At 64.8% G+C, this 56,724-nt stretch carries 51 protein-coding genes and 3 tRNA genes (2 of these 54 only partly in view); 21 read left to right on the forward strand and 33 right to left on the reverse strand.

The window, feature by feature from the left end; translation table 11 throughout:
* The 5 genes from P6U30_RS19370 to P6U30_RS19390 form a co-directional block, all read right to left on the reverse strand.
* Positions 1–705 carry the 5' portion of a PopZ family protein gene (locus tag P6U30_RS19370; protein WP_407164544.1) on the reverse strand. The gene continues 33 nt to the left of window position 1, outside the view, so 705 of the gene's 738 nt are visible here — the first part of the coding sequence; it begins with the start codon at positions 703–705; its stop codon lies off the left edge, out of view.
* A 315-nt stretch (positions 706–1,020) separates the two neighbouring features.
* Positions 1,021–2,403: a TolC family outer membrane protein gene (locus P6U30_RS19375; protein WP_407164545.1), complete on the reverse strand. Its 1,383-nt coding sequence runs from the start codon at positions 2,401–2,403 to the stop codon at positions 1,021–1,023.
* A 226-nt stretch (positions 2,404–2,629) separates the two neighbouring features.
* Complete coding sequence (locus tag P6U30_RS19380; RefSeq protein ID WP_407164547.1) at positions 2,630–3,295, reverse strand: protein-L-isoaspartate O-methyltransferase family protein; 666 nt, start codon at positions 3,293–3,295, stop codon at positions 2,630–2,632.
* 131 nt (positions 3,296–3,426) lie between these two features.
* Positions 3,427–3,606, reverse strand: a complete 180-nt coding sequence (locus P6U30_RS19385; RefSeq protein WP_407164548.1) for a hypothetical protein — start codon at positions 3,604–3,606, stop codon at positions 3,427–3,429.
* Positions 3,607–3,742: 136 nt separating this feature from the next.
* Positions 3,743–3,817, reverse strand: a tRNA-Asn gene (locus P6U30_RS19390).
* 429 nt (positions 3,818–4,246) lie between these two features.
* Here P6U30_RS19390 and P6U30_RS19395 point away from each other — a divergent pair.
* Positions 4,247–4,423, forward strand: coding sequence for a hypothetical protein (locus tag P6U30_RS19395; RefSeq protein ID WP_407164549.1), 177 nt, complete (start codon positions 4,247–4,249; stop codon positions 4,421–4,423).
* A 43-nt stretch (positions 4,424–4,466) separates the two neighbouring features.
* On the opposite strand, the gene P6U30_RS19400 is transcribed toward P6U30_RS19395, so the two are convergent.
* The 6 genes from P6U30_RS19400 to P6U30_RS19425 all read right to left on the reverse strand — a co-directional run bounded on the left by P6U30_RS19400 (position 4,467) and on the right by P6U30_RS19425 (position 14,486).
* Positions 4,467–4,540, reverse strand: a tRNA-Cys gene (locus P6U30_RS19400).
* Between the two features lie 96 nt (positions 4,541–4,636).
* Positions 4,637–5,368: a tRNA-uridine aminocarboxypropyltransferase gene (locus tag P6U30_RS19405; protein WP_407164550.1), complete on the reverse strand. Its 732-nt coding sequence runs from the start codon at positions 5,366–5,368 to the stop codon at positions 4,637–4,639.
* 35 nt (positions 5,369–5,403) lie between these two features.
* The gene (locus tag P6U30_RS19410) at positions 5,404–8,490 is read right to left on the reverse strand and encodes an efflux RND transporter permease subunit (protein WP_407164552.1); all 3,087 of its coding nucleotides are present in this window, start codon (positions 8,488–8,490) and stop codon (positions 5,404–5,406) included.
* Complete coding sequence (locus tag P6U30_RS19415; RefSeq protein ID WP_407164553.1) at positions 8,487–11,615, reverse strand: efflux RND transporter permease subunit; 3,129 nt, start codon at positions 11,613–11,615, stop codon at positions 8,487–8,489. The genes P6U30_RS19410 and P6U30_RS19415 overlap by 4 nt, the downstream gene beginning before the upstream one ends.
* The gene (locus tag P6U30_RS19420) at positions 11,612–13,027 is read right to left on the reverse strand and encodes an efflux RND transporter periplasmic adaptor subunit (protein ID WP_407164554.1); all 1,416 of its coding nucleotides are present in this window, start codon (positions 13,025–13,027) and stop codon (positions 11,612–11,614) included. Before P6U30_RS19420 ends, P6U30_RS19415 begins: the two co-directional genes overlap by 4 nt.
* Positions 13,017–14,486 (reverse strand): efflux transporter outer membrane subunit, encoded by a 1,470-nt coding sequence (locus tag P6U30_RS19425; RefSeq protein ID WP_407170491.1) that lies wholly within the window; start codon positions 14,484–14,486, stop codon positions 13,017–13,019. The genes P6U30_RS19420 and P6U30_RS19425 overlap by 11 nt, the downstream gene beginning before the upstream one ends.
* 177 nt (positions 14,487–14,663) lie before the next feature.
* Between P6U30_RS19425 and P6U30_RS19430 the strand changes: the two genes are divergently transcribed.
* Positions 14,664–14,825 carry a hypothetical protein gene (locus tag P6U30_RS19430; RefSeq protein WP_407164556.1) on the forward strand — a complete coding sequence of 54 codons (162 nt, stop codon included), beginning with the start codon at positions 14,664–14,666 and terminating at the stop codon, positions 14,823–14,825.
* Between the two features lie 379 nt (positions 14,826–15,204).
* Positions 15,205–16,239, forward strand: a complete 1,035-nt coding sequence (locus P6U30_RS19435) for a cysteine synthase A (protein WP_407164558.1) — start codon at positions 15,205–15,207, stop codon at positions 16,237–16,239.
* Between the two features lie 129 nt (positions 16,240–16,368).
* Here P6U30_RS19435 and P6U30_RS19440 read toward each other — a convergent pair whose 3' ends face one another.
* Genes P6U30_RS19440 through P6U30_RS19455 form a run of 4 tightly spaced genes read right to left on the reverse strand, consistent with a single transcriptional unit; the run spans position 16,369 to position 20,880 of the window.
* Entirely contained in the window at positions 16,369–17,109 is a 741-nt protein-coding gene (locus P6U30_RS19440; RefSeq protein ID WP_407146314.1) for an amino acid ABC transporter ATP-binding protein, read from the reverse strand.
* Between the two features lie 8 nt (positions 17,110–17,117).
* Positions 17,118–18,638: an amino acid ABC transporter permease gene (locus P6U30_RS19445; protein WP_407164560.1), complete on the reverse strand. Its 1,521-nt coding sequence runs from the start codon at positions 18,636–18,638 to the stop codon at positions 17,118–17,120.
* Positions 18,635–19,840 carry an amino acid ABC transporter permease gene (locus P6U30_RS19450; RefSeq protein WP_407164562.1) on the reverse strand — a complete coding sequence of 402 codons (1,206 nt, stop codon included), beginning with the start codon at positions 19,838–19,840 and terminating at the stop codon, positions 18,635–18,637. Before P6U30_RS19450 ends, P6U30_RS19445 begins: the two co-directional genes overlap by 4 nt.
* Before the next feature lie 23 nt (positions 19,841–19,863).
* Positions 19,864–20,880 carry an amino acid ABC transporter substrate-binding protein gene (locus P6U30_RS19455; RefSeq protein WP_407164564.1) on the reverse strand — a complete coding sequence of 339 codons (1,017 nt, stop codon included), beginning with the start codon at positions 20,878–20,880 and terminating at the stop codon, positions 19,864–19,866.
* A 322-nt stretch (positions 20,881–21,202) separates the two neighbouring features.
* Here P6U30_RS19455 and metC point away from each other — a divergent pair, with 322 nt between their 5' ends.
* The 5 genes from metC to P6U30_RS19480 all read left to right on the forward strand — a co-directional run bounded on the left by metC (position 21,203) and on the right by P6U30_RS19480 (position 27,010).
* The gene (gene metC / locus P6U30_RS19460; protein ID WP_407164565.1) at positions 21,203–22,399 is read left to right on the forward strand and encodes a cystathionine beta-lyase; all 1,197 of its coding nucleotides are present in this window, start codon (positions 21,203–21,205) and stop codon (positions 22,397–22,399) included.
* 281 nt (positions 22,400–22,680) lie between these two features.
* A complete protein-coding gene (gene cpaB, locus P6U30_RS19465) occupies positions 22,681–23,487 on the forward strand; it encodes a Flp pilus assembly protein CpaB (protein ID WP_407164567.1) in 807 nt (268 codons plus the stop codon).
* A gap of 14 nt (positions 23,488–23,501) precedes the next feature.
* Positions 23,502–24,977, forward strand: a complete 1,476-nt coding sequence (locus P6U30_RS19470) for a type II and III secretion system protein family protein (RefSeq protein ID WP_407164569.1) — start codon at positions 23,502–23,504, stop codon at positions 24,975–24,977.
* Between the two features lie 28 nt (positions 24,978–25,005).
* Complete coding sequence (locus P6U30_RS19475) at positions 25,006–25,734, forward strand: CpaD family pilus assembly protein (protein WP_407164571.1); 729 nt, start codon at positions 25,006–25,008, stop codon at positions 25,732–25,734.
* Between the two features lie 4 nt (positions 25,735–25,738).
* Positions 25,739–27,010 (forward strand): CpaE family protein, encoded by a 1,272-nt coding sequence (locus tag P6U30_RS19480; RefSeq protein ID WP_407164573.1) that lies wholly within the window; start codon positions 25,739–25,741, stop codon positions 27,008–27,010.
* A gap of 94 nt (positions 27,011–27,104) precedes the next feature.
* Here P6U30_RS19480 and P6U30_RS19485 read toward each other — a convergent pair whose 3' ends face one another.
* Positions 27,105–27,935, reverse strand: coding sequence for a tetratricopeptide repeat protein (locus P6U30_RS19485; RefSeq protein ID WP_407164575.1), 831 nt, complete (start codon positions 27,933–27,935; stop codon positions 27,105–27,107).
* 127 nt (positions 27,936–28,062) lie between these two features.
* Complete coding sequence (locus tag P6U30_RS19490; protein WP_407152557.1) at positions 28,063–28,308, reverse strand: PilZ domain-containing protein; 246 nt, start codon at positions 28,306–28,308, stop codon at positions 28,063–28,065.
* A gap of 288 nt (positions 28,309–28,596) precedes the next feature.
* On the opposite strand from P6U30_RS19490, the gene P6U30_RS19495 reads away from it, so the two are divergent.
* Entirely contained in the window at positions 28,597–30,285 is a 1,689-nt protein-coding gene (locus P6U30_RS19495) for a Na/Pi cotransporter family protein (protein ID WP_407164577.1), read from the forward strand.
* Here P6U30_RS19495 and P6U30_RS19500 read toward each other — a convergent pair whose 3' ends face one another.
* The 6 genes from P6U30_RS19500 to P6U30_RS19525 all read right to left on the reverse strand — a co-directional run bounded on the left by P6U30_RS19500 (position 30,286) and on the right by P6U30_RS19525 (position 41,563).
* A complete protein-coding gene (locus P6U30_RS19500; protein WP_407146325.1) occupies positions 30,286–30,624 on the reverse strand; it encodes a lipid-A-disaccharide synthase N-terminal domain-containing protein in 339 nt (112 codons plus the stop codon).
* Positions 30,624–31,403, reverse strand: coding sequence for a glycosyltransferase (locus P6U30_RS19505; RefSeq protein WP_407164579.1), 780 nt, complete (start codon positions 31,401–31,403; stop codon positions 30,624–30,626). The genes P6U30_RS19500 and P6U30_RS19505 overlap by 1 nt, the downstream gene beginning before the upstream one ends.
* Positions 31,404–31,470: 67 nt before the next feature.
* Positions 31,471–32,316 (reverse strand): phosphatase PAP2 family protein, encoded by an 846-nt coding sequence (locus tag P6U30_RS19510; protein WP_407164581.1) that lies wholly within the window; start codon positions 32,314–32,316, stop codon positions 31,471–31,473.
* Between the two features lies 1 nt (position 32,317).
* Positions 32,318–33,982 carry an ArnT family glycosyltransferase gene (locus tag P6U30_RS19515; RefSeq protein ID WP_407164582.1) on the reverse strand — a complete coding sequence of 555 codons (1,665 nt, stop codon included), beginning with the start codon at positions 33,980–33,982 and terminating at the stop codon, positions 32,318–32,320.
* A 142-nt stretch (positions 33,983–34,124) separates the two neighbouring features.
* Positions 34,125–36,167, reverse strand: coding sequence for a penicillin-binding protein 1C (gene pbpC, locus P6U30_RS19520; protein WP_407170492.1), 2,043 nt, complete (start codon positions 36,165–36,167; stop codon positions 34,125–34,127).
* A 143-nt stretch (positions 36,168–36,310) separates the two neighbouring features.
* Complete coding sequence (locus tag P6U30_RS19525) at positions 36,311–41,563, reverse strand: alpha-2-macroglobulin family protein (RefSeq protein WP_407164584.1); 5,253 nt, start codon at positions 41,561–41,563, stop codon at positions 36,311–36,313.
* 286 nt (positions 41,564–41,849) lie between these two features.
* Here P6U30_RS19525 and P6U30_RS19530 point away from each other — a divergent pair.
* Positions 41,850–41,926 (forward strand) — tRNA-Arg (locus P6U30_RS19530).
* Positions 41,927–42,138: 212 nt separating this feature from the next.
* The gene (locus P6U30_RS19535; protein WP_407164586.1) at positions 42,139–42,543 is read left to right on the forward strand and encodes a DUF992 domain-containing protein; all 405 of its coding nucleotides are present in this window, start codon (positions 42,139–42,141) and stop codon (positions 42,541–42,543) included.
* Positions 42,544–42,646: 103 nt separating this feature from the next.
* Here the strand turns inward: P6U30_RS19535 and P6U30_RS19540 are convergent, their stop codons facing one another.
* On the reverse strand, positions 42,647–42,874 hold the full coding sequence (locus P6U30_RS19540; protein WP_407164588.1) for a cysteine rich repeat-containing protein: 228 nt from the start codon (positions 42,872–42,874) through the stop codon (positions 42,647–42,649).
* Positions 42,875–43,137: 263 nt separating this feature from the next.
* Here P6U30_RS19540 and P6U30_RS19545 point away from each other — a divergent pair, with 263 nt between their 5' ends.
* From P6U30_RS19545 to P6U30_RS19560, 4 genes are all read left to right on the forward strand, one after another.
* The gene (locus P6U30_RS19545; RefSeq protein WP_407164589.1) at positions 43,138–44,031 is read left to right on the forward strand and encodes a hypothetical protein; all 894 of its coding nucleotides are present in this window, start codon (positions 43,138–43,140) and stop codon (positions 44,029–44,031) included.
* 162 nt (positions 44,032–44,193) lie between these two features.
* Entirely contained in the window at positions 44,194–44,379 is a 186-nt protein-coding gene (locus P6U30_RS19550; RefSeq protein WP_407164590.1) for a hypothetical protein, read from the forward strand.
* 444 nt (positions 44,380–44,823) lie between these two features.
* Positions 44,824–45,129, forward strand: a complete 306-nt coding sequence (locus P6U30_RS19555) for a hypothetical protein (RefSeq protein ID WP_407164591.1) — start codon at positions 44,824–44,826, stop codon at positions 45,127–45,129.
* Positions 45,122–45,469 (forward strand): hypothetical protein, encoded by a 348-nt coding sequence (locus P6U30_RS19560; protein ID WP_407164592.1) that lies wholly within the window; start codon positions 45,122–45,124, stop codon positions 45,467–45,469. Before P6U30_RS19555 ends, P6U30_RS19560 begins: the two co-directional genes overlap by 8 nt.
* Positions 45,470–45,517: 48 nt before the next feature.
* Here the strand turns inward: P6U30_RS19560 and P6U30_RS19565 are convergent, their stop codons facing one another.
* The 3 genes from P6U30_RS19565 to P6U30_RS19575 form a co-directional block, all read right to left on the reverse strand.
* The gene (locus P6U30_RS19565) at positions 45,518–46,153 is read right to left on the reverse strand and encodes a 2-dehydro-3-deoxy-6-phosphogalactonate aldolase (protein ID WP_407164593.1); all 636 of its coding nucleotides are present in this window, start codon (positions 46,151–46,153) and stop codon (positions 45,518–45,520) included.
* 11 nt (positions 46,154–46,164) lie between these two features.
* Positions 46,165–47,079, reverse strand: a complete 915-nt coding sequence (locus P6U30_RS19570) for a 2-dehydro-3-deoxygalactonokinase (protein ID WP_407164594.1) — start codon at positions 47,077–47,079, stop codon at positions 46,165–46,167.
* A gap of 300 nt (positions 47,080–47,379) precedes the next feature.
* Entirely contained in the window at positions 47,380–47,595 is a 216-nt protein-coding gene (locus P6U30_RS19575) for a hypothetical protein (protein WP_407164595.1), read from the reverse strand.
* A 194-nt stretch (positions 47,596–47,789) separates the two neighbouring features.
* On the opposite strand from P6U30_RS19575, the gene P6U30_RS19580 reads away from it, so the two are divergent.
* Positions 47,790–47,963, forward strand: a complete 174-nt coding sequence (locus P6U30_RS19580; RefSeq protein ID WP_407146365.1) for a hypothetical protein — start codon at positions 47,790–47,792, stop codon at positions 47,961–47,963.
* Between the two features lie 159 nt (positions 47,964–48,122).
* Here P6U30_RS19580 and P6U30_RS19585 read toward each other — a convergent pair whose 3' ends face one another.
* Together P6U30_RS19585 and P6U30_RS19590 are read right to left on the reverse strand one after the other, a co-directional pair.
* The gene (locus tag P6U30_RS19585) at positions 48,123–48,371 is read right to left on the reverse strand and encodes a hypothetical protein (RefSeq protein ID WP_407164596.1); all 249 of its coding nucleotides are present in this window, start codon (positions 48,369–48,371) and stop codon (positions 48,123–48,125) included.
* Positions 48,372–48,511: 140 nt separating this feature from the next.
* The gene (locus P6U30_RS19590; RefSeq protein WP_407146367.1) at positions 48,512–48,688 is read right to left on the reverse strand and encodes a hypothetical protein; all 177 of its coding nucleotides are present in this window, start codon (positions 48,686–48,688) and stop codon (positions 48,512–48,514) included.
* A gap of 187 nt (positions 48,689–48,875) precedes the next feature.
* Here P6U30_RS19590 and P6U30_RS19595 point away from each other — a divergent pair, with 187 nt between their 5' ends.
* Positions 48,876–49,100 carry a hypothetical protein gene (locus P6U30_RS19595; RefSeq protein ID WP_407170493.1) on the forward strand — a complete coding sequence of 75 codons (225 nt, stop codon included), beginning with the start codon at positions 48,876–48,878 and terminating at the stop codon, positions 49,098–49,100.
* 243 nt (positions 49,101–49,343) lie between these two features.
* Positions 49,344–49,700: a DUF6481 family protein gene (locus P6U30_RS19600; protein WP_407164597.1), complete on the forward strand. Its 357-nt coding sequence runs from the start codon at positions 49,344–49,346 to the stop codon at positions 49,698–49,700.
* Positions 49,701–49,757: 57 nt separating this feature from the next.
* Here the strand turns inward: P6U30_RS19600 and P6U30_RS19605 are convergent, their stop codons facing one another.
* On the reverse strand, positions 49,758–49,997 hold the full coding sequence (locus P6U30_RS19605; RefSeq protein ID WP_407164598.1) for a pentapeptide MXKDX repeat protein: 240 nt from the start codon (positions 49,995–49,997) through the stop codon (positions 49,758–49,760).
* Positions 49,998–50,318: 321 nt separating this feature from the next.
* On the opposite strand from P6U30_RS19605, the gene dctP reads away from it, so the two are divergent.
* The 3 genes from dctP to P6U30_RS19620 are packed head-to-tail and all read left to right on the forward strand — an operon-like array spanning position 50,319 to position 53,247.
* Positions 50,319–51,341, forward strand: coding sequence for a TRAP transporter substrate-binding protein DctP (gene dctP / locus P6U30_RS19610; protein ID WP_407164599.1), 1,023 nt, complete (start codon positions 50,319–50,321; stop codon positions 51,339–51,341).
* Positions 51,338–51,892: a TRAP transporter small permease gene (locus P6U30_RS19615; protein ID WP_407164600.1), complete on the forward strand. Its 555-nt coding sequence runs from the start codon at positions 51,338–51,340 to the stop codon at positions 51,890–51,892. Before dctP ends, P6U30_RS19615 begins: the two co-directional genes overlap by 4 nt.
* Positions 51,889–53,247: a TRAP transporter large permease gene (locus tag P6U30_RS19620; RefSeq protein WP_407164601.1), complete on the forward strand. Its 1,359-nt coding sequence runs from the start codon at positions 51,889–51,891 to the stop codon at positions 53,245–53,247. The genes P6U30_RS19615 and P6U30_RS19620 overlap by 4 nt, the downstream gene beginning before the upstream one ends.
* A gap of 71 nt (positions 53,248–53,318) precedes the next feature.
* Here P6U30_RS19620 and P6U30_RS19625 read toward each other — a convergent pair whose 3' ends face one another.
* The 3 genes in view from P6U30_RS19625 to P6U30_RS19635 are tightly spaced (at most 2 nt apart) and all read right to left on the reverse strand, a layout consistent with a single transcriptional unit that may run on beyond the window.
* Positions 53,319–54,224 carry a hydroxymethylglutaryl-CoA lyase gene (locus P6U30_RS19625; RefSeq protein WP_407164602.1) on the reverse strand — a complete coding sequence of 302 codons (906 nt, stop codon included), beginning with the start codon at positions 54,222–54,224 and terminating at the stop codon, positions 53,319–53,321.
* Entirely contained in the window at positions 54,221–56,230 is a 2,010-nt protein-coding gene (locus tag P6U30_RS19630; RefSeq protein ID WP_407164603.1) for an acetyl/propionyl/methylcrotonyl-CoA carboxylase subunit alpha, read from the reverse strand. The genes P6U30_RS19625 and P6U30_RS19630 overlap by 4 nt, the downstream gene beginning before the upstream one ends.
* 2 nt (positions 56,231–56,232) lie before the next feature.
* On the reverse strand, positions 56,233–56,724 hold the 3' end of the coding sequence (locus P6U30_RS19635) for a carboxyl transferase domain-containing protein (protein WP_407164604.1). 1,113 nt of this gene lie beyond the right edge of the window; 492 of the gene's 1,605 nt are visible here — the last part of the coding sequence; its start codon lies beyond the right edge, outside the window; its stop codon occupies positions 56,233–56,235.

Genomic DNA, 56,724 nt, shown 5'->3' on the forward strand with positions numbered 1-56,724 from the left:
CTTGACGATGCGCTCGACCAGCCCCGGCAAGTTGTCGTCCAGCCAGGCCTTGAGCATCGGTCGCAGCATCTCCTTGACCAGATCCTCAAGCGTTCGCGCATTGTTGCTGAGCACCGTATTGGCCAGGGAATTGAAGGCGGATTCGACCGCCCGCATTGTGGTTCCCGAGAGGATCGGCTGCATAAACGGGGTGTCGATCGGCGGCGGCTCATGAGCCGGCGGCCGCATGCGCGTGGAGGCTTCCGCAAATTCGACGTCGTCTTGCGGCTCGACCTTGTGGAACGACGCGGCTGCTTCCGGAGCGGGCGTCGGATCCGGCAGCGCCATCTCGTCGGTGAGCTCGAACACGTCGCCATCCGGTTGCGGAGGCCTGATCTCGGACGGCGGCGTCGCCTCATCGAGGCTGGCCAACAAGGAGTCGATATCGTCCTGACTGTTGCTGGCCGCCGGCGCAGCCGGCGCTGGCTTTGGGCTCGGCATGGCAACCTTCGCGGCGGATGGTGGCGCTGGCGGAGGATTCTTCACTGCGGGTTTGGCCTGCGGTGGCGGCTCGACCTTGGGCGGTGGCGCGGCGGTCGCCGCCTTCTCGACAGCAGCCGGTTTATCGGCCGTGGCCGGCTTCGCCTCGTCGTCGGCAATGATGCGGCGGATCGACGCCAGAATCTCCTCCATCGAGGGCTCTTGGACCTTCGCAGGTTGCGTCATCGCCGACTCCACATCGAAACCATCTTACATCAAGCCCCGGAGGATTCGCCGGTTCCGATTTTGCAGGCCGAGATTTTCGTCGCTCACGCCCGACTTGTCCCCAGATCAAGCCCGTCAGCGGCTTCGCGCAAGCTCGTGTCGTCCAAGACACGAACTGTCGGCCACGCCATGCGGCTGGCCGCGCCGCGAATCGCTTTGCTGCCCAACGAAACGGTATGTCAGGGCATTTATCGATTGCAAGCAAGCGCGCCCGCCTGTGGTCCTGATTGACTCAGAACCACAAGCTAGGCGCGTCAGGCGACGTTGATGTGGCGGTTAGCGGCCGTCGGGCGTGCGGACGCCGGCCCAGCTATCACGCACCTGATGGTAGTGCACGCTGGGATCATAGACATTGGTCTTGAGCCTCATCACTTGCGGCGACAGGCGACCGATCGCATTCAACACATTGTAGGAGGCGACGACGCGATCGTGCTGCGCGGTCACAAGCGCATTGCGGGCGTTGACGAGGGCCTGCTGCGCGTTCAGCACGTCGAGCGTGGTGCGCTGGCCGGCCTTGGCCTCCTCGCGCACACCGTTCAGCGCAATTTCCGACGCAGTCACCTGCGCCTGTGCCGACGCCACCTGCGCCTTGCCGGCAAGCAACTGGCCCCATGCGGTGACGACATCGGCGCGCGCCTGATTCCGCGTCTGTTCCAGAACCTGGCGCTGCTGCGCCAGCGATTCCTTGGACTGCCGGATCAACGAATACTCCGAGCCGCCCTGGTAGATCGGCACCGACACCTGCACGTTGGCGGCGGCGTTGAATGCACGATAGATTTGTAACTGTTGCTCGAAGGCCTGGTTCACCGAGACCTGCAGCCCCACCGTCGGGAACAGCGCGCCTTCGTTGACCTTGACCTGGAGGAAGTTGACGTCAACGCCGTACATCGCGGCAGTGACGTTCGGGTTCTGGGTCAAACCCAGTTCCACGGCGGCGGCGAGCGTAGCCGGCAGGAAACGGTCAACTGGCGACCCCGGCGCGAGATTCTCCGGCTCGTTGCCGATGATGCGGCGGAAGTTCGACCGCGTCGTGGTAAGGTTCGATTCCGCAGTGAGCTGCTGGGTTCGACCGGCCGCGAGTTGCGCCTCGGATTGTGCGACGTCAGTGCGCGTCACCTCACCCACATTGAAGCGATCCTGGGTCTGCTTCAGCGTCTGCTCGAGCACGCGCGTGTTGCTACGCTGGACCTCGACGATCGCGGAATCGCGAAGATAGTCCATGTAGATCGTGGCGGCCTGCAGCATCACGGTCTGCTCCAGCACGCGCAAGCCCTCGCGTGCTGACGACACCTGACTTTCCGCAGCGCGCACCCGGGGCGCGGTCTGCGCATTGAACAGCGATTGGTCGACGGTGAGACCCACGCTGCGCGGCGCAGTCGTGCCGTGGATCGCAGGAGTGCCTCGCGTCAACTGCTCATCGGTGTACTGATAACCCCCGCTCGCGGTCAGCGAGGCCCTCGGGCGATAACCCGAAAGCGCCTGCGGCACGTTCTCGTCGGTCGATCGCACCAATGCGCGCTGCGCGTTGAGCTGGGGATTGTTTTGGTAGGCTCGCACCAGCGCGGCCTCGATTGTGTCGGCCAAGGCGGGCACCGGGCCCAACTCCGCCAACAGAAGGACCGCAACCGCAGCCGTGGTGACAATCTTCACCCCTCGCATCCCCAACATTCCATTCATTTTGTAGTCGCCGACCCATCATGCCCATGAGCCTAGCGTCGCTTCAGACGAAGTGAGTCCCGCCTCACCTTAGTCCGCAGCTAAGAGCAACGGAACTCCTCCGCAATGTAACGCGGTGGAAACTCTTCACGTGGGGCAAACGGGCCACACTTCTGATTCAGAATGGGATTTTATCAGGTGCTGCACTGCGGTAGCGGGTGGGGGGCGCTCAGAAGACGAAGGCGGGAAGCCGTTCAAGCCCCGGCAAAACCGGAGCTGTGCCGTCGAACAATTCGCGATGGCCGTAGTCCTTGTTGAAGTGGGTCACGAGACTGGCCCGGGGCGGCTGCGAAAGGGCGAAGACCCCAACCAGACGGCCGCCTTCCTTGAGCTGGGCATAAAGCCCCGTCGGGATAATTTCGGTCGCGCCGTTGAGGACGATCACGTCGAATGGCGCGCCGGCGGCATCTCCATCGGCCGCGGCGGCGGTCCTCACGGTGACATTCTGGGCGCCAAGCTGCGCCAGCGCCGCAGCCGCCTTCGACGCGAGGGCCGGATCGCTTTCGGTCGCGGTCACCTCTGCGGCGAAGCGCGACACCACCGCAGCGGCATAGCCGGTCGCGCAGCCGACGATCAGCACGCGGTCAGTATTCTTGATGTCGGCAGCCTGGAGCATCTTGGCGAGCAGCGCGGGCTTGATCAGGCAGCGCTGACCCGCCCCCTTCTCAGCGACGTCCAAGTCGAGGTCCAGATAGGCCAGCGCCTGCTTGCCGGCCGGAACGAAGGCCTCGCGCGGCACCGCCAGCATGGCATCGAGGATTCGCTCATCGGTGACGTCGCTCGGACGCACCTGACCATCGACCATATACTGGCGCGCGGCCGAAAAACCGGACATTGACGGAACCCTGCAAATCACGCGGCAGCGCCGCTGGAGCTAGAACAGGGCCACCTTTTGGAACAAGCTCCGCCAAAACGCAACACGCCGTCGACGCGCGCAACGGCCCGAAGGATGCTCGCGGCGCTTCCTTATTCGATGGTGACGGCCAGCCGGCCAATCAGGCGCGCCACCTCGTCGAGATGTTCCGAATCGCGCGCCTCGATAGCCTTCGCCAACCGGCGCAGGCACTCATCGTCACTGATATCGGGAACGTCTCCGGGAACGAGTGTCGGCTGCAGCATCGACAAGTCGATCAGGATCTCGGACATGGAAAAATCACCTCTCAGAACCCGGCGAGAGGAACGTTCGATAGCCATTAAGTCGATTTGACGACCGACTTAGCCCACCCGCGGCGAACCACAGGCTTGTGAACGATGATCCGGACTTTGTCGGTGGGGCCAGAGCTGGCTCCCCGGGCTGGATTCGAACCAGCGACCATTCGATTAACAGTCGAATGCTCTACCGCTGAGCTACCGAGGAATGGGCGAACATCTGTTCGCGAGCGGGCAGCGTATAACAAAGGCTTTCGGCCTTGCAAAGAACCAAATGACAGTCGCAGCCCAACTTTAACGAGGAGCGCAAACTCGCTACGGGCCAAGGATTTGCCCGCGCTACGGCACCCTCGACGCGCACTCCCGCCGCGATTGCCGGCGATGGCTGCAATAAACAGTGACCGCGACGCGACCTGCTCCGACGTGCCAAGCCGGTATTGGAATAGTTTTTCCCGGAATGTGATTTCTTTCACAGGAGGCCTGTACGGCCGGACCTAATTTCCCGCCGGGGAAAACGACGATCCGTTTGCCGATTCGGTTCGATGTGAGCGTCCGTTAGCTAAAATTCGAACGATCCGCTCAATCCGGACACAAGACAGATTTGCCACCATGGCGCTCTCGAACCCCGGAGAGCGCGATGAGCGAAGTCGAATTTGATCTGCTGTTGGACGCCGTACGAACGGCCGTCGCGCCCGAGGAGGATTTCTTGGCTCAGCCCCTGCCCCGCGTTCAGCCGCCGCCGCGCGCCGCCAACGACAACCGCGCGCCATGGCCGCTGATTCCGTTTCCCGACGGCTGGCACGCCGCCTGTTAAGGCAGCGTCTTATCTGTTGACCGCAAGTGATTGATAGGAAAGGTGGAGGCCACGACCAGAATTGAACTGGTGTACACGGTTTTGCAGACCGTTGCGTAACCACTCCGCCACGTGGCCCCACGGGCCGCACTCATATACGGCCTCACTCCGATAGGCAACCGAGCCGGACCGCAATCGCGCACCAATCGCGGCGTCCCTTTTCGTCACCGGGTGCTAGCCTCGCCTCCGCCTGCGGAAGTCCCGCTTCTTTGGTCTTGGCGCCAGTTCCGGCATGTTGACCTGCACCTCGCGGAATCTCGCCAACATTCGCTCGAAACTTGCGACCAGCGTCACGGCAATGTCCGGCCGCTTCTCCAACCCGGCCAGCAGCATCGCTGCCGCCTCGATGGTGGACAGGCCATCGCGCCGTGGTTCCCGGCGCAACCGGCCATAACGTGAGGGCCGCTTCGGTCCGAGAATCACGCGCTGGCATTTCAGTATCCAGGCATTGCGCCACCACAAGGCCTTGGCCTGGCTCCAGGTGCCGTCGAGCAGCACGACGCCCTCGATGTCGGCGAGGACGCCGCGCTGGTCCGGCTCCAGTTCCCCTTTGCGGTTGATGGCAATGATCTCGGCATCGGTATCGAGGTCCTCGGCCTTGGCCGAGCCGAGATAGAGCACCGCCCAGCGCGACGGGTCAGCGGCCGGCCGGCCGAGTGCCTTCGACAGACTCGGCCAGGAGAGCCCGATCCGGACGACCGCGTTCTTGAAATGTCGCGCGGTCAGCCGCGCGGTGCCAAGCGCCCTGTCCTGCTCCTGCGGATGCTGCAGGATCAGAAGCTGGATGCGGCTCTCGATCGGCGTGACACTGTCGCAGATGCACAGTGGCAGCGGCTTGCCGCAATGCGGGCATTCCGGGAGCGTCTCGATCACAATATCGGTCTGTGAGTCCGTCGGTTCCGACATGGGTTCGCTATACGCCAGGGACGGCGCAATTCAACCTATTCCGCCGGCGCCGCCACCGCTGATGGCGCCGGGCGCTGGCGCAGCCGGTCGATCAGCAGGTAGATCACTGGCGTCGTATAGAGCGTCAGGATCTGCGACACGAATAGGCCGCCGATGATGGTGATGCCGAGCGGCCGCCGCAACTCGGTGCCCGGGCCGGTAGCGATGACCAACGGTATGCCGGCGAACAGCGCCGCCATCGTCGTCATCAGGATGGGTCGGAAGCGCGCCCGGCAGGCCTCGAAGATCGCGTCCCGCGACGATAGTCCCTGATGGCGCTCGGCCTCCAGGGCGAAGTCGACCATCATGATGCCGTTCTTCTTCACGATGCCGATCAACAGGATGATGCCGACAAAGGCGATCACGGTCAGCGGCGTATTGGTGAGCTGCAGCGCCAGCAACGCGCCGAGCCCAGCCGACGGCAATGTCGAGATGATCGTGATCGGATGCGCCAGGCTCTCATAGAGCACGCCAAGCACGATATACATCGCGATCAGCGCGCCGAGGATCAGAAGCGGCTGCCGCCCGCTGGTCTTTCTGAAGTCGCCGGCATTGCCGTCGAAGCTGCCGCGGATGCCCTCCGGCATGTGCAGCTCGTTGACCGCCTGCTGGATGTTTGACGTCGCGACCTCCAGCGGCACGTCCGGCAACAGGTTGAACGACACTGTGGTCGAGGGGAAACCGCCCGAATGATATACCGCCAGCGGCGACAATCCCCGCTGGTAATGCACCACGGCCGACAGCGGCACCTGCACGCCATTGGCGCCAGCAACATAGATGCGCTCCAGACTCGATGGGTCGTTCTGGAATTTCGGGTCGATCTCCAGCACCACCATGTACTGGTTGCGCTGGGTGTAGATGATCGAGATCTGCCGCTGCGAAAACGCGTTGTTGAGCGCGTTGTCGATGTCCTGGACGCGGACGCCGAGGCTCGATGCGATCTTGCGGTCGATCACGAGATTGAGCTGCAGGCCGCCCGGATCGCGGTCGGAGGACACGTCCGTGATGCCCTCCACCGTCTCCATGCGCTTGGCCACGATCGGCGCCCATTTCTGCAACAGTCCGAGGTCGGTCGAGGACAGCGTGTACTGGTAGTCGGAATCGCTCTGCCGGCCGCCGGTGCGGATGTCCTGTGCCGCGAACATGAACAGGCGGATGCCCGGCACCATGAACAAATTGCGACGCAGCCGGTCGATCACTTGTGCGGTCGTCAGGCCGTCGCGCTGCTCCGGCGGCTTGAGACTGATGAACATGAAGCCGCGGTTCGCGGTGCTGCCACCGACCGACGAACCGATACCGGCAACCGCGGGATCGGCCATCACGATGTCGGCGAGCTGCTGTTGCAGCGAGAGCATCGCCTGGAACGAGATATCTGCGGATGCGCGGGTCGAGCCGATGACGAAGCCGCTGTCGTCGGTCGGGAAATATCCCTTCGGCGTCTTGATGTAGAGCGTCACCGTCAGCGCGATGGTGGCAAAGAACACCAGCAGCGTCAGGACGGGATAGCCGAGCACAATCCGTAGCGTCCAGGTGTAGAATGCCACGACTCGCGACAGTGCGCCCTCGATGGCGCGGTCATACCAGGTTGCGTGATCGGAGGTCGCTTCCTTGATGTAGTGCGCGCAGATCATCGGCGTGACCGTCAGCGACACCACGGTCGAGACCACGATGGCGAAGGTCAGCGTCAGGGAGAATTCGCGGAGCAGCCGGCCGACGATTCCGTCCATGAAGATCAGTGGCGTGAACGCCGCGATCAGCGACAGCGAGATCGACAAGACCGTGAAGCCGATCTGCTTGGCGCCCTCCAAAGCGGCCGGGAACGGCGCCATGCCCTGTTCGAGATTGCGATACATGTTCTCGATCATCACGATCGCATCGTCGACGACGAAACCAACGGAAATCGCGAGCGCCATCAGCGACAGGTTGTCGATCGAAAAGCCCGCAAGCCACATCCCGCCGCAGGTGCCGGCCAGCGCCAGCGGCACCGAAACGCCGGCGGCGATCGTCGGCACGCCGCGGCGCAGGAACACGAACACCACGACCATCACCAGCACGACGGTCGCGAGCAGCGTGAGCTGCATGTCAAGGACGCTGGCCCGGATGGTGCCGGTTCGATCGACCAGCGTCGAGATCTCGACTCCGGCCGGGATCCATTGCTTCAGCTCCGGGATCAGTGCACGGACGCGATTGACGGTGTCGATGACGTTGGCATCGCCCTGCTTGGTGATCTGGATCAGCACCGCGGGCTGCTTGTTGAACCAGGCGATCGAGCGGGCGTTGCGCACGGAGTCCCTGATTTCGGCGACATCCGAGAGCCGCACGAAATTGCCGTTCGCGCTCTTGATCATGATGTCGCGGAATTCGGTGGCAGTCCGCATCTGCTTGTTGATCGACAGCGTCTCGCTGAGCCTGTCGCCGTTGAAGATGCCGACCGGGCCGAGCGGATTGGCGTTGATGATCGCGGTGCGGACGTCGTCGGTCGAGATCCCGGCGTTCGACAGCGCGACCGGGTTGAGCGAGATGCGGACGGCCGGCTGGTCGGCGCCACTGACGGTGACCTCGCCGACGCCCGGGACCTGCGAGATGCGCTGCGCCAGCACCGTGTCGGCCACGTCGTACATCGCGCTGGTCGAGATCGTCTTCGAGGTCAGCGCCAGCACGAAGACCGGGGCCGCCGCCGGATTGGCTTTGCGGAACCTGGGCAGCGACGGCAGGTCGCTCGGCAGATCGGCCAGCGAGGCGTTGATCGCGGCCTGGACATCACGCGCCGCGCGGTCGATATCGCGACCAATCGAGAACTGCACCTGGATGCTCGTCGAGCCCAGCGAGCTTGTCGAGGTGATCTGGTCGATGCCGGCGATCTCGCCGAGCTTGCGCTCCAGCGGCGCCGCCACAGTTGCGGCCATCACCGACGGATCAGCGCCTGGTCTGCTTGCCTGCACACGGATCATCGGGAAATCGACGTTCGGAACCGAGGACACCGGTAGGAACTGGTAGGCGACCAATCCGATCAGGAACAGCCCGATCGCAAGCAGCGTGGTGCCCACCGGCCTGCGGATGAAGGGCTCCGAGATCGACATCACTGCATGCCCTCGGTCGCGCCCGCGATCGGGGGGCCGCGCGGACCTGCCTCCGGCACTGCTCGTCCGATCCGGCGGTTGAGCCGGTCGAGCGCCAAATAGATCACCGGCGTGGTGTAGAGCGTCAGCAGCTGACTGAGCAACAAGCCGCCGATGATCGAAATACCGAGCGGGAAGCGTAGCTCCGATCCCGTACCGCTTTCGATTGCGAGCGGCAGCGCACCGAACAGCGCGGCGAGCGTCGTCATCATGATGGGACGGAAGCGCAACAGGCAGGCCTGCACGATCGCGTCATAGGACGACATGCCTTGGTGGCGCTCGGCCTCCAGCGCGAAGTCGATCATCATGATCGCGTTCTTTTTGACGATGCCCATCAGCAGGATGATGCCGATCAACCCGATCACCGAGAGGTCCTGTCCGCACAGCATCAGCGCGAGGATCGCCCCGACGCCGGCCGAGGGTAGCGTCGACAGGATGGTGATCGGGTGGATGTAGCTCTCGTAGAGCACGCCGAGCACGATGTAGATCGTGATGATCGCGGCCAGGATCAGCCAGGGCTGTCCGCCGAGCGATCGCGCGAATTCGGCGGCGTCGCCGGAATAGATGCCGACGATGCTCCCGGGCATTCCGATGCGGGTCTCGATCGTCTTCAGCGCCGCGACCGCATCGCCCAGTGCCTCCCCGGGCGCCAGGTTGAAGCTGAGCGAGGCCGAGGGGAATTGCGCCTGGTGCGAAATCGCCAGCGGCGCCGTGGTCCGCGTCAGCGTCGCCACCGCGGACAGCGGCACCTGCGCGCCGTTCGCGCCGGGCAGATACAGCTTGTCCAGGATCGACGGATCGCGCTGGTACATCGGCAGCGCTTCGAGCACGACGCGATACTGGTTGGCCTGGCCGTAGATCGTCGAGATCTGCCGCTGCGCGAAGGCGTCGTTCAGGGTGTCGGTCACACCCTGCAGGTTGACGCTGAGCTGGCCGGCGCGCTGGCGGTTGATGTTGAGCGCCGCGCGGAGGCCGCTGTCCTGCGCCTCCGAGGAGACGTCGCGGAAGATCGGATTGCGCCGCATTTCGGTGACCAGCTTTCGCGCCCATTCCGACACCTCGGCCGCAGCCGTTCCGGTCAGCGTGTACTGATATTGCGACCGGCTCGACTGGGTCGAAATCTGCACGTCCTGCACCGGCTGGAAGTAGATGGTCATGCCGGGGATCGTCGCGACCTTCTGCTTGAGGCGCGCTGTCACCGCCGCCACGTCGTCGCGCCGCTGGTCGCGCGGCTTCAGTGTCATCACCAGGCGCCCGACATTGGTGGTCGGATTGACCGAACCCGCCCCGATCACCGAGACGACGCCGGTCACATCGGGATCTGCCTTGATGATATCGGAAGCTGCGGTCTGACGCCGCTTCATCTCCGCGAACGAGACGTCGGGACCCGCCTCGGTCACGGCTGTGATCGAGGACGTGTCCTGGAGCGGTAGAAAGCCCTTCGGCGCGAGCACATACATCACCAGCGTCAGCGCGATCGTCGTAAACGTTACGACCAGCGTCGCGCGCTGACGCTGCAACACCCAGAGCAGCGTGCGATGGTACAACGCCACCATGCCGTCGATAAAGCGGCTGACCGCGGCGAGGCCCGGAACGGCGATCTCCTCGTGGATGTTCTTGAGCAGCCGCGAGCACATCATCGGGGTCAGCGTCAATGACACCACGGCCGAGGTGACGACCGCGATCGTCAGCGTCAGCGCGAACTCGCGGAACATGCGGCCGACCAGGCCGGACATGAACAAGAGCGGAATGAACACGGCGATCAGCGACACCGTCAGCGAGATCACGGTGAAGCCGATTTCGCTGGCGCCCTTCAGCGAGGCCTCCATCACCGTCTCGCCTTCTTCCATGTGGCGGACGATGTTTTCGATCATGACGATGGCGTCGTCGACCACGAAGCCGGTCCCGATCGTCAGCGCCATCAGCGACAGATTATCGAGGCTGAAGCCGGCGAAATACATGATCCCGAAGCTGGTGATCAGCGACAGCGGCAGCGCCACGCCGGCAATCAGCGTCGCGCGCAACGATCGCAGGAACAGCAGCACCACCAGCGTCACCAGCACCACGCTCAGGATCAGCGTGAATTGCACGTCATGGACGGAGGCACGGATCGTCACGGTGCGGTCGGAGACGACGGTCAACTTGACGCCGGCCGGAATGGCGCGCTGCATCCGCGGAATTTCGGCCCGGATCTGGCGGACCACCTCGATCACATTGGCGCCGGGCTGGCGCTGAATGTCGATGATGACGGCCGGCGTGCCCTGGTACCAACCGCCGGTGCGGTCGTTCTCCAGCCCGTCGACGATTTGCGCGACGTCGCCGATCGTGACCGGCGACCCGTTACGATAGGCGATGATGATCGGCTTGTAGGCGTCGGCCGCCGCGATCTGGTCGTTGGCGGCGATGGTGTAGGATTGCTGGGCGCCGTCGAGCGATCCCTTCGGCCCTGACACGTTGGCGCCCGCGATCGCGCTGCGCAAATCCTCCATCGCGATCCCGTAAGCCGCGAGCCGGGCCAGATCGGCCTGTACGCGCACTGCGGGCTTCAGGCCGCCGAGGATCGAGACCCGGCCGACGCCTGAAATCTGGCTCAAGCGTTGCCCCAGGATGGTGTCGGCGAGATCGCTCATCGCTCGCAGCGAAATCGTGTCAGAGGTGAGCGCCAGCGTCATGACCGGCGCGTCCGCCGGGTTCACCTTGGCGTAGACGGGCGGATACGGCAGCGTCTTCGGCAGGATGCCGGCCGCCGCATTGATCGCGGCCTGCACGTCCTGCGTCGCGCCGTCGATGTCGCGGTTGAGATCGAATTGCAGCGAGATCTGGCTGACGCCAAATGAGCTCGTCGAGTTCATCGACGATAGCGACGGAATCTGCCCGAGCTGCCGCTCCAGCGGCGCGGTGATCAGGGAAGCGACGACATCGGGGCTCGCGCCGGGCAGTTGCGTCGTGACTTGCACGGTCGGGAAGTCAACCTGCGGCAACGCGGAGACCGGCAGCGCCCAGTAGCCGAGCGCCCCGCCGATCATCAGTGCAATGCCGAGCAGCGAGGTCGCAATCGGACGGCGGATGAACGGTTCGGAGACGCTCATGGCTGCGTCTTCGTCGCGCCGCCTGACTGTTCAGCCCCCGCCGATGGTGGCGCCGGAGCCGGCCCAGTCTGCCCCTTCTGATCGCCCTCGCCATGCTCATGGCGGCCGCCATGCTGTACACCGCCCTTGCCCTGCCCCTGGCCGCCGCCCCTGCCGTCGGGACTACGGCCACGCTTATGTGGCGCGAGATCGGCGGCGGGTGCTTGCGTGTCCTTGCCGATGACGACCTTCGAACCGTCAGCGAGGTTGGCGAAGCCTGTCGTCACGACGCGGTCGGACGTGGTCAGGCCGCTCGCGATCACGGCGTCATGCTCGTTCTGCTGCGTCACCGTGACAGCCTTCGCGGTCACGATGTCGTCTGCGCCGATCACATAGCTGAAGGTGCCGGCCGGTCCGCGCTGCACCGCCGAGGTCGGCACCACGATCGCCTGCGCCAGCGTCTCCACCTTGAGTCGGACATTGACGAACTGGCCGGGCCAGAGCTGGTACTTGGCATTGGGGAATTCGGCCTTGAGCTTCAGCGTGCCGGTGGTCGGATCGACCTGGTTGTCGATGCCGGTCAGCTTGCCGGTATCGATCACGGTGACGCCGTCATTGCCGAACACGTCGACGGCGAGCGTGCCCTTGGCCGCCGCCGCATTCACCCGCGTGATCTGCTGCTGCGGGAGGCTGAACCAGACCGCGATCGGCTGCAACTGCGTCAGGATGACAAGTCCGGTGGTGTCGGAGGCGTGAATGATGTTGCCCTGGTCGACCTGGCGCAGGCCGGCCCGTCCCGAAATGGGCGCGATGATCTTGGTGTAGCCCAGCGTCGCCGCCGCGTTGTCGATGGCGGCCTGGTCGGCCCTGACCAGCGCTTCCTGCTGCGCCACCACGGCCTTCTGGGTATCCGCCTGCTGCTTCGAGCCGGCATTGGTCGCGGCGAGTTGCTGGTAGCGCGCGAGATCGATCTTCTGGTTGGCGAGCAGCGCCTCGTCCTGCGCCTTCTTGGCGACCGCCTGATCGTATTGCGCCTGGTAGATCGCGGGGTCGATCTCGCCGAGCACGTCGCCCTGCTTGACGTCCTGGCCCTCGACGAACTTGACCGCGATCAGCTTGCCGTCGACCTGCGAACGCACGGTGACCGTGTTCAACGCCTTCACTGAGCCGACGCCGTCAATATAGACGGGCACGTCCTGCACACGCGGTGTGGCCGCCAGCACCGGCACGGGAAGATCGGGCCGCATGCCTGCACGGCGGCCACCGGCGCCATCCTGCTTCTGCTGGAAGGCAAGCCAGCCGAGATAGCCAAGGCCGCCCAGGATCACGAGAGTGATGACCAGCGACACCATGCGCTTGAGCAGCCGCGAGACCACCCCCGGCTTGCGCGCAGCGCTCTTCTTGTCGTCCTTCGTGTCGGGCTTAAAGAGCATCGACCGGTCTTTCTATCTTCGGTTCCCAGCCGCCCCCCAGCGCCTGATACAGGCTCACGATCGCCAGCAGCCGGGCCAGTTGGGCCTGGGAGTAGGCATCTTCAGCCTGGAACAGCGTGAGTTGTGTGTTTAGCACAGTTACAATATCGGCGGTTCCGGCCTTGAGCTGCTGCTCGGCCAGATCGAACGCGCGCCGCGACGCCGACAACACGTCGCGCTGTAGCTGCAGCTTTCGCGTGGTCTCACGGATCGCGACCAGCGCGTTGTCGACATCGGTGAAAGCCTGGACCACCGTCTTGCGGTAGGTCTGCAGCAGTTCGTCCTGCTTAGCCTTGCTGTATTCGAAATTGCCGAGGATCCGGCCGCCATCGAAGATCGGCTGGGTCGCGCTGCCAACCAGGCTGAAGAACGCCGCATGCGGCTGGAACAGCGAGACCAGCGCCTGGCTCTGATAGCCGCCCTGCCCGGTGAGCTGGATGCTGGGGAAGAACTGCGCCCGCGCGCTGCCGACATTGGCGGTCGCAGAAGCGAGCTGGGCCTCCTGTCTGCGAATGTCGGGGCGCTGGGTCAGCAAGTCCGACGGCAGGCCCGGCGCGACCCGAGGGATCGCGATCGAGTTCAGCGTACCGCCCAAAATGCGCACGCTCTCCGGCGGCCGCGACACCAGCACGGCGAGCGCATTGATGTTCTGGTCGAGCGTTTGCCGGAGCGGCGGGACCAGCGCTCGCTGGTTAGCAAGCACGCTCTCCTGCTGCGCGACATCGAGGTCGGTGCCGGTGCCGGCCTTGAAGCGATCCTTGATGGCATTGAGGATGCGCTCGGCGCTGGCGATATTGCGCTGGGCGGTGCGCAGCCGATCCTGGGTCGACAGCACGGTGAAATAGGCGGTGGCGACGGTCGTCAGCGTCGTCAGCGCCGTCACCTCGCGATCGAACCGGTTGGCGACGGCCGTCTCCTCGGCCGCCTGCGCGGCGTCGCGGTTCTGTCCCCAGAAGTCGAGTTGGTAGCTCGCGCTCAGCGCCGTGTTGTAGTTGACCACCTCGCGCCCACCATTGGTGAGGCCGCTGGCGCTGGAGCCGGAGGTGCGTGAATATGTCTCCGATCCGTTGAGATTGAGCGTCGGCAGCAGCGGCGCTCCAGCCTGCCGCGCCAGTGCATCGGCTTGGCGGAACCGGGCAACGGCAGCGGCGATGTCGAGGTTGACGGCCTGGGCCTCCTCCATCAGTTGCGTCAGCTCGATTGAGCGGAAGGCCCGCCACCAATCGAGCGCCGGCAATGCATCGGCGGAACTGCCGTGCCGCGCAGCCTTGTAGCCTTGCGGGATATCCAGCGCGGGATCGGGGATGTCCTGGGTCAGGATGCAGCCGGTGGAGCTTGCGACCAGCCCCAGCGCCACGAATGATCGACCCGCCAGCCGTCGCACGCGAACGACGAGGCCGAGCCGACCTCCAAGCACCATCACGGAAGCGGGTTGGGTCACACCCGTTCTCCGCCGCACACAGACCTCGCCCGTGGCGCACAAATGACGCGATCAGGGATGGTCTGCGGGGTATTCAAGGGTGATGCTTCCAATGGAACCGAATAGCCATATTACCCTTGCAGCGATGGTGCGGACAGCCCTCGCAGGGTCCGCCCGATGTCGCATCCGGCGCGATTCCGCACCATCGAAACTGCGATTTTCCCCAGTTTTTCCGGCTTTCCTAGACAATCCGGCGGCCTTGCCGGCACCACGATTCTTACAAAGATTTCATGGGATTTCCGCGTCCTGCTGTACCGAATCCGCAACTCGATGAGTTGAGGCCGATCTCGACGACTTAGACCTGGACGCAACAGGCGTGAGCGAGCCGCTCGCGCGGATGAACGATCTGCGAGCCGGTAGATGTGCGACCGCCATCGCCCGTCCGGCGGAGGCGGCGTCGCGCGGTCAATCATCGCGAATTGATCGTCGAAGCGATTGCGTAGCAAACCCTCGACGAACGCGCGATCCGCAGAAGATTCTGCCAGCAGGTTGGGGCAGCCACAAAAGCGCGTTCTACGCCCTCCGTGACATGCACCGTCTCGGGTCAACGGAGCTAAATCCGGCCGCTTCGCCGCAGTGCAAAAGCCTTTCCCTTTTGCGATCAGGGCACTACGTTCCCCGCCAAGCAAAACATCGACCGGCAAAGATCATCCCTGACATGGCATTCAACAAAGACGTCGTCGAAGCAATCGGCAATACCCCCCTCATCAAGCTCGAGCGCGCTTCCGAACTGACCGGCTGCACCATTCTGGGCAAGGCCGAGTTCATGAATCCCGGCCAGTCGGTCAAGGACCGCGCCGGCAAGTGGATGATCCTGGAGGCCGAAAAGCGCGGCGACTTGAAGCCGGGCGGGCTTGTCGTCGAGTCGACGGCGGGCAATACCGGAATTGGGTTGGCGGTCGTTGCGAGCGCGCGCGGTTACCGCACCCTGATCGTGATTCCGGAAACCCAGAGCCGGGAAAAGAAGGATATGCTGCGGCTGTGCGGCGCCGAGCTCGTCGAGGCGCCGCAGCTCCCCTTCTCCAATCCGAACAATTATCAGCATCTCGGCCGGCGTCTCGCCGAGCAGCTCCGCAAGACCGAGCCGAACGGCGTGTTGTTCGCCGACCAATGGAACAACCTCGACAATCCCAAGGCGCATTACGAGTCCACGGGGCCGGAAATCTGGCAGCAGACCAATGGCAAGGTGGACGGCTTCATCTGCTCGGTCGGCACCGGCGGCACGCTCGCCGGCGTCAGCCGCGCCCTGAAGGAAAGGAACAAGGACATCGTGATCGCCTGTGCCGATCCACACGGATTTGCGATGTACGAACTGTTCAAGAATGGTCAGGTCAAGTCGACGCCGGGCGACTCGATCACCGAGGGCATCGGCCTCGGACGCAAGACGCCGGTCGTCGAGACCGCGCAAGTCGACGACGCGTTCCTGATTTCCGACGAAGAAGCCGTGACGACCATCTATGAGCTTCTGCAACACGAAGGCCTGTGCCTGGGCGGCTCGACCGGCATCAACATCGCGGGCGCGATTCAGCTCGCCAAGCAGCTCGGCCCCGGCAAGACCATCGTCACCATCCTCTGTGATTCCGGCAATCGCTATCAGTCCAAGCTATTCAACCCGGACTTCATGCGCTCCAAGAACCTGCCGGTGCCGGAATGGCTGGAGAAGCGCAGCAAGATCGAATTGCCGCTGGTGTGAAGGGCGTGAGCCCGCCACACTTGCCGACCTCATCCTGAGGAACCACGCAGCGGCGTCTCGAAGGATGGGCCGCGGGCCTCATGGTTCGAGACGCGCGCAAATGCGCGCTCCTCACCATGAGGGGCGATATCATCTCAATATTTGGCTCAAGAACAGCCTCGACCGCGCGTGCTGCGGATTGGCGAAGAACTCCTGCGGCGTGTTCGATTCGATGATCTGGCCGGCGTCCATGAACACGACGCGGTTGGCGACCTCGCGGGCAAAGCCCATTTCGTGGGTCACGACCAGCATGGTCATGCCCTCCTTGGCGAGGTCTACCATGGTGTCGAGCACCTCCTTGACCATTTCCGGATCGAGCGCCGAGGTCGGCTCGTCGAACAGCATCACCTTTGGATTCATCGCTAGCGCGCGGGCAATCGCGACCCGCTGCTGCTGACCGCCCGACATCTGGCCGGGAAACTTGTTGGCCTGATGCGGAATCTTGACGCGTTCGAGGAACTTCATTGCGGTCGCCTCGGCGTCCTTCTTCGGGATGTTGCGCACCCAGATCGGCGCCAGCGTGCAATTGTCGAGCACGGTGAGATGCGGAAACAAATTGAAGCTCTGGAACACCATGCCCACCTCGCGGCGGACCTCGTCGACGCGGCGCAGGTTCGGCCCGAGGTCGATGCCGTCGACCACGATCTCGCCCTCCTGAAACTCCTCCAGCGCGTTGATGCAGCGGATCAGCGTCGACTTGCCGGAACCGGACGGGCCGCAGATCACGATGCGCTCACCCCTGCCGACCTCGAGGTTGATGTCGCGCAACACGTGAAAGTCGCCGTACCATTTGTTGAGACCGGAAATGTTGACGATCGGATCTGTGGACATGATGACCTTCAATGACGGCGGTGAGCGTTAAGGCGGTTTTCGACGAACAACGAGTAGCGCGACATTCCAAAGCAGAACACGAAGTAGATCATTCCGGCAAAGGCAAAGCCAGTAAAGGCGGTGGTCGGGGTCGACCACGTCGGGTCGGAGAATGTGGCGTGCAGCGATCCCAGCAGATCGAACAATGCCACGATCGAGACCAGCGAGGTATCCTTGAACAGCGCAATGAAGCTGTTGACGAGGCCCGGAATGACATGGCGCAGCGCCTGCGGCATCACGATCAGCGAGGTGGTCTTCCACCAGGACAGGCCGAGGGCGCTCGCCGCCTCGCCCTGGCCGCGTGGAATCGCGGCAAGGCCGCCGCGCACGACTTCGGCCTGGTAGGCACCTGCAAACAGCGCGATGCCGATCAGCGCGCGGACTAGGCCATCGACGTTGAAATTGCCCGGCAGGAACAGCGGCAGCATGTAGGTCGCGAAGAACAGCACCGTGATCAGCGGCACGCCGCGCCAGAACTCGATGAACGCGATCGAGAAGATCCTGATCAACGGGATGGTCGCGCGGCGGCCGAGCGCCAGCGCGATGCCGATCGGCATCGAGGTGACAATGCCGGTGACTGAGACCACCAGCGTCACCAGCAGGCCGCCCCATAAGCGGGTGTCGACCACAGCAAGCCCGCCGCGGTCGAGCCCCATCAGCTTGATCACGACGGCGATGCCGGCGAAGGTCGCGAGGCTTCCGATCAGCGCCCGCGACCCCGTCCGCACGCCGCCGCCGAGCACTAGGACGATCAGCGAGACGATCGCCGCAGTCGCCGCGAAATCGAGCCACAGCGGCTGACCGGATGCCTGGAGCAGGTCGCGCAACCAGTTCAGTGGCAGGATGGCCCAGCCCATCCGCGTGCCGAGCAGCAGGGTGATCTTGCCGATTCCCCAGAGCAACGGCCCGATCGCCGAGCCCTGGCTGAGATCGACCAGAATCTGACCGGCATTGACGATGCTGTCGTCGAACAGCCCCAGCAGGCCGGCCAGCCAGCTCACCCCGAAGCCGGACAGCCCGCCACCGCGCAGCAGGAAAAAGGCGACTACCGGAAAGGCAAAGAAGAACAGGCCCGCGTTCAGGCCTTTCGCGGGCAGCCGCGGGATGAGCAGCGGCAGCAGCAGGGCCGCCGCGAGGACGAAGGTCAGGTTGACGCGCCAGCGCTCCGCCGCCGGATAGAAGCCGTAGATCAGTTGGGTGAGCTTGGCCTGGATATAGGGCCAGCAGGCCCCGATCTGGTGTCCGGCATTGTCGGCAAGGCACGCATTGCGGTCCTTGCCGCTCCAGACCGCGTCGACCAGCAAGAATTTGAGCGCGGGAACGATCGTGTACCACAGCAGCGCCAGCGCCAGGATCGTGAGCAGAATATTGGTCGGCGAGTTCAACAGCCGGGTGCGCACGAAGCCGAACAGGCCGGTGGTCTTCACCGGCGCTGCGCGCTCGGGGACAAGGTCCTGCCGGACAAAGGATGACGCGGTGATATCGGTCATGCCCCGAGGCTCCGACTGATGCGCCAGCCATAGACGCTCATGATCGCGCTGGTGACGAGCGAGAGCACGAGATAGACGCCCATGGTGATGGCGATGATCTCGATCGCCTGGCCGGTCTGGCTCAGCGTCGTTCCGGCGAACACCGAGACCAGATCGGGATAGCCGATCGCGACCGCGAGCGACGAATTCTTGGTCAGGTTGAGATATTGATTGGTGAGCGGCGGAACGATCACGCGCATCGCCTGCGGCATCACGACCAGCCGCAAGGTGGCGCCACGCGAGAGGCCGAGCGACGAGCCAGCCTCCATCTGTCCCTTGTGGACCGACTGGATGCCGGCCCGGACGATCTCCGCGATAAAGGCCGCGGTATAGGTCGACAGCGCAACCACGAGCGCAACCAGCTCCGGAATGACCCGCGATCCGCCGGCGAAGTTGAAGCCCTTGAGTTGCGGCAGTTCGAACGCCAGCGGCATCCCGAAGACCAGCACTGTCAGGAGTGGCAGTCCGATCAGCACGCCGAGCACGTAAGGCCAGATCCGGATCGCCTGCCCGCGCTGGAATAGCGCACGCCTGGCGTTGCCGCGTAACAGCAGCGAGCCCAGGATCGCGGCGGCGACTGCCGCAAGAAATGGATCGAGACCGGCCTCGCCGATCGGCCGCGGAATTACCAGGCCGCGATTGGAGAGGAAGAACGCATTGAACAGGTTGATGCTCTGCCGTGGCGCAGGCAGCGCCGCCAGCACGGCGAGGTACCAGAACAGCAACTGGAACAACAGTGGCAGGTTACGCACGGCCTCGACATAAGCCTCGCCAAGCCGCGACAAGAGCCAGTTTGGCGACAACCGGCACAACGCCAGGACGAATCCGATGATGGTGGCGAACACGATGCCGATGACCGACACCAGCAACGTGTTCAGCAGTCCGACCAGGAACACCCGCGTATAGGTGTCCGATCCCGTGTACGCGATCAGGTTCTGGCTGACGTCGAAGCCGGCGGTGTTCCTGAGGAAGCCGAACCCGGAGGCGATGCGCTGCGTCTCCAGATTGGTCCTGGCGTTGGCCACGATCTCGTAAGCCACCCAGGCCAGCACCGCGGCGAACGCGATCTGCACGACAAGACCGGTCCAGCCGGCCTTGCCGCCGAGCGCCCGCTTCAACCGCAGGACGTATTGCGGCGGTGGATTTCGGGGCTCGGTGGTCATCGCCGCAGCCGCCTCGTCGCCGATCAGCGGATCGGCGGCGCGTATTGGATTCCACCCTTGTTCCAGAGCTGGTTGAGGCCGCGCGCGATCTGCAGCTTCGATCCCGCGCCGACATTGCGATCGAACATTTCGCCGTAATTGCCGACGGCCTTGATGATCCGGGCGAACCAGTCCTTGGTCAGGCCGAGCTGTTCACCAAGATTGCCGTCGGTGCCGAAGGCGCGCTTGAGGTCGGGCTTGTCCGACTTGGCCATCTCGTCGACGTTCTTCTGGGTGACGCCGAGCTCCTCGGCGTTGATCTGCGCGAACAGCACCCATTTCACGATGTCAAACCACTGGTCGTCGCCGTGACGGACCATCGGGCCGAGCGGCTCCTTGGAAATGATTTCCGGCAGCACGACGTGATCGGCCGGACTGCCGAGCTTCAGCCGCATTGCGTAGAGCTGGGAGACGTCCGAGGTAAACACGTCGCAGCGGCCGGTCTCGTAGGCCTTCAGGGTCTCGTCCGCCGAGGCGAACGCGATCACCTCGTATTTCATGTTGTTGCCCTTGAAATAGTCGGCGAGGTTCTGCTCAGTCGTGGTGCCGGTCTGTACGCAGACCGAGGCGCTGTTCAATTCGAGCGCGGAGTTCACCTTGAGCGACTTCTTCACCATGAACCCCTGCCCGTCGTAGTAGGTCACACCGGTGAAGTTGGCGCCGAGCGAGGTGTCGCGCGACAGTGTCCAGGTGGTGTTGCGCGACAGCACGTCGATCTCGCCCGACTGCAGCGCAGTGAAACGGTCCTTGGCCGACAGCGGCACGAACTTGACCTTGGTCGGGTCGTCAAAGATCGCCGCGGCGATCCCGCGGCAGACGTCGACGTCGATCCCGGTCCAGTTGCCCTTGTCGTCCGGCGAGGAGAACCCCGGCAGGCCGCTGCTGACGCCGCAGGATAGCTGGCCCCGATCCTTGACCGTCTTCAGGGTTTGCGCCGAGGCGGCCTGAGCCGACAAGGCGGCGGCAGCGGCAAGGGTTAGGGCCAGGGGAACGCGTTTCATGGGCTGGGGCCTTTCAGGGGTCGTCCGTGGACGTTGTTTTTGGTCACCTGACGCTCACGGGGCCACCCGATGATCCACCTTGCAGCAAATAATGCTGACCTGACCGGCAGTTTGGCTGCAAATCGGTCAGGCAACGGGATCGCAGGTCGCGGCAGGCCCCTCAACGTGCGGCGACTGGAAGTTGCGGCGCATCACATAGCGACTGGCGTGCCGGGTCAAGGGGTTGACGCATGTCTTCCGCGTCCTGTTAGTAACACTTCCCAGCGTAGCTCTGCGCTCCCGACGCGTTACGGCTGCGGCAAAAGTCTAACGGCGACGACCCATGACCTCCTCCGACAATTCCACGCCCTCCCGTCCACAACACGCCGCCACCCGGCTGGTCACGGCCGGCCGCGACACCAAGGCTCAAAAGGGCTTTGTCAATCCGCCGGTCTTCCATGGTTCGACCGTGCTCTATCCGACGGCGGAGGACCTGCATGCCCACCGCGGTGAATTTACCTACGGCCGCCACGGCACGCCGACCACACGAGCGCTGCAAGACGTGCTGATGGCGCTCGAAGGCCCGCAATGCGCCGGCGTCGGGCTCGCGCCGTCAGGACTGGCCGCGATCTCCACCACCCTGCTCGCTGTGCTGAAAGCCGGTGAACATGTGCTGGTCTGCGACAACGTCTACCGGCCGACGCGCAATTTCTGCAACGGCATGCTGGCGCGCTACGGCATCGAGACCACATATTTCGACCCGCTGATCGGCGGCGGCATCGCGGCCCTGTTCAGGCCGAACACCCGCGCGGTGCTGGTCGAGGCGCCGGGCTCACAATCCTTCGAGATGCCCGACGTCCGCGCGATCGCGGCGATGGCTCACGCGCGCGGCGCGCTTGTCATCGACGACAACACCTGGGCCACCCCGCTCTATCATCGTTCGCTCGAGCAGGGCGTCGACATCAGCATGCAGGCCGCGACCAAATATATCGGCGGCCATTCCGACATCATGTTCGGCACGATCTCGGCGAACGCCAAGGCTTGGCCGCTGGTCTCCGAGGCGATCCGCCTGCTCGGCGTCTGCGCCGGGCCGGACGACGTATATCTCGCGCTGCGCGGCGTACGCACGCTCTCGACCCGGCTCGCGCAGCACCATCGCTCCGGACTCGAGATGGCGCGTTGGCTTGCCGCGCGGCCCGAGGTCGAGCGCGTGCTGCACCCTGCCCTGGAAACCGATCCTGGACATGCGATCTGGAAGCGCGACTTCACCGGCGCCTCCGGTCTGTTCAGCGTCGTCCTGAAACCGGTGCCGCAACAGGCAGTCGATACCATGCTCAACACGCTCACGCTGTTCGGCATGGGCTTTTCCTGGGGCGGCTTCGAGAGTCTCGCGATCCCGTTCGATTGCAACGAGTATCGCACCGCGACCAAATGGGCGCCGGGCGGGCCGACGCTGCGGCTGCATATCGGGCTCGAAGATGTCGATGACCTCAAGGCCGATCTCGAACGCGGATTTGCGGCGCTGAAGGCGGGCTCTTGATTCACTTGCGCTGCTGTGCCTGAAGATGTGCCGCGCGGCTACCGAGCCGCGGCCTCGCGTATTGCGATCGGTGCTGCTCGCCTCGATCACGTGAGCCCCGGGATTTTGCGGGGTTATGACTGCATCGATAACCTGCCGTTCACCATCCCCGCCAATCCCCTGATCGACCAGGCCCAGTAGCAAGTTCCCTTACACTTTTGCTGCCGTAGTCATGCTCCCGGGAAAGGCTGTCAGCGCCGCGAGGCTGCGACCGCCTGGCGTAAGGGCATTCAGTCAGTCACATGAAGACGGCACGTATCGTGGTCCTGGCCATCGCCGGCGTCGCAGGCCTTGCGGCCACGTATCTCGCGAGCAGCAGCACCACCGATCACAAGCCGGCGCCTGTCGCGCCGGTCGTGCAGTTGCCGACCGTCGAAGTGCTGGTGGCCAAGTCCGACATCGGGCTCGGTCAGTCCGTCAAGCCCGAGGACGTGCAGTGGCAGCGCTGGCCAGCGGAGACCGCGAGCAACGGCTTCATGCGCCGCGACACCAATGCTGACGCGATGAAGGACGTCATCGGCTCGATCGCGCGCGCCCCCTTCATCATCGGCGAGCCGATCCGCGAGCAGAAGCTGGTCAAGGCAAACGGCAGCGGCTTCATGGCCGCGATCTTGCCGGCGGGCATGCGCGCCATCTCTACGGAGATCACGCCGGAGACCGGCGCCGGCGGCTTCATCCTGCCCGGCGACCGCGTCGACGTGATCCTGTCCAAGCGCGACAAGAATCCCGATCGCGTCGGCTCCGACGTCGTCGTCACCGAAACCCTGCTGTCCAATGTCCGGGTGCTGGCGATCGACCAGGCGCCGAAGGAGAAAGACGGCAGCAACTCGCTCGTCGGCAAGACCGCGACGCTCGAGCTGAAGCCCGAACAGGCCGAGACGCTCGCGCGCGCCCGGCAGAGCGGCACGCTGTCGCTCGCACTGCGCAGCATCGCCGACATCAACGACAATACGGTCGAGACCTCGACCAACGGCCAGGCCCCGAAGCGGGGCGAGAGCATCAGTGTGGTTCGCTACGGCGTTCTCAGCTGTCAGACGACACAGAAGTGATGGGGGCTTCGCAGATGATATCAGATGCAAGACAACTGAAGGCGCGGACCGCATTGGTCCGTACACTGTCATTTTCGGCGGTCGCAGCGCTGATTGTCATCCCTGCCCTGTCTCCTGCCGCTGCGGCCGACCCGAACAAGAATGCGGATGTTGCTGTGACCAGCAGCATCCCGGTCAAGACGCGCTTCCTGGCGCTCGGCGTCGGCAAGTCTGTCGTGATCGACCTGCCCCGTGAAGCCAAGGACGTGCTGGTTGCCGATCCCAAGATCGCTAACGCGGTGATCCGCTCAGCGCAGCGCGCCTACATCATCGGCGCAGCGGTCGGTCAAACCAACGTGGTGTTCTTCGATGGCGACGGCGCCCAGGTCGCTTCCTACGACATCGCGATCAAGCGCGATCTCAACGGCCTGCGCGCTGCGCTCCGACAGATGCTGCCAGGCGTCAATATCGAGGGTGTCGGCGACAGCGTCGTGCTGACCGGCTCGGTGTCGAGCCCGGTCGAGGCACAGCAGGCCGGCGACGTCGCCGCAAAACTGGTCGGCAGCGCCGACAAGGTCGTCAACTCGATCGTGGTGCGCGGCCGCGACCAGGTGATGCTGAAGGTCACCGTCGCCGAAGTGCGGCGCGATCTGGTCAAGCAGCTCGGCATCGATCTCAGCGCCAACATGAACTACGGCACCGCTGCGGTGGTGTTCAACAACAACAACCCCTTCACCGCGAACAATGGACCGCTCGTCTCCGGCAATGCCTTGGCCGGAGCCGCCCTGACGAAGGCCGGTGTACCATCAGTCACCGCGACGCTGCGCGCGATGGAGAGCGCCGGCGTCGTACGGACGCTGGCCGAACCGAATCTCACGGCGATCTCCGGGGAGTCCGCGACCTTCGTCTCCGGCGGCGAATTTCCGATTCCAACCGGCGTGACGTGCCAAACCACGACGTCGGGCACGATCGGCAATTGCGTTCAGACCGTCAGCTTCAAGAAATTCGGCATCTCGCTCAACTTCACGCCGGTGGTCCTGTCCGAGGGACGCATCAGCCTGAAGGTGATGACCGAAGTGTCCGAGGTCTCGATGGAGAACGCTTTGACCGGCGGCCAGGGCGGAACGACGATCCCGTCGATCAAGACTCGCCGCGCGGACACCACGCTGGAGGTGCCCTCCGGCGGCTCGATCGCGATGGCCGGATTGATCCAGGAGCAGACCAAGCAGGCGATCAACGGCATGCCCGGCGTCGATCAGATCCCGGTTCTGGGACAGCTCTTCCGGAGCCAGGACTTCGTCAATTCCGAGACGGAGCTGATGGTCATCGTGACGCCCTATGTGGTGCGAGCGGTTGCGCAGAAGGACCTGTCCCGACCGGACGACGGATTTGCTTCGGCCTCCGACTCGGAATCGGCGCTGCTGGCGCGCATCAACCGCATCTATGGCGTCGCCGCCCGCGCCGAGCCGATCGGCGCCACGCCGGCCAATTTCGGCTTCATCATCGATTGACACGGGCTTGAGGGTTGGGGATCGCAAGATGACACGCAACACAGTCAGCAGGCGCTCGACGATACGACCGCTGTTCGGCGTCCTGCTCGTGACGCTGACGCTCGGCGGATGCAATACAGCGACGACCGATGTCGTGACCGGGACCGTGCCGGACGACTACCGGCAGCGCCATCCGATCGCCGTGACCGAAGGCGAGCAATCAATCGTCGTATTCGTCGGTTATGCCCGCGGCAACCTGACCGAGACGCAGCGCGACGACGTCATGGGGATCGCCCGCGGCTGGCGCCGCGAGGCCACCGGCGCGATCGCGATCGATGTACCGGTTGATACGCCGAATGCGCGTGCCGCCGGGGCGATCTATCAGGAGATCCGCGGCTTGCTCGCATCGATGGGCGTACCCGGCCATGCCATCACCAGGCGGGCCTATCACCCCGACGATCCGCGCGCGCTCGCCACCATTCGCGTGAGCTATCCCAAGATGGCGGCGGTTGCCGGTCCCTGCGGGGTGTGGCCGGCCGACCTCGGCCCCTCGCTCGACAATCCCGCCTATATCCAGAACAAGGAGTACTACAATTTCGGCTGCGCCACTCAGCGTAACCTGGCGGCGATGGTTGCAAATCCCTCCGACCTCGTGCAGCCGCGCACCGAGACTGCTGCCTACACGCCGCGCCGCTCGATCGCGTTCGACAAATACCGCAAGGGCGTCACCACCGCGACAACCTATCCTGAAGCTGACAAGGCCAAGCTGAGCGACTAAGGCAATGACCGCCGAACAACAAGACGAGCAACCGCAGATCGACGACTACATCGCCCCGGCGCCGCGCATTTCGGTGCAGGCCTTCTGTGCCAGCGTCGCAACCGCCACGACCGCACGTGCCGCCGCCGAGGATCGCCGTCTCGCCAAGGCTCATCTCTCCGTCCACATGGGCGGCATCGCCGCCGCGATCGAGGCCTATCACAAGGCGCCGACGCCGAACGTGATTATCCTGGAAACCGAGCCGGGCACGGATTTCCTCGCCGGCCTCGACGACCTCGCGGCGGTGTGCGATCCCGGCACCCGCGTCGTCATGCTGGGAAACGCCGCCGATGTCGCGCCTTATCGCGAACTGGTCCGCCGCGGCGTCAACGACTATGTGGTCGGCCCCGTCAAGGTGCTCGACATCGTGCGCTCGATTTGCAGCCTGTTCTCGGCAACGGAAGCGGTCTCGGTCGGCCGATTGATCGCGGTCGCGGGCGCCAAGGGCGGCGTCGGCGCTTCGACCGTTGCCCACAACGTCGCCTGGACCATCGCGCGCGATCTCGGACTGGATTCCGTCGTCATCGATCTCGACCTTGCTTTCGGCACCGCCGGCCTCGACTACAACCAGGATCCGGTGCAGGGCATCGCGAACGCCGTGTTCTCTCCCGAGCGCCCAGACACCGCCTATATGGATCGCCTGCTCGCCAAGTGCAGCGACCATCTCAGCCTGCTGGCGGCGCCTGCGACCCTCGAACAGGTTTATGATTTCGGTGCCGATGCGTTCGATGCGATCTTCGATACGATGCGCATGACCTCCTCCTGCATCGTGCTCGACGTCCCGCATCAATGGACGGCCTGGACCAAGCGCACGCTGGTCGGCGCCGACGATATCCTGATCGTCGCCGAGCCCGACCTCGCCAACATGCGCAACACCAAGAACATGATGAATATGCTGAAGGCGGCACGTCCCAACGATCGGCCGCCGCTCTACTGCCTGAATCAGGTCGGCATGCCAAGGCGGCCAGAGATCGAGGTCAAGGAGTTCGCCAAGACGATCGAAAGCGCGCCGATCGCGACAATTCCGTTCGACAGCCGCCTGTTCGGCGAGGCCGCCAACAACGGGCAGATGATCGCGGAAGTGTCCGCGCGGCACCGCACCACGAAAACCTTCCTGCAGATCGCGCACCGCCTGACCGGCCGCCCCGACCTTGCCGAGCAACGCGGATCGCTGCTGACGCCGATCCTCCGGAAGCTGCAGGGCCAGCGCGACGGCAGGCGCAAGGCCGCGGGTTGATTGCGCCGAAGTCGCCAGCGGATGGATTTGATCGCGCTGGAGGGAGTGCAAGCGCGCGTGAGCGGACGTTGCGCCCAACAACGTCTAACGCGACCTAGTCGTGACGATTGGCCGCGACTGGAATCCGGCCCGTGTCGGTCCGGCTTGCATCCCTCCGCGCCAACAGCCGCTTCAACGTGGCAACGTTAGCCGACCCCTGCTCCGGCGGCAGATTCGCCTTCATGATGCCCTCGGCCTCGGCCTCACGGCCCTGCAGTCCCACCACGACGGCGAGATTGGTTCGCACGCGCATGTCACCGGGAGCGCGCTCCCGGGCGCGACGCAACGTTTCCTCGGCCTTCGGCAGATCTTTCGACAGCAGGTAGGACAATCCGAGATTTGAGAGCACCGAAGGATCGTCCGGCCGGATCTTCAGCGCGCTCGCATAGTACTGGCGCGCTTCATCGTGACGATCGAGTTGATCGAGCACGGCGCCCTGCGCAGACAGGATACGCCAATCCGGATCGTCGGGGCTGTGCGCGCGACCGAGCACGTCGAAGGCCTGCTGGAAATTGCCGTTGTCGGCGAGCGCACGCCCGTAGCCTGCGAGCAGCGGCTTGTTGCCGGGCTGGGCCAACACAGCCTGCTCCAGGACTGCGACAGCCTGCTCCCGCTGACCGGTGGCCCGCAGCGCCTTGGCGTATTTGAGCGCGGCGTCGGCATCCCTGGGATTGGTGCGGACGCGCTCCTTGTAGGTGTCGAGGTCGCGCCGCGGATCGGCGGACGCCTGGCTCGGCTCGGCCGTATCGCCCAATGACCCGGTGATGTCTCCGGCAATGTCTGACGACGTCTGGCAGGCCGACAATCCGACCAACAGGACCGCAGCCGACGCTGCGCTCGCGAGACGGTTCACGCGGCTTATGTGTCGGAGTGATTTCTGGAGCATCAACGGGGACTCGGAACGGCGAAGGTGCCCGGATGCTCACAGCTTAACCCTAATGGCGAGTTAAGGCCGACGTCGTGCCGCGGCCATGCGCGCGCCAAGTAGGAGTCTGATGGTTGGGCGTGCCGGATTAATCGATGAATTGGGCGCCGAATTCATGCCCGATCCGCCAGGCCAGACGGCATTGGCGCGGGCTGCCGGTCGAGAAGATGATGGTGAATTCGGGCGGGACTTCCAGATATTCGGCTATCACCTTGACGCCACCGGCAGAAATATCGGTGATCATGCAGTCCCGAGGCAGTGAGCCAGTCCCGATCTGGATTTTGGCGACGCTTCTGCAGACGCGACGTTCGCTCTTGCGGCGATTGACAAACATCCTGATCCCCAAGCACGGCTGGACGAGTTTCTGGTTGCCGCAGTCGTAGCGCGGAAAGATTGGAAACTGCCTAGCGGAACTGCTCGCAATTGAACGGTTGCCTTCCAGCTTCATTTACCCCTGACAATTCCTCGCTCGGGCACTCCTCCAGGGACGGCCGCGTTAGCCCCCTTTTTGACCCGATCCGCTCGCACCGCCGGGTTCCCGTGAGAACAAAAAGGGTTGATCCGCGGTCGATAGGCGGTAGCGTGACCCGTTCGACTCGATTTGCCGGGATACGGAACAGGCATGGGAAGCATGGTCCTACTTGATCTGATGGGCGGCGTCGCGCTGCTGCTGTGGGGCCTGCACATGGTGCATAGCGGGATCCTGCGCGCCTTCGGCCCGGACCTGCGGCTGCTCCTGGGCAAGGCGCTGCGCAACCGGTTCAGCGCCTTCGCTGCCGGCCTTGGGTTGACCGCCCTGCTCCAGAGCTCGACCGCCACCGCCCTGATCACCAGTTCGTTCGCCGCGGAAGGCCTGGTCAACCTGGTGCCCGCGCTTGCCATCATGCTGGGGGCCAATGTCGGTACCACCCTGATCGTCCAGGTGCTGTCGTTCAATGTGGCAGCGGTCGCGCCGGTGCTGTTCATCCTCGGCCTGGTCGCCTTCCGTACCGGACCGCGCTCCCGGATCAAGGACCTCGGCCGCGTTTCGATCGGCCTCGGCCTGATGCTGCTGGCGCTGCACATCCTGCTCGACACGCTGGCGCCGGCCGAAAGCGCCCCGGGCGTGCGCGTCTTCATGGGTGCGATCACCGGCGATCCCGTGCTCTGCATCTTCATTGGCGCGGTCGTCACCTGGCTGGTCCATTCCAGCGTCGCCAGCGTGCTGCTGGTGATGTCGCTGGCCTACTCCCAGTTCATTTCACCCTACGCGGCGCTGGCGCTGGTGCTCGGCGCCAATCTCGGCAGCGCCATCAACCCGCTGATGGAAGGTGCGCGCCGCGATGATCCGGCGAGCTATCGCCTGCCGGTTGGCAATCTCGTCAACCGCGTGATCGGCATCTTGCTGGTGGCGCCGTTCCTGCGCCCGATCGCCGAGCATATCCAGGTGTGGCAACCCGATCTCGCCAAGGCAACGGCGCTGTTCCACATCGCCTTCAACGTCGCGACTGCGATCCTGTTCATCGGCGTCCTCGACGCCATGGCGCGGCTGCTCAATCGGCTCCTGCCCAAGCGGGTGCAGGAGACCGATCCGTCGCGGCCGCGCTATCTCGACGAGAGTGCGCTTGAGACCCCCTCGCTCGCGCTGACCGACGCGGCGCGCGAGGTGCTGCACATGGGTGATCATGTCGAGGCCATGCTGCGCAAGGTGATGGCGGCGATGATGACCAACGACCGTGCCCTGGTCGACCAGGTGTCACAGATGGACAACACCGTCGACAGCCTGAACGAGGCGACCAAGCTCTACGTGACCAAGCTCACCCGCGGCAGCCTCGACGAGCGCGAGGGCCAGCGCGCCATGGAGATCGTCGCCTTCGCGATCAATCTCGAACATATCGGCGACATCATCGACAAGAATCTCAGCGAGCTCGCCACCAAGAAGATCAAGCGCCGTCTGCAGTTCTCGAGCGAAGGCGCAGAGGAATTGTCTGCATTCCATAAGCGGACCATCGACTCGCTGCGGATCGCATTCGGCGTCTTCATGTCGGGCGACGCCAGCGAGGCGCGCAAGCTGCTGACCGAGAAGGCCGCGTTGCGCGCGGCCGAGTTGGCTGCCGTCGAGCGTCATCTCGAGCGCCTGCGTGAGGGCCGCCCGGAGACCATCGAGACCACCTCGCTGCATCTGGACGTGCTGCGCGACCTCCGCCGCATCCACTCGCATATCTGCTCGGTGGCCTACCCAGTGCTCGATGCAGCCGGCGAGACCGCGGCCTATCGCGAGAGCGCCGTCGAGGCCGCGGATCTTCCAGCGCCGGCCGCCGGAAGGCCGTGATCAGCGGTCGAGCGTCTTCGACGCCTTGCCGCGATTCTTCACGATCAGCATGATGTTGCGGATGTAGATCAGGGTGGCGAGGCCCTGCCCCAGGATAATCACCGGCTCGCGCTTGGCGAGGCCGTAGATCAGCGTCATCAGGCCGCCGCCCATCGAGAAGAACCAGAACGCCATCGGCACCACGCTCTGGCCGGCGCGCTCGCTCGAAATCCACTGCACCAGGAAGCGGGCAGTGAACAGCAGTTGCGCGACGAGGCCAAACGCCAGCCAGAAGTCGAACTTGGCGACGAATACGTCGTAGAGATAGGCGTTGAGCGCCTGGCCATACTGAATCAGCATCACCTTACCTCGGTCACGACAGGCGCTTCAGCGACATCAGTCACTTCAGTAACGACTGGCGTCGGCTTCTTGCGGCGGATCAGCCACCACACGCCCGCGAGATCCATGATCCCGATCCAGAGCCGGTCGAAGAATCCGTAGTTCGACACGCCGGCATGGCGCGGGCGATCGATCACGTCGACATAGGCGATCGCAAAGCCTTCGCGGCGGACCAGCGCCGGCAGGAAGCGATGCAGCCCGTCGAAATAAGGCATCGACAGGAACACGTCGCGCGGAAAGGCCTTCAGCCCGCAGCCGGTGTCGCGGGTGCCGTCGCGCAGGATCGCGCCCCGCACCGTGTTCGCGATACGCGACTGCATCTTCTTGAATCCGGTATCTTTGCGCCCCACCCGCTGGCCGGCGGCGAGGCCGACGCGTCCGTTACCGCTCTCGACCGCCGAGATCAGGTTCGGCAGGAAGGCCGGGTTATTCTGTCCGTCGCCATCGAGCGTCGCCACGATCGCGCCGCGCGCGGCGCGCACCCCGCTGCGCACCGCCGCCGACTGACCGGTCGAGACGGCATGCCGAAGCTGTCTGAGATTACGCCGCTGCGCCATGATCGCAGCCAGCCGTTCGGCAGTGTCGTCGGTCGAGCCATCATTGACGTAGATGATCTCGTAGGCCCAGCGGCCGTCGAGCACGGCCGCAATCTCCGTGATCAGCGGCGCGATATTGTCGGCCTCGTTGCGCACGGGCACGACGATGGAAACGGCGACCGGCGTCTGGTCGGGAAGCGGCAAATCGGCACTCGAGGTTGGTGTTGTTTCCGGCTGGAACCGGCCCGATCCGGCCGTCGGGCGACCGCTTTTATGGGGCGAAGGCGTTCCCCGCAACCCTTTTGAGGCGCCGCTCCGACGGTCCGAGCAACGCTACCACGGTGCCGTCGCGATGGATGGCGAAACCAAGGCGGCGGGCGGCGAACCAGTACCGCACCGCCATTGCACCGATCACACCGACCAGCGCACCGGCGACCACGTCGCTCGGATGATGGGCCAACAGCACCAGCCGCGTCGCGATGATGATCAGCGCGTAAAGCAGCATCACGATCCGCGTCCGCGGCCATACCGCCGACACGGCGAATGCCAAAGCGAACGCGGTGATCGCGTGCCCCGAGGGGAAGCTCGAATAGGCTTCGGTGCCGGCGAAATGATGGAAGTTGAAGGCATTGGCCTTGCCGCCGACGAAGGGCCGGCCGCGGCCGACGATCCATTTGACCACCTCGCCCACGGCCACCGAGAACGCGACCGACAGGAACAGATATTGCAGACGCGTTCCGAGACCGAGCAAGGTCGCGTGAGACACGCCGCGGACTGCAGGCGCCGCCAACGCGACTGCAATCAGCAGAACACCGAGCGCCCATAGCACATGCGTGTCCTTGCCGAAGTCGGTCAGGATCCGCACCCACCACAGGCTCGGCGTGCCGCGCGGCGGCATCAAGCCGATCTCTTCGGCGTCGACGAGATACATCAGCGTGATGATCGCGGCGCCGGTGACGACGACGAGCAGCAGCACGTGACGCGCTGAGCGCCGTGCAGCCTCGGCCCTCCGCGAATGGGACGGGGCGCGCACGAGCTGTGCGAAGGACAACCAGACCAGCGTCAGCAATCGTCCGAAGTAATGTCCGGTGTCCCGGGACGCGGGCAGCAACGCCATCTCATTCCGTTCCTTCGGAGCGGAAGATCGCAATCGAGACCGCCTTACCCTGCGAGATGTTGTAACCCTCGATCCGCACCATCGCGTTGTAGCGCAGCCCGATCGCCTCGGCGCGCTGCACGAAGGAGCGTTCGGAGCGCTGTTCGACCAGCGCAAACCGGCAGGCACCCTGAGCCAGGAAATCGGCTGCGCCCGATCCGTCGGTCAGGAGTGTCGACGTATCCGTCATGAACACGAGACTTGGCTCGAGGAAACCCGCCGCGGCCGCTTTCGGGCCGACGCAAGTCACGGTGCGCAGGGCGCGCGCCACCTCCTGGCTCGGAAATACCGTCGTGAGCCGCGGCAACACCACGCCGTAGGTGCCCGCCGCCATCAACACAGCGGCGACGGCGGCGTTGAGCAGCGAGCGCTCGGCGCGGCTGTCCTCGAATAGCCTCCAGGCAACGAGGCCGAACACCATCGCGACGGCAAATAACGGCCAGGCCGGAAAGACCGGCTGATGAATGGCCTTGATGGCCCCGACGATGACCAGCACCGAGCCGGCGGCGGGGATCGCAAACCACCAGGCCGAGCCGCGCGTAAGCCAAGGGGAGCGCGACAGCACGCGCCGCTCCAGCGCGCCCGCAGTCAGGATCGCGATCGCAGGATAGAGCGGCAGCACGTAATGCGGCAGCTTGGTCAGAACGGCCTCGAACACGATCCAGGACGGGATCAACCAGGCCAGCAGAAACTGCGCGCCGGGCTGCCGCCGCGCACGCCAGACCGCAGGCGCGGCCATCGCGGCCAGCGGTGCACCGGGCCAGAACGTAATCCAGAACAGCAGAAGATAGAGGCCGGGCGGCGCGCCGTGGGATTCCTGCGCCCCGAGCTTGCTCAGCATGTCGCCACCGACCGAGTCGGCAAAGAAGGTGTCGCCGGCGCGCAGGAAGATCAGCACGAACCACGGCAGCACCAGCACCAGCAGCCACATCAGCCCCCAGAGCGGGCGCATGCGCCCGAACCAGGCGACGGATCTGTCAAAGAAGGCGAGCACCGCCATCGCGAGCCCGACGAACATCAGGATCAACGGCCCCTTGAGCAGGATGCCTCCCGCCAGCGCCGTCCAGAAGATCGCAGGCGGCCCCCACGACGGACGTGCCGGATCCTCGCCGCGCTGCCATGACAGATAAACCCGCGCCATCGCGCCCATCGCGGCTGTTACCGTGAACAGCAGCATCGCGTCGGTCTTGGCGAGCCGCGCCTCCGCCCCGAGCAGCACGCAACTTGCCATCATCAAGGCGGCCAGCGCCGCGCCCTGCCGCGTCACGAAAGCCAGCGCTGTCCAGTAGGTCAACAGCACCGCGCCGATCGCGCCGATCAAGGATGGCAGGCGATAGACCCAGATGCGCACCTGGGCGCGCGGCACGCCCAGCGCGGAGACCGTCTTCAGCGCCGCCGCCTGCATCCAGTAGATGCCGACGGGCTTCTTGTAGCGGACATCGTCCTGGAAGCGGATGTCGACGAAGTCGCCGCTCTCGACCATCTGCTTGGTCGCCTGGGCAAAGCGCACCTCGTCGCGGTCGATCGGCGGGATCGTGAAGAAGCCCGGCAGGAACAACACCAGACAGGTCAGTGTCAGGAACAGGACCGAACGCCAATGGCTGGCCGTTGCGAATTCGAACGCCATGAACAACCTGCGGCTCGAATGCGCAGGCTTTACAGACTGTTGCCCTGCTCCGAAGCGCCGGGGTTGGAGGCCATCCACCATGGGTTTCGCATACGATGAAACCGCAGCGCAAACAACTGTGCAGTTCCGCTTTCCCGCGCCATCATTGCACTCGGATCACAACGGTATCCGCGGCCCCCGTGGCATCGATCACGGTCAGGCGCGCGAAGCCGGGCCCAGGCGGGTCAATCAGGCGCTGGCGCCGGCTGTCGATGTCCCCGGCTGAGACACCGTTGACCATGACCGTCAGCGGCAGCACGCCGCCGGCCACCTTCACCGGCATGGCCGCATTGCGGCCGCCCTCCGAATGATCGACGTCGATGCGTGAACCGTTCAGCGGAAATTGGATGTGCGGCGCGCGGTCATTGCCGCTGCGGATGAGCTCGCCGAGTGGGCGGAAACGTCGCAGCGGCGGCGGCAGCTTCGCGTTGCTCGCGATCAGAACGCCCCGCGGCGGCTTCGGTAGCGCGGCAAGGATCTTGCCGGTGCGCGCGAAGGCATCGAACAGGATCGGCGCCGCGGCGGAGCGACCGACCAAGCCCGGTACCGGTGAGCCGTCCGGGCGGCCGACCCAGACGCCGATGGTGATGCGGCCGTCGAAGCCGATCGACCAGGCGTCGCGATAGCCATAGCTGGTGCCGGTCTTGAACGCGATCCGGTTGGGCACGCCGTTCTCCGGCGGCGGCGTGCCAAGCAGGACGTTGCCGACCTGCCAGGCCGCGGCCTGATCCATCAGGCGCATCGTGTCGCGCCGGTCGTTGTCCTGCACGATCTCGCGCAGCGGCTTGGTCGCCCCGAGCCGCGCCAGTCCTGCGTAGAGCTGCGCCAAATCCTGCAGCGTCACGCCGACGCCGCCGAGTCCCATCGCCAGGCCCGGCGCCTCCTCCTTGGGCAGCACCAGATTGGTTCCGGCCTGCCGCAGCCGCGACGATAGCCGGCTGGCGCCAACCCGGTCGAGCAACGCGATCGCCGGCACATTGAGCGAAAACTGTAGCGCCCTGCGCACCGGCACCGTGCCCTGGAACGTCATGTCGAAATTTTCCGGCGCATAGGTGCCGAAGCGGATCGGGCGGTCCTCGATCAGGCTGTCCGGATGCACGAAGCCGTCCTCGAAGGCGAGGCCATAGATGAACGGCTTCAGCGTCGAGCCGGGCGAGCGCACCGCGCGGGTCATGTCGACCTGCCCTGCCCGCCGCTCATCGAAATAATCGGCTGAGCCGACCCGCGCGAGGACATCGCCGGTCGCATTGTCGACCGCGATGATTGCAGCCGAAATATAGGGCCCTAACGCGATCGCGCGGTCGCGGGCCAACGCCTCGAGATTCTTCTGCAAGGTGGCATCCAGCGTCAGCTTGATGACAGGCGCGTCCTTCATCGTCGCGATCGCCTGATCGGCCGAGTGCGGCGCCAGAATCGGGATCTGCTTGCGCATCTTCGACACCGGCACGGCCTTGGCCTGGGCAGCATCATCCTTCGACACCGCGCCCTCCTCGACCATGCGATCGAGCACGCGGTCGCGCGCAATGTGCGCCGCCTGCGGATAGCGGTCGAGCCGCCGCCGCTCCGGCGATTGCGGCAGCGCTACGAGCAGCGCCGCTTCAGCCAAGGAGAGGCGCTTCGGCTCCTTGCCGAAATAGGCGATCGATGCTGCGCGTACGCCTTCGAGATTGCCGCCGAACGGGGCGAGCGCGAGGTAGAGGTTGAGGATCTGATCCTTGGAGAACTGCCGCTCCAATTCCACCGCGCGCACCATCTGCCGCAGCTTGGCGTAGACCGAGCGTTGATGCCGCGGCTCCATCAGCCGCGCGAGCTGCATCGTGATGGTCGAACCGCCGGAGACGATCTCACCACGCGTGACAAGCTGGAATGCGGCGCGCGACAGCGCCAGCGGGTCGATGCCATGGTGCTCGTAGAAGCGCTTATCCTCATAGGCGAACAGCAGCTTCAGGTAACCCGGGTCGACGTCGGTCTTGGCGTCGACCGGCAGGCGCCAGCGACCATCGGCCATCGCATAGGCGCGCAGCAGCTTGCCATTACGGTCGACGACGGTGGTCGAGACCTGCTCGGCCTGCGCGATCGGCAGAGGCGGAAGCGACCGGACCCAGGCGGTGAAGGCGCCCGCGATCGCGATGAGCAGGACCGCCATCGCGGCGGCGACACGAACCGCCCACCTCCTGCCATCAGCGTCTTCCTCGCGCGCCGCGGACGTGGATTCACGGGTCGTCTGCCCGAAGACGCGCTTCGCGCTTTCGCCCACGCCTGACGACTGATGCTGGTTCACCACCTCGCTCATTTCGCCGACGTCACCTCGACCGCCCCGGTGCCGCTGCGGCCGTAGCGCGAGGGATTGTACATGTCCTCGACATAGGCCTGCGGCAGCACGTATTTGCCCGGCGACACCGCGCGCACGACATACGCGACGGTGAACACCGACTTGTCGTTGGCGGCACGGTCGATCGCCGCGGTGAACCGGTCATCGCGGAACTCGGTGTTCCTGGCCTCGACGCCGTCCTCGATCCAGTCGAGCGTGCCCGAATCGCCCGACGACACAAGGTGCGGATTGTCGATCTCGAATCCGGCCGGCAGATAGTCGGCCACCATGATGTGCCCGAACTCCGGTTTTGCCTCCGTGACCTTGAGGACGACAGCGAAGCGATCATTCTGCCTGGCCTTGGTGACATCGGCCGGCTTGCCGTCGAGCGTGTAGTAGGCGCGCTCGATCTTGAAGCCGTTGGAGGCGGCGGGCTCCGGCGTGACTGGCGAGCCCGACACCGAAATCACCGCCTGCACCGGCGCATCGCCGGTGTTGGTGATCTTGAGCGGCTGGCCCGTCATCTCCTCGGCCTTGTAGCTACGATAGACCGCGGACTTGACCGGCTGGCCGTTGATGTCGAGCGCCAGCGTCTCCTTCGCGAGCGCGCGCGCCGCCAGCACCATCCACGCATTCTCCTGCGTCGAGGTGTAGGGCGAAAGCCCGCGCGCGGCCTCGACCCGCAGCACCGCCTGCGTCAGCGTCGCGCGCGGCGCGTTGCCTTCGCCGGCGAGCGAGACCAGCGCCGCCGCATCGCGCAGCGCCGAGCCGTAATCGACCCGGCCGAACTCGAGCACCGGCTTCGGGTTCAGCGCATCGAGCGCGGCACCATAGACCCGCTCGGCGCGGGCCTTGTCGCCGACCAGCGCCAGCGCCGCGGCAAGCTGCGCCTTGGCGATCGGCGTCGCCAGATCGGTCAACTTGGTATCGGCGAGGTAGCGCAGGTCGCCGATCGGGGCTGCGCCATTGCGGGCGAGCACGTAGAGGCCATAGGCGAGATCGCGGCCGCCGTCCTTCTCGGGCTCGTTGGCGTTCACCACCGAATTCCTGACGCGGTCGAGCGCGCTCTTGAACAGCACGTCCGGCACCGCAAAGCCCTTTTCGCGAGCACGGGTCAGGAAGTCAGTGACGTAAGCGTCGAGCCATGCATCGTCGCCACCGGCCGCCCACAGTCCGAACGAGCCGTTCGAGCCCTGCCGTGCCAGCAGCCGGTCGATCGCGTCGCGGATGCGCTGGTCGACCGCGGTGTCCATTGCGAGATGGGCGCCGGCGGCGAGGTCGTTGACGTAGAGCAGCGGCAGCGCGCGGCTCGTGATCTGCTCGGAGCAGCCATAGGGATAGCGGTCGAGCGCCTTGAGGATCGTAGCGGCATCGAGCGCGGTGGAGAGGCTCGCCGAGATCGATACGCCGCCGGTGCCCGGAACGAGATCAGAGAACATGTCCGAGGTCAGCGTCAGGCTCTCGCCCTTCGCAAGGGTCCGGATGGAACGCCGCGCCAACACTTGCGTGGCTGGCTTGACGTCGAGCGCATAGTGCCGGGCCAGGGTCAGGCCGTTTGGCCCCGAGATGTTGACATCGAATTCAACGCGTCCCGCACCGTCAGCCCAGAGGCCGAACGACAGCGACGTGCGCTGCTTGGCGTCAAGGCGGACGGTGTTCTCGAGGGTCGCCACGCCGTCCCTTGTCATCAACATCTTCATCGCATTGCCCGACAGCTTCGCCGGTCCCGTCGCCTTGACCCCGAGCGTATAGTCGCCCGACGTACCTTCCACATTGTCGATCTCGAAGTTGACGGTGCCCTTGTCACCCGTGAGCAAGAAGCGCGGCAGCGTTGCCGTCAGCACCACCGGGTCACGTACGGTCACGTCGGTCGTGGCACGGCCGAGCTTGGTGGCGCTCCAGGCCACCGCCATCACCCGCGCAGTGCCGGCGAAGTCGGGGATGTCGAAACTCACCTCCGCAGTGCCGTCCGGTCCGACCGTGACGATGCCGGAATACAGCGCGAGCGGCTTCTGCGTCGGCGGCGAGCCCTGCAACTCGGCGCCGCCGGCGTCACCGCCAGTCCTGATCTGGCCGCGGCTGCCCTGCATGCCGTCGATCAACTGGCCGTAGAGGTCGCGGATCTCCGCGGTCAGGCGGCGCTGGCCGAGATAGTAATCATCGGGCGCCGGCGGCTTGTAATTGGTCAGATTGAGGATACCGACGTCGACCGCGGCTAGCACCACCTTGGCGTCCTCGCCGGGGCTGAGCCCGCCGAGATTGACCGGGATCGTCAGTGTCGAACCCGGCCGCACCAGTGCGGGCGGCGACAGCGCGACAGTGAGCGTGCGTGCCTTCTTGTCGATGCCGAACCATTTCAGCCCGATGGCGCGGCCCGGCATGCGGCCGGCGGCGACATCGAGCGGACGGCGCAGCGTCGTCATCACGTAGGCGCCGGTGCCCCAGTCCTTGCCGACCGGAATCCTGACCTGCTGGGTGCCTTCCTTGACGTCGACGCTTTGCGTGGTCAGCAGGCGGTCGCCGAGCACATAGACCGAGAGCTTGCCGGCCGTGCGCGCACTCACCGACACCGTCATGGTCTCGCCGGAGGCGTATTCCGGCTTGTCGATCGAGGTCTCCAGCAGATCGGGCGTATCTGCGCTGCCGTCGGAATACCACCCGACGTCGAACTGCACCGAGGTCAGCGGGCCGTCCGCGTCGGTCGACTTGACGTCGAGCCGGTAGCGGCCGGGCTGCGGCTGGAAGGTCAGCCGCATTGGCTTGTCGGCCGCAAGGTTGACGTCACCGTCGGCGACGCGACGGGTCGACTTGACCGGCTCGAAGTCCCACGACGAGTTCTGCCGATACCACTGGTAACGGGACTCCAGCTTCAACAGCTCGTAGCGTAGCCCGTCGCGCGGCAACTGCTTGCCGTCGGGCGCGACGAACACGACGTCGAACTCCGCCTTGTCGCCTTCCGCGACGCTCTTGTCGCCGAACAGCGGCTTGATGCCGATCAGCGAGGTCGCCGGCGCCACCGGCAGCACGATCTTGCGCTCGACCGCGCGGCCGCCGGTCTCCGCCATGCGGATGAAGACCTGGGCCTCCTGCGGCCGGGTCGAGGTCGGCGCCTTGTCGAGCTTCACCGGAAAGGTCGCCGCGCCATTGGCATCGGCCTCCGGCAGGTCCTCGATCGGGGTCCGCTCGTTGCTCGCAGTTTCCTCGTCCGCGACGCCGAACTGGTAGCCGGGATAGCCCGGGCGGCCCGAGGCTGCGGGCGCGACCAGCATGTCGCCTTCGAGCCGCAAGCCCGAGGCCGGCGCGCCATAGAGGAAATGGCCGCTCACTTGAAGTTCTACCGGAACTTCAGCCTTGATCATCTTGTCCTTGGCAGTGAGGTCGAATTCGATCCGCTCGGGGATATAATCTTCCACCATGAAGGTGGTTTCCCCGACCGAATTCCCCTTGGGATCGGTGAAGACCCGGACCCGCCAGGTGCCCGCCGGCACCGCCGAATTCAGGGCCATCGCCAGCGTCCGGCCGCCGGCGCCCTGATCTGGCAGCACGGCGCGCCGGAACTCGACGCCGTCGGGGCGCTCGATCACCATGGTCAGCGGCGTCCCGATCAGGGCATTGCCCTGCCCGTCACGCAACAGCGCCGTCAGATAGACCGTCTCGTTGGAGCGGTAGACGCCACGCTCGGCATAGACAAAGGCATCCGCGCCGGCCGGAATCGCACGGCCCGAAACGCCGCGGTCGGTGAGGTCGAAGGCGCTCGTCTTCAGGCTCAGGAAAGCATAGTCCGCCGTGTCGCTGGTCACGGTGAGCAGCGCCGGCGACAGCCCGCCCTCGCCGCGCGCGAGCCCTGACTCGAACAGCACGTGGCCGGCCGCATCGGTCTTGCGGATCGCCAGGATCTCGTTGTTGCGGGCGACGAGCTTCACCTCGGCGTTGGCAACAGGATCGGTCGAGGCCAGCGAGTTGACGAAGACGTGAATGCCGTCATTGCCTGAGAAAGCCGACAGGCCCATGTCCGAGACGATGAACCACTGCGTCGCCAGCGTACCGTCGTCATCGCTGCCCGGCCCCTTCGCCGCCGCCGTCATCACATAGACGCCCGGCTGCAGGTCGCCGAGCGCCTGGTCGACCGGGAATGCGGTGATCACGTCCTGGTTCAGCGTGGTCGCGGTCGCCAGTTCGCCGGACCACACCTTGACGCCGCGCTGGTCGCCGAGCTCGGAGAGCTGATAACGGCTCAGCGTGCTTTGGAAATCGGAATCGATCACCGTGTTGATCAGGTTGCGGTCGCCGATCCGGAACACGTCGATCTTGACCGCCGGCGTGTTGACGCTGACCACCGGAATGCCACGCTGTCCCGTGCGCGGCAGCACATAAGCGCGCCCGGTGAAGCGCACGAAAGGCTTGCGGTCGCGCACATAGATGTTGAACTCGGCTGACTTCGGCAGGCTCTCCTTGACCGTCGATGGCAGGCCGGCGCGCAGATTGATGTTGTAGCGCTCGCCATGCTTCAGCCCGTCGACGCAGAGCTGCTTGCCTTCGGCTGACAGCGCCGGCTTGTCGGTGCCGGCCAGCGCCAGAAATGGCGCGAAGTCGACCCGCTTCGCCAGTTCCTCGGAGAACTCGAAGCAGGCCCGCGGCGAAGCCGAGTCGGAATCGACGGTATAATCGAGCAGCCGGAAGCCGTGCTCGTCGCGCATCCTCTCGTACTGGCCTCTGATATCGGCGACCTCGCGCAGGTCGAGCGACAGGCGAAGTGCATCCAGCGCCGGCCGCCACAGCTTGCGCTCCGACAGCGCCTTGCCGAGCACGGCGAGCGCATCGGCCTCCTCGCCCGGATTGCCGGCGCGCTGATAGGCGATGTAGGCCGCGGTCGAGGCGCGCTCCATCAGGAAGGTTTGCTCGCTGGAGCTTGCCGAGCGGATCTGGAAGATCGCCTTGGCCAGCCGCAACCAATTGGCCCCGTCCTCCGGTGTGGTCGCCGCGATCTGGCCGAGGATCTGTAAGCCGGAGCGGACATCATTGCGCCTGAACGCTGCGTCCGCATCGGTCCGCAGGGTTGCGGATGACTTGTTGACCGGTCCCGCCTCGCTCTTGATCTGGGCCTCCAGCTTGATCGCAGAATCCGCCAGGTCGTCGCGCGTGAAGGCCTTGTCCGCGGCCAGGGCAGCGCCGGAGCCAACGCCGATCGCCAGCGCGGCGCAAACTGCGGCGGCACGAACCAAACCGATCATGATGGAGCTCCTGAAAGGGCCCGCGGACACGCGCCGCACGGCCCTGAAAAGTGCGCGAAAAGGTGACGGAGTAAAGGCGCTGAAATGACCGAATAATACCGTCGCAAACTGCATTGCCAGCCGTCCTTTGACCGGCTCCCGCGGCGGTATCTTGCCGCCGCCACATGCCGGGCAAGCGGACCGGGCGGCCCCCTGCTCGCCTTTGTCGCCCGATCACAGAAATCGGTTCGGACGGACTTGGCGGAGAAGCGGATTTTTCATATTGGCGGTGCTAGAAGACGGCCACGGTCCCGTAGCTCAACTGGATAGAGTAGCGGATTTCTACTCCGCGGGTTGCAGGTTCGAATCCTGCCGGGATCGCCAGCCTTGCGCGCAAGCCGCTAGACGGACCAGAAGGCGCCTCGTCTCCCAGTGTCTGCCGCACCAAGTTGAATCTAGGGCTCTCTTAACCACGAATGAGGGATGCCGTGAGGTGGCGGACCGGACGCTTCCCACGCGCGTTGTCCAGTACCATGCATACCGCGGGTTGCTCGGCCGTCTTTGTTGTGTGGGGCGCAGTCGTTCTCACTGCACCCATGGGAACCGCCGTTGCCCAGCAGGTGCAGCAGGTCCAGGCCGGAACGCTCGAGTGTCGCGGTGGCCCAGATACCGGGTTCGTTCTGGGCTCGGTGACCAATCTCGATTGCCTGCTGCAAGTCGATAGCGCGCCGGACAACCACTATGTCGCGGCCATTCAGAACTTCGACGTCTTCATCGGCGAAAGAGACGTCGCGCTCACCTGGAAGGTGATGGCGCCGACGCCGTGGCTTGGGGTCGACGACCTCGTCGGCACATACGCCCGCGCCGACGACGCCGGGGTCAAGGTCCTGGTCGGCGGATCGAATGCCACGATCACGTTGCGTCCGTTGACGGAGCGGAATGACACCGCCGCGCCTCAAGTCGACATCCAGAATTTGGTGATCCGACCGATGGATCGCTGACTGGCTGCGGCGCGGATCGCCCTCCCGGCCTCGTGGCAGAAAACACGACGAGGCGGGGTTTATGCCGCTTCGCGGCGATGATCGACCAGCAGGGCCGTCTGTTCTACATTCCGTGGCCCTGAAACACCTTCTGGCAGCTCCTGCTCAGCCGCGTTCGGTGTTGCTGCAGGCACTGCTGAACGGCGTTGTCGTCGGCCAGATCCTTGCGGCAAAATCGCTGCGCGTCTCGCCTGCACGCCTGCTGCTCCTGAGGCGAGCCCATGTGTCCTTGAGCCCAGGACGATGATGTCCCGATCAGCAACGCAACGGCGGCGAGCATTAGCTGGCGCATCGATCTTCTCCCTCGGTCGTGACACATTTGCGAACGCGGGATAAGGCGCCAACCTAGCGCACGGTTCCTTCGGCTGGCGCGGAATCGAGCCGCCGGGGCCGGCGCAGGCTATCGCGCCTAGGCTCCCGGTCCACTCGGCCCCGGCGCCTGCGCTGCTTGGTCCAAATCAGAACAACAACGCGGGCTACCGAACGGCCTGGGAGCTACTGCCGCCCTGATGTGTGGTGCGCCAAGGACCGCGAATGGTTACGAAAATCGGACGAATGATCAAACGTTTGCCGACGCACATCGCCGACATCAGGGAGAACCCGCGATGGTTGCCGATGTTTGCACTTGGACGCGTGATGCTGTTTCGCAATCTCGCTTGGCGCCTGACCGGCCCGCCTCGTCAACTGAACGTCGCGGCCACCCTCTTTCCTGAAGTTGACGCCGACGACGTGACCGTCCGGCTGCGCAAGGATGGATTGTTTCAGGGCCTCAAGCTTCCTGCGGTCATCCGGTCTGACATCGCAGTGTTCGCCCGGAGCACGCCGTGTTTCGGCAATTTCGATCGTAAGCTCGAACTGTTGGCGCAGGACCACCGTGCAGCCGAATTCGCGACCGGGAAAGCCATTCTAACCGGTCATTTCTTCGAACGCGTGCTCCAGTGTCAGGCGGCTCGTCGCGTGCAGCAGGATCCGCTCCTGCTGCAGATCGCTCAGAACTATCTGGGTGGCGAGGCTCGCGTCACCGCAACACGATTGTGGTGGAGCTTCCCGAGCGAGAGTGCCAGCGATTACGATCTTCATCTGGCATCTCAGAACAGGTTTCACTTCGATCTCGATGACTGGAGGATGGTCAAATACTTCTTTTACATCGAAGCCGTCGATCAAGATGCCGGGCCGCATCGCTACGTCCTGGGCAGTCACCGCCGCCGCATTCTTCGACATCAATTCACGCTGCTGGTCGGTCAGCCGGCGGAGGAAATCGAGCGCATCTACGGGCGAGAAGCGATCGTCACATTGACCGGAGCCGAAGGTTTCGGCTTCGCGGAAGATCCGTTTGGCTTCCACACAGGCACGCTGGCCAAGAGCGTGCCGCGGCTCGTCCTTGAAGTCAGCTTCGGCGTCAGCGAAAAACTGCACCGCCGCTTTCACGGCGAGCCGGTGGTGCACTAACATTCGAGCGACGGCCGCCTCGTTCAACGCTGCCCCGGATCGCGGCGAACGGCCTCGTTGAGGCGCCGGAATTGAGCCCCGGCCCGGCCGATCACAGGAAGTTGTAGTGCGGTTTCGTGCCGTTTAACATGTCGTGAAGGCGGGCCGGATCGTGCTGGCACGATGAAACTGCTGACCGAATACATTGAACACGCGCTGCAGTTCGAGCGGCTTGCGGCGGAAGAGCACGACACGCACCTCAAGGCACAGTTCATCGAACAGGCGAAGGAGTACCGCAAGCTGGCGGCGGAGCGCGCAAAGCGCTATGGCCTGCCGCCGCCCAGCCCGCCGCGCGCGACCGAGCCTTGAGCGGTCGCCGAGATCATCCTCCTCTCCCCACCATGGACGAGGCCCGGTCGAGCCATTGCCGCGTCGCCTCGTCGCTCCAGCCGGGGACCGCGAAACGCGTGGTCGGGGTCGCAGCGGCGGGCGGATGCCGCATCGCGGGCTGGCGGGCGCGAGCGTGACGCACCGGTGCGGCGCCCGCCGAAGCGCACAGAATGAGCAACAGACCAAGAGCCAGTACAGGACGCATCGCATTTGCTCCTGACAACCCGTAACGACGACAGGAGATTATCACGCAACCCACGCTCCATCCCCAATCCCGGTAGCACGCGGTTGACCCGCTGGTCCTTAAATCAGCGGCCGGCACAAGAATTTCGTCAGGAATGGCCGTGTAAGGATAATGCCGTTTGCACGCCTTGGACGGCCAGAGCCGCGGCCGCCCGAACGACCCGCCCCTGAGAGAACGCCATGCGGAACCTGAACGCCGTTCTGAGCAAGCTGAACGATCGACTGCTGCGGCTGGAGGGCGAATTGTTCGTCCTGCGGTCCATTGCGAGGGCCGCGCTGACGGCCGGGGATGAGTCCGCTGCGCGTACCCGCAAGCTGCTGGAGGGCGCCAAGCTGGCGCTTGCCGATGAAGCCGAGCGGCCGCTCGACAGCGCGACCATCAAGTACGTCGCAGCCGCCACCGCCATGGTCGAGGAGTTGCTCGAACATCCCCGCGAGGCCGCGCCATTGTTCAGGGTGATCGATGGCGGCAAGCGGGATGACTAGCTTCCGGCCCATCACGAAGTCGGTATCGATTCTGCGCGGCGAAACGATGAAAAATTTACCGGGTCTTAAGCGGCGCATCACACTTTTCAGAAAGGACAATCCTTTCGTTGTGAGCAGCCAAATTATGCCGGTCGTTTTGGAAGTGCGAGACAGCTTCAACCAGTTGCTTCCCAATTATGGCTTTACCCTCGACCCAGGTGAACTCGACGACTACACGGACCTGGCAAGGATCATTCTCCAGACCGTGCGCGATGGTGACTGGCGAGCACATAAGGTCCAATTCTCGATCGGTGGTCGGCCGGTTGGGACTGCGACCTACCAAGCCAGCGAAGCCGCGTAAGCAGCACCGAGCGACCTGAAGGTCATCTCGAGAGCCATCTTGAAGGTCTTATGGCGCGCGTCGAATGGCCGCGTCATACGCCTCGATTGTGGCCTTCGCCCTGATCGCAATGTCTACGGCCGTCATGCCCGGCTTGTAGAGACTGCTGCCGAGACCGAAGGCGCTGATCCCGGCCTTCACGTAGTCCGCAAAATTCTGGTCGGAGACGCCGCCGACCGCGGCGATCATCAGGTTCGGTGGCAGCACGGCGCGGATCGCGGTGATGCCGGCGGCCCCGAGCACGCTCGCCGGAAAGAACTTCAGGCTCGACGCACCCGTTCTTGCCGCCAGCAGCGCTTCGGTCGGCGAGAACACGCCGGGCATGGTGACCATTGCGCGCTCGCCGGCGCGCGCCAGCACCTCGACGTCGACATTCGGAGACACCAGCAGCCGGCCGCCGACATCATGGAGACGATCGACCTCGGCGACCGTCAACACTGTGCCAGCGCCGATCAGGACATCGGCCGGCGCCCGCTTCACCGCTGTTTCGATCGAGCGGAACGGCTCCGGCGAATTCAACGGGATCTCGATCGCCGTCATGCCGGCCTCGATCAACGCGCTCACGATTGCATCGGCCTCGTCCGGCTTGATGCCGCGCAGGATCGCGACCAGCGGACGTTTCATCGGCGGAAACGGGATACTCATTGCATTGTCCTTCAGGTCTTCCACATGGCCGCAGCAGCCCTGGACAGACCGCGACGGACCGCCTCCTCCGCATCGACCAAACGAAGCGGAATCGAAAGTGTTTCGAGCGCCGATTGATAGAGCCGCTGCAGGCGCCCGGACACGATCAGTGTGACCGGCGTTCCCGGCGGACGCTTGGCGAGCCCGGCCGCCAGCTCGAGGCCGATCAATGTCCCCGAGATCGTCTCGCGCGCCGCCGAGGCGCTGCCGCCGAACAGAAGCTGGCGCGATCGCACCCGGAACAGCAGATTGGCCGCGAGCGCCGGCGCGTTGAAGGCGTCGGCCACCGCCGTACCGAACGCATCGCCGTCCACAGCCTCGTCGGCGCCGTTGACGGCGTGCGACAGGATCGTCTCGCGCGCCACCGCGCTGAACAACTCGCCGGTCATGAATGTCGCGAAGCGTTCGACGGTCCCGCCGCGCATATGGACCCATTTGGAATGGGTTCCGGGCATGCACACGATCGCCTCGCCGGCCGCGTCGCGGCCGAGCGCGCCGAGGAGCTGGGTCTCCTCGCCGCGCATCACGTCCGGTGCCGCAGCATCGCGCTGCGCGATCCCCGGCAGGATGCGGATATCGCGCGCCTGCCCGCCGACCACGACAGCGCGGTCGAGGACATCGGAGAGATGCGCGGGCGTATCAATGTAGCCGGCCTCGACCCATCCCTGCCGCGCGCCAGCCATGCCGCAGATCACGACCGGCAGACCGGCCGCCGCGCCAACCGCATCGAGATGCGATTGCAGCACTGACGCAAAGCCTGACTTCGCTGCGGCCAACATGCCCTGCTCGCTGCGGCGCTCGTCCAGGACTTGGCCGGAACGATCCATCAGCCACAGCCGGAAACTGCTGGTGCCCCAATCGACGGCGACATATGCGGCACGATTCATTTCAGCGCAATTCCGAAGGTTTGCTGGGACGGATTCGAGGACGATGGTTAGCACGAACGTGCATGGCGTGAGAGTCCTGCGCTCAGCCTCGACGGGCAACTCACATTTTGCTTCTCAAGCGTATGAGTAACGCGTCGCAAACCCATCGCGCAGGGAAAGCCGGGATTGCTCCGGTTTCACCTGTGATCCCCGCTGAGCTTTTTTCACTGCTCGGGGCCCATGGGCGCCGCGGGAACGTGGCAGCCTGTGCTTGCCGCTGTCTGACACGTAAACCGGATCGCCGGTGCGCGCGGATATCAACTACCGTGCGCCCCTCAGCGTACAGGAGGTTGTGCAGGTGGTGACATTGCCATGGTCACATTTGATGCAAGCATTGACGCACTGCTCCATGACCTTGGGATTGTACTGGCTGTAGAGATTGGCCGCGCAGGCGTTGGTCGATCCCGTAACCTCCGGATCAGACCAGCAACCGGACAGGCAAAGTGCTGCGGCACTCACAATGGCGACCTTGAGCATAAGGCCTCCTGCCACGTTCCCTCGCAGTAACCTTTACCGGTTAGGTTAAATTCCGGTTTCAATTGCGGCCTTATCCGGAAGCAGTATTGCTTATCCACCGGACAAATCCCCAAGGTCCGGGCCCACACCGGCAAAGCCGTCAGGTCCTTCCGCTTGACGGCTTTGTTGTCCGGCAATGCGAGGATAGCAACAGGATGGCTCGAAAGCCGCGCTGGTCATTCAAGGAAGACCGCCGCCTCATGGAACTGGCGCGCGCCTCCAAGTCGCTCGAGGAGGTCGCCAAAGTCACCGGGCGTTCACCGGAGCGAATCAAAAAGATGGCGATGCGGCTCGGACTGTCGATCAAGCCGCGAGCCGCCAAGAAGTAACCGCAAGGATCCGTCGCCTGCCCGGCTGCCGGCTAAAGCGCGATGAGATCGGGTCGAATCGTCATCGCCGTTTCGCTCCTTGTTTGAGCTTGATCTTCGCGCAAACGCGCTCCGCGTTTGTCGCGAGGGAGAACCCCTTCACACTTTTCCGGATCAAGCTTAGAGCCCTGGAGGTGGACAATCCTCCTTTGCCCGCACCTGCATCGCCTTATTTCCGGCCTGAGCCGTGCGCGTGCAACTGGTAAACACGAAGGCAACCCGGCTGCATTGCCAGTGCGGTCCGAGCGCCGCGGTGGAGACCGGTTCGGGTGATGGCAGGCCGGACGACACCAGCGCCGCCAAAACAGTACACGTTACGATCGCGGCGGCGAGCACCGCGCCCTTTCGGGACCACAGCATAGAGATCATTGCTTTGGTTCCTGTCGATCCCGGGCATCTTGAACTGGTGCACCCGACTCCCCTGTGATCGGGATCACAATCCAGGCCGGCTATTTCGGGCTAGTTCGGCCGTACCAATTGGGGTGGATACTGCACTGCCGCAAGACGCGTCAGCGCGCCGGCTCGATCACATTGCAGTTGGTCCGGCCGGCCATCACGCAGTCCTGTATCTTGCTCGCCGACGTCAGGGCATGGGCGAGCCAGAGCCCGACGGCGAGCATCACCGCCGCCACCAGCAATCCCACCAGGGCGCCGCGGCGGCCGCCACCATCGTCCGGATCACCCATGATTGCTTCGGTTCCAGGCCATGCCGGGCGCATCATGACGGCTTTGCCCGCTACCGTGCGATCAAATCTGCAACAGTCGCACAGCAAAAAATTCACGCGCCGGGCATCGACGCCGCAATTGCGTTGCACGTTGCAGCACCTTGCGAAAAACTACCAGCTTGATGGAGCGCGTGTACGGGGCGTCCCAATGAGCGAGCCGGAGACCACCTACGACTTTTATCGCTACAGGCAACTGCTGTCCGAGGCCGTCGACGAATCCAGCCGGCTGCGGCTGATCGAGTTGCTGATCAGGGAAAAGGCCCGTGACAGGCTGGAGGCCCAGCGCATGTCGGACCGGGTCGCGATGACCGCGGAAACGGTCGCCAAGATTCTCGGCACCAGCGGGCGCCGCGGACATGTCGAGCGTGGTTAGGAGTTTCGGCGCGGCGCGGTGACCAATCACTCACCAACGCCGATCGTTTGCCGGACGCCTGCATGAGGGTGGCCGCCCCGAAGCGCTGATCGGCATCGTTTCGGCTCGGCTGCTGCCCGCTCATATCTCCCCTGCTCAGCCGCCCTCCTTCGACGCTGGCATTTTCGCTGGCGTTCACTTATTGAGACGCCGAACTGAATCCCCCAAATCCATCACCGAACAGAAAGTAGCAAGGCTTCCTCTATGAGTGGCTTCAAGGAACCGGGTTTTGCCGACCGCCAGAAAGCGGCCCAGCAGGCGCGGCAGAACATCCTCGACAAGTTTCGCACCCGGCCAGGACCTGATGATCCGGCCGTGAAGGCGCGAGCCGAGGAGCGCGCGGCGATTGCCGAACGCCGCGCCAAAGCCAAGGAGGCCCGCGACGCCGAGAAGGCCGAGCAGCAGCGCCGCGAGCAAGAGGCCGCCGCCGCCGAAGCCGCCCGGATTGCGCGCGAAAAGGAAGAGGAAGCTGCCCGGCAGGAGGCGCTGCTGGCCGAGCAGAAAGCCAAACGCGACGCCCGCTACGCCGCACGCAAGGAACGCGGCAAGAAGAAGCGGTAGCGCACAACAGGCCCGCCCCCGGCGGCGGGCCTGACGGCGACAGCGTGACGGCGGTGGTCAGTTCTTCTTCATGCCGTCGTCTTTCTTCATCATCCCGCCTTCCTTCTTCATGGCGTCGTCCTTCTTCATCATGCCGCCTTCCTTTTTCATGTGATCCTTGGACATCGTGTCCTCTTTCTTCATCGCGTCGTCCTTGCCCATCTTGTCCTGAGCGAACGCGGCGGGCGCGAGCGCTAGGCTGAGCGAGAGGATCGCGGCCGAGAGGCCGATGCAGGTCTTGGTGATCATGATGGTCATCCCTTGTGTGAAGCGACTGTGAAAGCGACGACTGCCGCTCCCTGCTCGACGGGCCGGACCACCAAACGTTACCTCAATAACAAACTCTTGAACCGAGGTGCCGCTCCGATGCGCATCACCCGCGCAGGTTGAAGCGTGCCGCTGCGTCGTCGCGCCGCAGTGTGCACCGCAACAAACGTCAATGCTTGCCGCCCCGCATCCGCTCGCATTATCAGGGCGCCTCGAACTATCAGACTAGAGAAGATTCGCCCGAAGACCGGCTATGGTGCGGCCGGCACCGGCCTAGCCAGCCAGTCAAGAAGCTCACCCCACGGGAGAACCATGCTCACACGCCGTCACGTCCTCGCGTCCGCCATCGCTGCACCCGCCATCCTGCGGATGGGCATCGGGACCGCGCATGCTGCGACCACGCTGAAGATCTCGCACCAGTTTCCGGGCGGCACCATCGACAAGGGCGACTTCCGCGACCGGCTCTGCCGGATGTTCGCGGCGGAGGTGGCGAAGCGATCAGGCGGCGAGATCGCGGCCGAGGTTTATCCGAACTCGTCGTTGATCAAGACCAACGCGCAGTTCTCGGCGATGCGCAAAGGCGCGCTGGATATCAGCCTGTACCCGATGCCCTATGCCGGCGGCGAATTGCCGGAGACCAATATCGGCCTGATGCCCGGGCTGGTCACGACCTACGACCAGGGGCTGCGCTGGAAGAAGGAGCCGGTCGGCAAGGCATTGACCGACTTCCTCGCCGACAAGGGCATCCTGCTGCTGACGTGGGTCTGGCAGGCTGGCGGTGTTGCCAGCCGCTCGAAGCCGATCGTGGCACCGGAAGACGCCAAGGGCATGAAGGTGCGCGGCGGCTCGCGCGAGATGGACATGGTGCTGCAGACCGCCGGTGCAGCCGTGCTGTCGGTGCCCTCCAACGAAATCTATGCGGCGATGCAGACCGGCGCCTGCGATGCCGGCATCACCTCCTCCACCAGCCTGATCTCATTCCGCCTCGAAGAGGTCGCGAAATCGCTGACCTCCGGCGCCGGCGCCTCCTACTGGTTCATGCTCGAGCCGCTGATGATGTCGAAGGCGATCTTCGACAAGCTGCCGAAGAACCAGCAGGACATCATCCTCGCGGTCGGCGCGGAGCTCGAAGCCTTCGGCCGCAAGGGCGCGCAGGACGACGACGCTGAGGTCGCCAAGGTCTATGAGAAGGCCGGCGCCAAGGTCAGCGCACTCGATGCCGCCACCGTCGGCAAGTGGCGCGACATCGCACGCGATACCGCCTGGAAGGACTACGGCGCCAAGACGGCGACGGCAGCCAACCTCCTGAAGCTCGCGAGTGACGTCGCCGCATGATGCACGGTCCGATCGCGGGTCAACCCGAAGCCGCACCAACAGCCACGGGCACCTCGCCCGTGGCTGTTCTCGAGCGTACGCTTGGTATTTGCAACAACGTCATCGTGGTGTTCGCGGCGATCGCCCTGATCGCGGCCTGCGTCATCCTGAGCTACAGCGTGCTCGGGCGTGCGCTCTTCCACATGGCTAATTACTGGCAAGACGAGGCCGCCGTGTTCCTCCTGGTTGGCGCCACCTTCATGACCTCGGCCTATGTGCAGGGCCAGCGCGGCCATGTCAGCATCGAAGCGTTTGTCGGCCTGCTCTCGAAGCGAGCGAATAGCGTCCGGCTCTGGCTGGTCGATCTCGCAAGTTTCGCGTTTTGCACCTTCTTCGCCTGGAAGTCCTGGACCTTGGCGCACGAGGCCTATGTCGACGGACAGGTGTCGAACTCGATGTGGTCGCCGCCGCTCGCGATCCCCTATGGGCTGATGGCGCTGGGCATGACGTTGCTCTGCGTGCAGCTCCTGCTGCAAATCCTGATTCCGCTGACCGGTGGCAGCCGTCGATGACCGTGTTTGGAATTGGCATCTCCTACGGGCTTGCCACCCTGTTTGCGATGTTCTCGGGCATGCCGATCGCATTCGCATTGGGCGCCGTCGCCGTCGTGTTCATGGCGATCTACATGCCGGCGGCTTCCCTCGATACCGTGACGCAGAACGTCTACGAGGAAATGGCCTCGATCACGTTGCTGTCGATCCCGCTGTTCATCCTGAAGGGCGCCGCGATCGGCAAATCCCGCGCCGGTCAGGACCTCTACTCGGCGCTGCACGCCTGGCTGCACCGTATTCCCGGCGGCCTCGGTGTCGCCAATGTGTTCGCCTGTGCGTTGTTCGCGGCGATGGCCGGCTCCTCGCCCGCGACCTGCTCGGCGATCGGTTCGGCCGGCATCCCGGAGATGCGCAAGCGCGGCTATTCCGGTGGCTTCGCCGCAGGCATCATCGCCGCCGGCGGCACGCTCGGCATCCTGTTGCCGCCCTCGATCACGATGATCCTGTTCGCGGTCGCCGCCGAGAAATCGCTTGGCCGCCTGTTCCTCGCCGGCATCGGTCCCGGCCTGCTGCTGGTGACGCTGTTCGGCCTCTACGCGGTATTCCGCTTCCGGAAGGAATATGCCGCCGCCCGCGCCGCCTATGAGGCAACCGGCACGGACGCCGCGATCCTGCAGCGCGACGAGTTCACCATGGCCGAGCGCTTCAGCGCGCTGCCCCGCGTGCTCCCGTTCGTGCTGCTCTTGACCGGCGTGATGATCGCGCTCTATGGCGGCTATGCGACCCCGTCGGAAACGGCCGGCCTCGGCGGTCTCTTGGCGCTCGCGCTGATCGCGGTGATCTACAGCGTGTGGCGGCCGAGCGACCTGTCGCCGATCCTGAAATCGACGATCCGCGAATCCACCATGCTGATGCTGATCATCGGCATGTCGCTGCTCTATTCCTACGTGATGAGCTATCTGCACATCTCGCAGTCGGCAGCGGAGTCGATCGTGGCCATGCACCTGCCGCGCTGGGAACTGTTGTTTGCGATCCTGGTGATGGTGATCGTACTCGGCTTCTTCCTGCCGCCGGTCTCGATCATCCTGATGACCGCGCCGATCATCCTGCCGCCGCTCCGCGCCGCCCATTTCGACATCATATGGTTCGGCGTCGTCATGACCATCGTGATGGAGATGGGCCTGATCCACCCGCCGGTCGGGCTAAACATCTTCGTCATCCGCAACGTCGCGCCCGACATCTCATTGAGCGAGGTGATCTGGGGTACCCTGCCGTTCGTGCTGCTGATGATGTTCGCAGTGCTGCTGCTCTGCGTTTTCCCGGAAATCTCCACCTGGCTGCCGAACCTCGTGATGGGGCCGGAAGGAGGCGGATAGAACCTCGTAGGACGGGGGTAGAGCGCGGCGAAACCCATCGCTTTCGTGGGTTTCGTTACGCTCTACCCACGCTACGAAGCGCGCTTCCTGTTCGCATTGAGCGCGGAGGCGACACGGCTCACCGGCGCCCGTCCGAGGAGCTTGGCCACGTCGTTCGTCGCAGCCAGCAGCTTCTCCATGTCGACGCCGGTTCTGATCCCCATGCCCTCCAGCATGTAGACAACGTCCTCGGTCGCAACATTCCCGGTTGCGCCCGGGGCATAGGGACAGCCGCCGAGACCGCCGGCTGCGGAATCGATGACGCGGACGCCCTCCTCCATGCCCGCATAGAGGTTGGCCAGCGCCTGGCCATAGGTGTCGTGGAAGTGCATCGCGAGATTGGCGATCGGAACGCTGCCGCTGACCGCTCGCATCAGCTCGCGCGCCTTGACCGGCGTGCCGACGCCGATGGTGTCGCCGAGCGAGATCTCGCAGCAACCGAGATCGAACAGCGCCCTGGCGACGTCGACGACGGCCTGCGGCTTCACCTCCCCGTCGAAGGGGCAACCGAGGACGCAGGAGATGTAACCGCGCACCCTGACGCCGTCGGCCTTGGCGCGGGCCAGCACCGGCTTGAACCGCTCGATCGATTCCGCAACCGTGCAATTGATATTGGCGCGAGAGAAGCCCTCGGAGGCGGACGCGAACACGGAGACCACTTCGGCGCCCGCCGCGCGGGCTGCGTCATACCCTTTCTCGTTCGGCACCAGTACGTGGAATTCGCCCCTGAGGTGGCTGACGCCGCGTAGCACATCGGCGGATCCGATCATCTGCGGAACCGCCTTTGGCGACACGAATGCGCCGACCTCGACGGTCGGCAGTCCCGCATCGATCAGGCGCTTGACGAACGCGATACGATCCGCGACGCTGACCGGCGTCTTCTCGTTCTGGAGGCCGTCGCGCGGTCCCATCTCGATAATGCTGACATGATCGCTCATGACTCTGCCGCCGCCTCAACTTCGGCGAGTTCGACGCCTTCGCCGACGATGTCGCCTACCTTGCATTTGAGCTTCTTCAGCACGCCGGCGTAAGGCGCGCGCAAGGTCTGCTCCATCTTCATCACTTCCAGCGTCAGGATCGGCGCGCCCTTTTCGAGCATCGCCCCCTCCTCGGTAAGCAGCGCCACCACGGTGCCCGGCAAGGGCGCGACGATCTTGTCCTCGCCGACGTGCTCCTCGCTCTCGCCACCGAACGGATCGATCCAGTGCAGATCGAAGCGGCCGTTGCGGGTGCGCAGGTACAGCTCGTGCCCCTCGATCACCGACGCCACGCGCGACTTCACGCCATTCAGCGTCAGGTCGAAGCCGCGGTCATCCCGAGACGAAATGGTGAAGGTCAGTTCACGCCCGCCGACGGCCAGCGTCGAAGGCCCGCGTCCATAGTGCAGCGTGATCGTCTGCGCCGGCTCATGGCCCTGCCGGAACGAGAAGACCCGCTGGCGGTGGCCGACCGGCATCCAGCCGAAGGTCTGCCACGGCGAGCCCGCCTCACTCGCGGCGACCTTCTGCTCCTCGTTCACGATCGCCGCCACCGCTGCGCACAGCTCGAACTCTCCGGCCGCGCCTTTTTCGGCGGTCAGGGGCTTCAGCTCGCGCTCGATGAATCCGGTATCGATGGTGTTGGCGCGCGTCGCCGGATGGGTGACCAGCGCCGAGAGGAACGGGATGTTAGTGACGATCCCGCGGACGTCGGTCTCTTCCAGCCCGCGATTGAGCTTCTCGATCGCGGCCTGCCGCGTCGGAGCCCAGGCGATCACCTTGGCGAGCATGGCGTCATAGTACGGCGAGACGCTGTCGCCGCTGCGATAACCGGCGTCGATGCGCAGGCCGTCGCCCTCCGGCGGCGTCCGCCAGGTCTTGATGCGGCCGACCGACGGCATGAAGTTCTTCTGTGGGTTCTCGGCGTAGACACGCGCCTCGATGGCGTGGCCGTTGAGCCTGATCTCATCCTGCTTCAGCGGCAGCGCCTCGCCGAACGCGACACGCAATTGCCATTCGACCAGATCGACGCCGGTGATCAGCTCCGTGACGGGATGCTCGACCTGCAGGCGGGTGTTCATCTCGATGAAGAACACGTCCTTGCCGTCGGAGACGAACTCGATCGTACCGGCACCGACATAGTCGACCGCACCGGCCGCCTTGCGCGCGGCCTCGCAGACCGTCTCGCGCTGCGCGGCGCTCAGGGTCGGCGACGGCGCCTCCTCGATCACCTTCTGGTGCCGCCGCTGCAGCGTGCATTCGCGCTCCCACAGCGAGAGCAGATTGCCATGGCAGTCGCCGATGATCTGCACCTCGATGTGGCGCGGGTTCTGCACGTACTTCTCGATCAGCATCCGGTCGTCGCCGAATGCCGCCTTGGCCTCGCGCTTGGCGCTGACGATCGCACCCGGCAGCTCGGCCGCCGAATTGACCACGCGCATGCCGCGGCCGCCGCCGCCGGCGGAGGCCTTCACCAACACCGGAAAGCCGATCCGGTTTGCCGCGTCGGCAAGGGTGACCTCGTCCTGGGCCTCGCCGTGATAGCCGGGCACCAGCGGCACGCCGGCCTTCTCCATCAGCGCCTTGGAGCCCGACTTCGAGCCCATCGCCATCATCATCTCGGCGGTCGGGCCGACGAACACCAGGCCGGCCTCGAGGCAGGCCTGGGCAAACTCGGCGTTCTCCGAGAGGAAGCCGTAGCCTGGGTGCACCGCCTCCGCGCCGGTCTCGCGCGCGGCCGCGATCACCCGTTCGATGTTGAGATAGCTGTCGCGGGCCCGCGCAGGCCCCAGCAGCACGGCCTCGTCGGCCAGCGCGACATGCATCGCGTCGCGGTCGGCTTCCGAGTAGACGGCAACCGTCCGCAGCCCCATGGCGCGCGCGGAGCGGATGACACGGCAGGCGATCTCGCCGCGGTTGGCGATCAGAAGCGTGCGAAAGCGCCGGTAGAGTCTTGAGCGGTCCATGGTCACATCCTGAACAGGCCAAACTTCGTCGGCTCGATCGGCGCGTTGGCCGCAGCCGACAGCCCGAGCCCAAGCACCAGCCGGGTATCGGCGGGATCGATCACGCCGTCGTCCCACAGCCGCGCGGTGGCGTAATAGGGATTGCCCTGGCTCTCATACTGGGCGCGAATGGGAGCGCGAAATTTCTCTTCCTCCTCCGCCGACCAGGCCTCGCCCTTGGCCTCGATATTGTCGCGGCGCACCTGGCTCAGCACCATCGAGGCCTGCTCGCCGCCCATCACGGAGATGCGCGCATTGGGCCAAAGCCAGAGGAAGCGCGGGCTGTAGGCACGGCCGCACATGCCGTAATTGCCGGCCCCGTAGGAGCCGCCGATCACGACGGTGAATTTCGGCACGCCGGCGGTGGCGACCGCCGTCACCAGCTTGGCGCCGTCACGGGCGATGCCGCCGGCCTCGTACTTCTTGCCGACCATGAAGCCGGTGATGTTCTGCAA

This window comes from Bradyrhizobium sp. ORS 111 (genome assembly GCF_045571485.1).
Lineage (GTDB): Bacteria > Pseudomonadota > Alphaproteobacteria > Rhizobiales > Xanthobacteraceae > Bradyrhizobium.

Bases quoted from the DNA above. Each gene is read 5' to 3' on its own strand.
- P6U30_RS19375 (WP_407164545.1), bottom strand. From the start codon at position 2,403: ATGCGAGGGGTGAAGATTGTCACCACGGCTGCGGTTGCGGTCCTTCTG.
- P6U30_RS19380 (WP_407164547.1), bottom strand. From the start codon at position 3,295: ATGTCCGGTTTTTCGGCCGCGCGCCAGTATATGGTCGATGGTCAGGTG.
- P6U30_RS19385 (WP_407164548.1), bottom strand. From the start codon at position 3,606: ATGTCCGAGATCCTGATCGACTTGTCGATGCTGCAGCCGACACTCGTT.
- P6U30_RS19395 (WP_407164549.1), top strand. From the start codon at position 4,247: ATGAGCGAAGTCGAATTTGATCTGCTGTTGGACGCCGTACGAACGGCC.
- P6U30_RS19405 (WP_407164550.1), bottom strand. From the start codon at position 5,368: ATGTCGGAACCGACGGACTCACAGACCGATATTGTGATCGAGACGCTC.
- P6U30_RS19415 (WP_407164553.1), bottom strand. From the start codon at position 11,615: ATGAGCGTCTCCGAACCGTTCATCCGCCGTCCGATTGCGACCTCGCTG.
- P6U30_RS19420 (WP_407164554.1), bottom strand. From the start codon at position 13,027: ATGCTCTTTAAGCCCGACACGAAGGACGACAAGAAGAGCGCTGCGCGC.
- P6U30_RS19425 (WP_407170491.1), bottom strand. From the start codon at position 14,486: ATGGTGCTTGGAGGTCGGCTCGGCCTCGTCGTTCGCGTGCGACGGCTG.
- P6U30_RS19430 (WP_407164556.1), top strand. From the start codon at position 14,664: ATGTCGCATCCGGCGCGATTCCGCACCATCGAAACTGCGATTTTCCCC.
- P6U30_RS19435 (WP_407164558.1), top strand. From the start codon at position 15,205: ATGGCATTCAACAAAGACGTCGTCGAAGCAATCGGCAATACCCCCCTC.
- P6U30_RS19440 (WP_407146314.1), bottom strand. From the start codon at position 17,109: ATGTCCACAGATCCGATCGTCAACATTTCCGGTCTCAACAAATGGTAC.
- P6U30_RS19445 (WP_407164560.1), bottom strand. From the start codon at position 18,638: ATGACCGATATCACCGCGTCATCCTTTGTCCGGCAGGACCTTGTCCCC.
- P6U30_RS19450 (WP_407164562.1), bottom strand. From the start codon at position 19,840: ATGACCACCGAGCCCCGAAATCCACCGCCGCAATACGTCCTGCGGTTG.
- P6U30_RS19455 (WP_407164564.1), bottom strand. From the start codon at position 20,880: ATGAAACGCGTTCCCCTGGCCCTAACCCTTGCCGCTGCCGCCGCCTTG.
- metC (WP_407164565.1), top strand. From the start codon at position 21,203: ATGACCTCCTCCGACAATTCCACGCCCTCCCGTCCACAACACGCCGCC.
- cpaB (WP_407164567.1), top strand. From the start codon at position 22,681: ATGAAGACGGCACGTATCGTGGTCCTGGCCATCGCCGGCGTCGCAGGC.
- P6U30_RS19470 (WP_407164569.1), top strand. From the start codon at position 23,502: ATGATATCAGATGCAAGACAACTGAAGGCGCGGACCGCATTGGTCCGT.
- P6U30_RS19475 (WP_407164571.1), top strand. From the start codon at position 25,006: ATGACACGCAACACAGTCAGCAGGCGCTCGACGATACGACCGCTGTTC.
- P6U30_RS19480 (WP_407164573.1), top strand. From the start codon at position 25,739: ATGACCGCCGAACAACAAGACGAGCAACCGCAGATCGACGACTACATC.
- P6U30_RS19485 (WP_407164575.1), bottom strand. From the start codon at position 27,935: ATGCTCCAGAAATCACTCCGACACATAAGCCGCGTGAACCGTCTCGCG.
- P6U30_RS19490 (WP_407152557.1), bottom strand. From the start codon at position 28,308: ATGTTTGTCAATCGCCGCAAGAGCGAACGTCGCGTCTGCAGAAGCGTC.
- P6U30_RS19495 (WP_407164577.1), top strand. From the start codon at position 28,597: ATGGGAAGCATGGTCCTACTTGATCTGATGGGCGGCGTCGCGCTGCTG.
- P6U30_RS19500 (WP_407146325.1), bottom strand. From the start codon at position 30,624: ATGCTGATTCAGTATGGCCAGGCGCTCAACGCCTATCTCTACGACGTA.
- P6U30_RS19510 (WP_407164581.1), bottom strand. From the start codon at position 32,316: ATGGCGTTGCTGCCCGCGTCCCGGGACACCGGACATTACTTCGGACGA.
- P6U30_RS19515 (WP_407164582.1), bottom strand. From the start codon at position 33,982: ATGGCGTTCGAATTCGCAACGGCCAGCCATTGGCGTTCGGTCCTGTTC.
- pbpC (WP_407170492.1), bottom strand. From the start codon at position 36,167: ATGGCGGTCCTGCTCATCGCGATCGCGGGCGCCTTCACCGCCTGGGTC.
- P6U30_RS19525 (WP_407164584.1), bottom strand. From the start codon at position 41,563: ATGATCGGTTTGGTTCGTGCCGCCGCAGTTTGCGCCGCGCTGGCGATC.
- P6U30_RS19535 (WP_407164586.1), top strand. From the start codon at position 42,139: ATGGGAACCGCCGTTGCCCAGCAGGTGCAGCAGGTCCAGGCCGGAACG.
- P6U30_RS19540 (WP_407164588.1), bottom strand. From the start codon at position 42,874: ATGCGCCAGCTAATGCTCGCCGCCGTTGCGTTGCTGATCGGGACATCA.
- P6U30_RS19545 (WP_407164589.1), top strand. From the start codon at position 43,138: ATGATCAAACGTTTGCCGACGCACATCGCCGACATCAGGGAGAACCCG.
- P6U30_RS19550 (WP_407164590.1), top strand. From the start codon at position 44,194: ATGAAACTGCTGACCGAATACATTGAACACGCGCTGCAGTTCGAGCGG.
- P6U30_RS19555 (WP_407164591.1), top strand. From the start codon at position 44,824: ATGCGGAACCTGAACGCCGTTCTGAGCAAGCTGAACGATCGACTGCTG.
- P6U30_RS19560 (WP_407164592.1), top strand. From the start codon at position 45,122: ATGACTAGCTTCCGGCCCATCACGAAGTCGGTATCGATTCTGCGCGGC.
- P6U30_RS19565 (WP_407164593.1), bottom strand. From the start codon at position 46,153: ATGAGTATCCCGTTTCCGCCGATGAAACGTCCGCTGGTCGCGATCCTG.
- P6U30_RS19570 (WP_407164594.1), bottom strand. From the start codon at position 47,079: ATGAATCGTGCCGCATATGTCGCCGTCGATTGGGGCACCAGCAGTTTC.
- P6U30_RS19575 (WP_407164595.1), bottom strand. From the start codon at position 47,595: ATGCTCAAGGTCGCCATTGTGAGTGCCGCAGCACTTTGCCTGTCCGGT.
- P6U30_RS19580 (WP_407146365.1), top strand. From the start codon at position 47,790: ATGGCTCGAAAGCCGCGCTGGTCATTCAAGGAAGACCGCCGCCTCATG.
- P6U30_RS19585 (WP_407164596.1), bottom strand. From the start codon at position 48,371: ATGATCTCTATGCTGTGGTCCCGAAAGGGCGCGGTGCTCGCCGCCGCG.
- P6U30_RS19590 (WP_407146367.1), bottom strand. From the start codon at position 48,688: ATGGGTGATCCGGACGATGGTGGCGGCCGCCGCGGCGCCCTGGTGGGA.
- P6U30_RS19595 (WP_407170493.1), top strand. From the start codon at position 48,876: ATGAGCGAGCCGGAGACCACCTACGACTTTTATCGCTACAGGCAACTG.
- P6U30_RS19600 (WP_407164597.1), top strand. From the start codon at position 49,344: ATGAGTGGCTTCAAGGAACCGGGTTTTGCCGACCGCCAGAAAGCGGCC.
- P6U30_RS19605 (WP_407164598.1), bottom strand. From the start codon at position 49,997: ATGACCATCATGATCACCAAGACCTGCATCGGCCTCTCGGCCGCGATC.
- dctP (WP_407164599.1), top strand. From the start codon at position 50,319: ATGCTCACACGCCGTCACGTCCTCGCGTCCGCCATCGCTGCACCCGCC.
- P6U30_RS19615 (WP_407164600.1), top strand. From the start codon at position 51,338: ATGATGCACGGTCCGATCGCGGGTCAACCCGAAGCCGCACCAACAGCC.
- P6U30_RS19620 (WP_407164601.1), top strand. From the start codon at position 51,889: ATGACCGTGTTTGGAATTGGCATCTCCTACGGGCTTGCCACCCTGTTT.
- P6U30_RS19625 (WP_407164602.1), bottom strand. From the start codon at position 54,224: ATGAGCGATCATGTCAGCATTATCGAGATGGGACCGCGCGACGGCCTC.
- P6U30_RS19630 (WP_407164603.1), bottom strand. From the start codon at position 56,230: ATGGACCGCTCAAGACTCTACCGGCGCTTTCGCACGCTTCTGATCGCC.